This window comes from Dyadobacter frigoris (assembly GCF_005280585.1).
Classification (GTDB): domain Bacteria; phylum Bacteroidota; class Bacteroidia; order Cytophagales; family Spirosomataceae; genus Dyadobacter; species Dyadobacter frigoris.
In genome coordinates this window covers 346,029-403,699 of record NZ_SZVO01000002.1, presented here as the reverse complement: position 1 = coordinate 403,699, position 57,671 = coordinate 346,029, and the positions used below count along the sequence as shown (strand labels likewise).

Here is a 57,671-nt window from a genome sequence, read left to right as displayed (position 1 = left end):
AAAGTGGCTGTGGAAGATGAATCAGTCCAAACTTCCTCAGCAAGCTTTACAGACCTGTTCTGGACAATCTTTTCAGCAAGGTGGGCAAGACGCGTATTATGATTAAAGGAAATAAAGATTAGACTTTTACGCAAGGACTTTGCCACAGATGCCAATAAATTGGCCCTCCACAGTGATGCAAGCATCAGGTCGGGCTGAAATTTAGAAATATACCTTAGAACTTTAACAAACGATACAGGATTGTAGGGGCTAAATGCCATAATTGAATCCAGTTCATTTTTATTAAACTGCTCCTTAATTTGGGGATCAATAATACCAAGACAAATTAAACGGAAATCATATCTTTCAATGAGTAGGGGAATAGCTGTTAAAAGTGCCGTTTCAACGCCACCTATTTTTAAATCGTGAATGATATAGATAATTTTTTTCTTCCCGTTCATGTAGTTGGTTTTTGTTGTTGTTTAACGATTTGAGATAAAATAATAAGAACCCAGAGCCATGGATAGTAATAATTACCTATGAAAATAAAATGAAATAGGGCAGCAAAAAGAGAAGATATGAAGATTATTTTGAGTGTTTGATTTTTAATAAAGAACGCCTGATAGATGTTGGCTGCCATAAAAGATAAAAACAGGAATAAACCTAATATGCCTGACTCCAAAGCAAATACTTGATAAAGAATTAATGTTGCCGCAGTAAAATGTAAGGAATCGTAGGCTGCGGGTCCATGACCTAATATCAGCTGGAAGAAGTTGGAATTAAGTAGTGCGTTATATGCTTCAACGGCTCTGTCTGTCCGGTCATCCGCTGAGCCGGAGCTTGTTAGTTTAACAAAAATCGTATTTTCTACAAATGCCTTTCCAATTTCATTATAAATATAAAATGATATAAAAAATAATAAGAGAGAAATAGAAATAAGTTTTACCAGGGGGTAAAGATTCGATTTTTCGTTTGATTGGATTAGGAATTTTGTTATATAAAAAAGTAAAACTACAATGCCTATTGCTGCAACAATTAGCCACCCGGCAGTGCTAAAACTTAATATAAAGCAAATGACAGTTAAGACCAGAGTTAAATAAAATAGTCTTCTGCTTTTTCTTAGGCCATAAAGTCCAATAGGTCCTAAAAGTTCATAATAGAATGAAAGGTGTCCGGACTCTTCTATAAATGATCGTATTCTAATTAAGGTAGACGTTAAAGGTACGTAATCTTGAACTGCGGCGCGTGGAACGAAGTCGTCTATATTTATAAAAAATATGTTTTTTCCGAAAAATTCAATTAGTCCAAAAACAGAAGTGATCAAAACACCGATCCCAATGAAGTATGATATTTTCTCAAAAGAAATTTCCTTTCTTTTAAATTGATTAAGTAATATGTTCTTAAATAAAAAGTAGTTTCCTAAAATTACATAGGTATAGGCGAAAATATGATTAAATGGCTTACTACTGGAGTATATTCCAAGATTTAATACGAAGCTAACGGCAGTAACAAGCCAAAAGCCCAATATAATCCCATCGGTTTTACTAACATAGATACTGCTTTCACCTTTATAGATATCAAAAGCTAAAAGGAGTACCAGCACGACCAATAATATCAGACACAGAGAGACTACCTGCGTAATAGCAAAAGCGCTTGTTACTGGTAAAAGCAGAAAATATAGATATGTGAGTTTTCGTGTCACGCAGTTCGTTTAAAATAAGTTAATAATTTTATACCAGAACCAGCGTGAAACAAAATAAAAATAGCGTTCTAATTTTGAATACCGGAAATATAAATGTTTATGCAGAATCTCTAATCTTTCCGAATCAATCTTGCCAGAAGAAGTAATACTGTCAGGATGACGTCGAAAGACAGAAAAAGGTAGATTTATAAATTTCAATTCGCCTATTTTCAAAAGATTTAGGATATAGTCATAGTCCGAAGCGTATTTAAAGCCTATATCATACTTAGGAAGATTTTTTAATGAATCCGACGAAACAATTAAAGCAGGATGGGGTATAAAAGAACAGTGTTTCGATAATAGTAGCTCTTTTCTGTTTACCTGAAAGGTACGTCGCAATTTAATTTTTTTAGAGTCGCTGATAAAAGTATTCCCATAAAATCCCAGTTTATTGGGCTGTTTTGTAATTATTTTCATAATATCCGTCACAGTATGAATGTGAGGAAGGTAGTCATCCGAATTCAGAATCCAAATATATTCTCCAGTGCATTTAGACAGTCCTTTATTGATGGCGTCATACATGGATTTGTCCTGTTCACTTACCCAGCTGAAAATATTGTCCTCGTATCTTTTAATAATTTCCACGGTCTTGTCTGTTGACGAACCGTCTATCAGAATGTATTCAATATTAGAGTAAGTTTGAGAAACTACACTTTTGATGGTTGTTTCTATAAATGCTTCTGAATTAAATGAAACAGTTATTATAGAGAGCTTTGGTAAAACTTTGGTATCCATTGCTGTAAGTCACTTTATCTTAAATCACTAGCTGATTATTTTATTGCTTGGCTAATAGTTCTTCTAATTATGTTGTAGTTCGATAATTTATAACATGAAAATATTATGCAATACGCAAGAATATAGCATCTAACTGAAGCAATTGATAAGTGGTTGGATGATAAAAGGTTGGTTCAAGAGACCATAACTTAAATCCTTGACCTTCTAAAAAAGAAACCATATCAAACATTGTTAATTCTCCTTGGTAAATTTCAATAAGTGACATTTCAAGTTGAATCATTTTAATATTTGAAAGAGATTGAATTGCACCGTCCAATATAGGCTTTTCAAAGCCTTGTGTATCAATCTTTAAGAATACATTACTAGTATCCTCAATTAATTGATTAAAAATCGAATCAAGTTTTTTTACTTCGATGTTTTCTTTTGTTGTATAATTCAAATCGGGTACAACCCCAATCATATCTTTTACAAAAGGCAATATTGAACTACTTGGTGAAAGAGGTGATACATTAATTTCAGAGGTGCCATCAAAATCTCCTAAAGCAAACTTAAAAGTTTCCCAGTTATCATATTTTTTAGCATTTTGACTTAGCTCTTTAAATGTACTCGTTAAAGGTTCAAAGGAGATTATCTTTTTGTTATAACCAATACCAAACGTTTCTTGCGCAAATTGCCCTGTATTGGCTCCAACATCTAGTATAACGTTAATTTTTTCTTGTTCTAAATAAATTTTTTTAGCGTTCAAAAAACTGGTAGGATATTTTCTAACATGTATTCCAAATGTTTTGTTAATAAATCTTTGCAATTTGACTAGTGTGTCCTTATTCATAAATTTTTCTATTGTTTAAACAACATAGTGAACGAAGTAATCATTTTGTTGAAACCGTAATGTTTCAGAATATATATCGATAAAAAAATACTAAATAGGATACTTAAAATAATCTGTGTATTGAAATTCAAAGTTACAAAAGCCAAAAAAAATGTTAGTGATATAACTACAATTAGCGGAAGTACCAAGATATATGCCCAATCTTTTAATTCAATACCTATCTTTCTCATACCCTGAAATAATAATATTAGAATAAGAAAGAAGAATGAGTTACTTAAAATTGCGTGTAATAAATTATTAGAATAATACATACTTACTAATGTCAAAACTCCTGCGATTATTGAAGCAGTCATAACTTTACTACTTTTACCAAGGCCTAGCATTATATAATATCCGGTAACAGATAAAGTATAAATACCGTAAATTAAGGCAAGTATTTGAAAAGGAAATATATACTGAACTGAAAAGTTATTGTTTAAAAAATATGATAAAATGGGCTCTCCTAAAATAATAAAAATGCCTGCTCCTCCAAGAGATATATATACATTCAATAAAAATATTTGTTTTATCGAATTCCTCAAATGTTCAAATGTCAACAATGAATTTTGTGAAATTGAACTTACAATTGGAATCAAGGGATGTGTAGCTTGTGCTGCAAATTGATTCAGTTGGCCAACTAAGTTAGTAAAAATGGTATATACGCTCAATATCTCAACGCCTAAATTATGGGCAATTATTAATTTATCTCCTTGTGAAAATAAAATAGATCCAAAATTGCTTCCTAAAACACCAAAATTGTATTTAAACATTTCAGAAATTACCTTTCTTGAGAATTTCCATTTGAATGAGGGAATTACCTTCCTAGAAATAATAAACAAATAAACTGTAAAACTTAATGATATAATTATATTTAATATGATGAATTTGGTTATGCTTCGCTCGCCTAAATAGGCTGTTAACGCTAAGCCAAAATTCGTTGCAATGATTTGGATAGTGCTAATTGCACTATATGTTTTATACATATAGTTTGATTGCAAAATTGCCCAAAAGAAACTTTGTGATATTTTTATACCAATTAAAAAAGATCCTACAAGCAATGCATTTTGTGCTTCTTCTCGTTGTTTTCTACTAATGTTCTTTAAGGTTTCGACAAAAATTGGCGATGCTAAAAATAATATTATTATTACAAGGACTGTTGAAATTATTAAAAGTATAATTCCGGAAGTAAGAATTTCATTTTTCCGCTTCTCAGATTTAAAAGATTGGTTATAAAGTTGTTTCTCAGAAAGATAGTAAAGCAAACCAGAGCTAAGACCCCCCTCAGCAATCTGCACGGCGGCCAATATTGCTGTCGACCAACTTAATAGACCAAAGGTTTGAAGTCCGAGTATATTGATTAAAATTGGTGTAATCAATATACTGGATCCAACTTTGAAAATCTGTCCTATAAGATTAATTATACCATTTTTGAGCATAAAAATAGTATATAATTGATATTTGTTTCGGAAAATGTTGTTTGTAAACCCAATTAATTCGCTATTTCAGTTTTAGGTTTTTTAATCAAAATATATGCCAGTGAAATAATAAAACCTATGAAACCACTAGATAAGGCCACTAAGAGTCTTCTAGGCTTGCTGGTCTGTAAAGATACTTTTGCCGGCTCTAAAACTTTAAAAATCGGTTGGTCCTCCTTTACTTTGACTGCTGCTTGCTCATATTTTCTAGCCAAATCAGCGTATAGTGATTGAGCAAGGGTGTAGTCGGATTGTAAACGTTGTTCTTCAATCCGTGCCACATTAAGAAAAGCATTTCTGTTTCTGTCTCTATAACTTTGCAGGGCATATTCCGCGCGCATTTCCCTTTGTTTCGCTTCACTCATTCTTTTTCCTAAAAAGACAACCTCGCGTGCGGTTTTGCCTGTCCGATAGTCTTCAACGTAGTTTAATAAGTATTTACTGGCAGCGGATACTGCCATTGCTGCGACAATAGGATCGTTTGTTTCGGACTCAATGGTTATAATGCCAGTTTTCTGGTCAATGTTTGTACTAATTAATCCTAGTATAGATTTTGCTTTTTGTTCCTCGAGTATTGAGAGTGTTAAAATCTCGTTATTGGGAAGTTTTGGTATAGGGGGAGCAATTACAGCAGGTGATGCTGGAAAAAGCCCGAAAAAACTTGTTTTTGGTTTTTCTGAGAAATACTCCTCAAGCGATTTATAATCTTTATTATTAATATCTTTCACCGGCTGCTTTAGCATGAACAATGCAAAAGGCATACTTTTCATGACATTGGGATATAGATCCGTTCTGACTGCTCCAATTTTTTCGATAGCTGAGACACCTCCTAATCCGGCCAAGCTCGCTAGAAAGCCGCCTCCACTGGTTGGTCCCTGTTCAGGAAGTAAAATTGTTTCCGAATGATACATCTTTGTCATTAAAAAACTACCGGCATAGCCAAGACTAGTACTTACAAAAGTGACGAAGGCCAGAACTATATAGTATTTTTTGAAAAAGGAGATTATATCATTGAAGGTGATCTCGACATAGTCGCTTTTCTTAATTTCAAAGGATTGATGCTTTTCAGGCATAATTTCGGTATTTGTTATGCTATTTGTTAAGAATACTAATAAGTGAGATTGTCACAGTAGTAAGGAGTGATAAAATTGCAATTCTTTCTCCAGGAGAAGTTTGTCTTTCAGCTTTTTTCTCTTTAACAGGAATAGTTACAATCGACCCCGGCTCAACCTTCGGTCTCGAACTGAAGAACAAAAACTTCTTACTTCTAAAAGTCCTCCCATTAGGATAAGATACATAAACCCTGCTTTTCCAGGCATTTTCACTAAATCCACCAGCCTGTGAAATATAATCTTTAAAAGAAAACGCAGGGTCAAAATTCACAACCGAAGGATTTTGAACACCTCCTAGAATCCGCACCGTTTCAGACTTCGTCGGAATACGTAAAGAATCACCGTTCTGAAGCAAAAGGTTGGAAGGAAGAGAAGGTTTCTCCAAAATCGCGTTTAAATCAACAGCCACCAGTTCTCTGTTTCTATAAAAGCGTGCACCCCGGATGTAAGCCTCAGCTTTCATCCCCCCCGCTTTTGGTATTAAATCTGTGATTCTTTCAAAATTAGTAAGGATCGTATAAGTACCAGGGTACATAATTTCTCCTACAATAGTAACCGCTTTTTGCTGTTCATATCTTGGAGATTTGCGTACATACACAACATCAAATGGCGACAACTTAAATTTTTCATCTTCAGGATTTAATTTCAGATTCTCATCGACGTCTAATGAAAATATACGAACATTCTGAGAGCTTGGAATAGAAGCTGTATCATTTTTTATTCTTCGTGATACTTCAATGCGGTAAGGAATTCCTCCTTCCATATAACCCCCTGATTTAAAAACAGCATCTGCCACTGTAATACCCTCATGGAAATCTATGGTTCCGGGATTGATAACTGCACCCGCGACCGTTATCAAATATGCTTCTTTTAGTTCATCAATCGTTTTGATAAAGATATGATCTTCTCTTTTTAGGGAGATATCTTCAATTTCTCCGTTCATTAATTTACCTAAATCAAAAGAAATGATTTCAGGTCTAAGCGTTTCATTTTTCCTTTCGATAATAGCCCGGTTTAAAAAGACATCCTCACGTAAACCGTCAGCCTTTTTAATCAGTTTTTTGACTGTATTGGTTTGTTCATCAATTGGATATTCTCCGTCACGGTATACGCCGCCGTCAATCACAACCCTGTTTTCAATTCGGTTCAGAATTCTTCCTACCCGGTAATTATCACCATTTTCAGGAATCAGGGTATTGATTTCATCAGCTTGTACGGATCCTACTTTTAATTCTTTACCTGTATTTCTTCGGAATTGAATGGAAGCTGCATAAGCATTTGGTGTAAAACCACCTGCATAGCGAATCACATCTTTGAACGTTTCTCCTTGTTTTACCTCAAATAATGCCGGATGTTTCACTTCGCCGGATAATTCGACTCTTTTTTCATACGGACGAATCAGGATGATATCCTGATCCTGCATGGAGATATTATCTTTTAAATTGGCATCCACTAAAAAGCCATAAAGATCAACGGTACGAATAATCTTGCCGTTTCTGATAATTTCTATATTACGGTATGAACCATTGCTGTTTGGTCCTCCCGATTGATAGAGTGCATTAAAGGCGGTTGCAAGAGAAGGAAGTGTATAAGAGCCTGGACGCGTTACTTCTCCGGTGATCATTACCTGAATGCTTCTTACATTCCCTAAGGTGATGGTTGAATAAGTTCCTCCACCAGGCCGGTTTAAGGTTGAATAAGCAGTACGCAATCGGTTAATAATTCTTTCTGATGCCTGCTCAATAGTTAATCCGCTTACCTGCACAGGGGCTAAATTAAGCATCTTGACAGTTCCTTCCGGACTCACTTTAAGTCTGAAATTGTCGACTGAATTGCCGTAGATATCCACCACAAGCTCATCGTCCGGACCTAATATATAATTTCTTGGTGTGGCAATTCTCAGGTTAGGCTCAAAGCTCATGGCCGAATTCTCAAAGAAGGAAGCCCCGAAAATTTGTCTTATTGAGTCTTCTTTTGGAAGTTTAGATATTGGCTTAACTTTTACCAAAGTTGAATCTGCTATTTTCCTTCTGCTCTCATCCGTTGCACTTCTATTTGTCTGAGTGGGTGCAGATGTTTGTGCCTGCTGCAAACGGTTGCGCATGGCACTGATCTGATCCAGCGTGTAACCTTTTTGCAAAGCAGCCTGTTCAATATCCATATCGGATAAACCGCTTGCTTTGGCTTTTTTATAAAATTCTACGGCCTGTTCGTTAGAGATCGAATTGGGATCAACGGTTTGAGCAAAGACGGTTGTCTGGGTCTGTAAAATAAAAAGAAGAATTCCGGAAAAGAATAATTTTCGAAGTATTGAGCAATGCATGTAATGTGCGTAAATGGTTTGTTTAAACTCAAAAAAACATCTGAAAGTACTTTTGAAGGGATCACTGATTCCTTTCAAAAGTACATAAAGATATTATAATTGAATGTTGTTTATCTGAATTTTATATTTCACTATCAGGATTTTACTGAGTGCTAACAGAAATTGACAATTCTTTTAATTGCTTATCTTCAATAGTAGACGGCGAATCAATCATTACGTCACGTCCTGAATTATTTTTTGGGAAAGCAATAAAGTCTCGGATCGAATCTACTCCTCCAAAAAGAGAACAAAGACGGTCAAATCCAAAGGCAATTCCAGCATGTGGAGGTGCCCCAAATTCAAAGGCATTCATCAGGAAGCCAAATTGATTCTGCGCTTCTTCGGGGCTGAAACCCAGTACTTCAAACATTTGCTGCTGCAAATCACGTTCGAAAATACGGACAGAACCACCACCAACTTCAACACCATTGATAACCATATCATAAGCATTGGCACGAACCGCTCCAAGATCGGTTGCCAGTAAAGAAATATCTTCAGGTTTCGGACTTGTGAAGGGATGGTGCATCGCAAACCAGCGATTTTCGGCTTCTCCGTATTCCAAAAGTGGAAAATCAAGAACCCATAATACGCGGTAATCATCCGGGTTACGGAAACCAAGACGTGATCCCATTTCCAGCCTGACTTCATTAAGCTGCTTGCGCGCTTTGTCACCTTGTCCGGATAATAATAAGATCAAATCGCCAGGTTTGGCATCAAATGCTGCAACCCATTTTTTTAGATCATCTTCGGAATAAAATTTATCAACAGAAGATTTAACCGTTCCGTCTTCATTATAACGAACGTAAATCAATCCTTTTGCACCAATTTGAGGGCGTTTCACCCAGTCGGTAAGCTCATCCATTTGCTTGCGTGTATACACTGCACAACCGGGAGCGCATACGCCTACAACCAGTTCTGCATCATCAAACACACCAAATCCTTTTCCGGAAGTAAGATCCTGATCAGCACCTTTCAGTTCCACAAACTTCATATCAAAGCGGATATCCGGTTTGTCTGATCCATATAAACGCATCGCATCCGCATACGTCATACGTGGAACTTCCGGTAGCTCAATACCTTTAACTTTGCTGAAAAGATTGCGGATCAAGCCTTCAAAAGTATTCAGGATATCTTCCTGGGTCACAAATGACATTTCGCAGTCAATTTGTGTGAACTCAGGCTGGCGGTCTGCACGCAGATCTTCATCACGGAAACATTTAACGATCTGATAGTAACGGTCAAAGCCGGCTACCATCAAAAGTTGTTTGAATGTTTGTGGCGACTGTGGCAATGCATAAAATTCACCCGGATTCATACGGCTTGGCACCACAAAGTCACGAGCTCCTTCCGGTGTAGATTTAATCAGAACCGGCGTTTCAACTTCAATAAAATTAAGGTTATCCAGATACGAACGCGTATGACGTGCAACCTGATGCCGTAATTCAAGATTTTTACGAATTGGGCTACGGCGCAAATCCAGATAACGATATTTCATACGGATGTCATCACCGCCATCTGTTTCATCTTCGATCAAAAATGGAGGTAATTTCGCAGGGTTCAGGATTGTAAGTTCTGAAACACGGATTTCGATAGAACCCGTTGCGATTTTATCGTTTTTGGACAGACGCTCAATCACTTCGCCTTTGGTCGAGATCACAAATTCACGACCCAGCGAGCGGGCGGTTTCCAATACCTCAGGTGGCGTTTTACCTTCTTCAAAAAGAAGTTGTGTCAGCCCATAACGGTCACGTAAATCCAGCCATACCATTCCCCCCTTATCACGGATTCTCTGAACCCACCCACACAATATAACATCTTGATTTACATGCTCTAAGCTTAACTCACCACAGGTATGTGTACGTAACATATAATTATTTTAATACTGATATAAAGATACTGCCTGATAATAAATGCCGCAAAAGTACGTATTTTTAACAAATCTAACATGAAGTGTTTTTTATGAAATTATATAAAGTCAGGTTTAAACTCGTAAATATTTTATTTTTTATCACAATTGCCGGTTTTTCGATCAGTTGTGGTGATTCTGAGGTTGATCCGGTAACGGGGCGTTCTTCTGAATTTGAAACCATCCCACAAAAGTTTCCAATTACCCCGGGTGTAATTGATGAAGCATCCGGATTGGCTGGCAGCTTCACTATCAATGGTTATATCTGGACGCTGCTGGACTCGGGAAATCCTAATTCGCTTTACCTTTTGAGTACAGATGGAAAGACAATAAAAGAGTTTAACATTCCGGGCTCAATTAACCACGACTGGGAAGCAATGGCGAGCGGCCCGGGGCCGGTTGATGGTACAAATTATCTTTATATCGGTGAAATCGGAAATAATAATCCACCGATGACCACAACGAATATTATTTATCGTGTTCCGGAAATTACCGATATATCCGGTTCATTTAGTCAGGATAAGCTTGAAAAAATAACGTTCAGCTATCCGGATGGCCCAAGGGATGCAGAAACCTTGCTGCTCGATCCTGTTACAAAAGATCTTTTTGTCGTTTCAAAAGAACTGGATAAAGCCAATATTTATCGGCTCGCTTATCCGCAGTCTACTTCCACAACAATTGTGGCTGAAAAGATTGGTACTATTCCCTCGGTTATCTTTACAACAGATGGAAGTATTTCTTATGACGGGAATGAAATCCTGGTCAGAAATTATACCTCGGTTTTTTACTGGCAAAGAAAATCCGGTGAAACGATTGGTCAGACACTTTTACAAGCTCCGAAAAAAACATTGATCACCGCCGCGGAACCTCAGGCAGAAGGCATAACATTTGATCGCGAAGCGAAAGGTTTTTACTCGTTGGGTGAAATTGGTCAGGCTACAAGTGTTTCTCTAAGTTATTATCTCAGAAAATAATTATCACTCCTTCTTATGCTTAAAAATTTAGTATTTATTGCTTTTGTGTGGGTTGGTTTATCGGCTCAGGCACAAACACAGGTAGCTCCTGATAATTTTGTAAAAGAAAATTATTCAAAAAAGGAATACGATATTTCAATGCGGGATGGTATTAAACTGCATACCATCATTTATTCGCCGAAGGATGCGGCGGCAGAAAATAAATATCCGTTTCTGATGCAGCGTACTTGTTACAGCGTGGCACCTTATGGGGAAGATGTTTACCCGGCACGGTTAGGCCCGAGTACTTTGCTGATGCGGGATAAATATATTTTTGTTTATCAGGATGTCCGGGGTCGCTACAAAAGTGAAGGTGTATGGACCAATATGACACCTCATATTGATACCAAGAAAAATAAAACGGACGTTGACGAAGCTTCGGATACTTACGATACCATTGACTGGCTTTTGAAAAACATAACCAATAACAATGGAAGAGTAGGGCAGTGGGGCATTTCTTATCCTGGATTTTATACAACAGCCAGTGCTTTATGTGATCACCCTGCTTTAAAAGCGTCTTCTCCTCAGGCTCCGATTTCAGATTTCTTTTATGATGACTTTCACCACAATGGTGTTTTCACCCAGGGTTATTACCTGACATTTCCTGTTTTCGGGATTAAGCCTTCTGAGCCTACAACTGCTTCGTGGTTTGAAAATGATTTTATTAAACCAACACCGGATGGTTATACCTTCAATCTGAACATGGGGCCGCTGAAAAATTTTGATAAGTATTATTCCAAAAACTTCTTCTGGCAGGAAACGGTCGATCATCCTAATAAAGATGAGTTCTGGCAGAAAAGAGATATTCTGCCGCATTTGAAAGGATTAAAACATGCCTTTATGACCGTCGGCGGCTGGTTTGATGCAGAGGATTTGTATGGTCCGTTGAATACTTATAAAACGATTGAAAAAAATAATCCGGGTATTTATAACACCTTGGTGGTTGGGCCATTCGGACATGGAAGATGGAGCCGGGAAACGGGACATACGTTTCATAATGATATTTATTTTGGAGACAGCATCGCTACTTTTTATCAAAATACGATTGAAGGAAAATTCTTCAACCACTTTTTGAAAGGTGCCGGCGACGGGAAAACAGGATTACCGGAAGCTTATCTTTTTGACACAGGAAAAAAGAAATGGGAGACCTATGACAAATGGCCGGTGGCTACTGTTCAGAAAAAGAAATTATTTTTCCAGGCGGATGGGAAACTGAGTTTTGATAAACCCGCCGCTGCAAAATCTTTCAGTGAATATGTAAGTGATCCGATGAAACCGGTTCCTTACACTGAAAATTACAAGCAAATGTCTGGTTTCACACCTTTTGAATATATGTCGGAAGATCAGCGTTTTGCTTCAACAAGACCGGATGTACTTGTTTTTAAAACGGAAGTATTGACCGAAGACATGACTTTGGGAGGCGAAATTCTGGCTCAGCTTAAAATAAGTACCACAGGAACGGACGCTGATTTTTTTGTGAAACTGATTGACGTTTATCCCGATGATGAGAAAAATAATGAATTTCAGCCTAACCCAAAAGTGGTGATGGCAGGTTATCAGCAAATGGTACGCAGCGAAATTGTGAGATCCCGTTTCCGTAACAGCATTGAGAAGCCGGAACCATTGGTTGCAGGGAAATTGACCGATGTTAACTTTCGTTTACAGGATGTTTTGCATACTTTTAAAAAGGGACACCGTGTAATGGTTCAGGTTCAGAGTACGGTTTTTCCTTTGTTTGACCGGAATCCGCAGAAGTATGTTGCTAATATTTACAAAGCTGAGGCAAGCGATTTTATCAAGGCAACTCAAAGAATTTATCATCAGACAGGAGCCGAAAGTGGCCTGACAGTTGATGTAATAAAATAAAAAACTAATAATTATTTGACGGGTGGGAATCTTTTCCATCCGTCTTTTTTATTTTAGTCTGTTCTATAATAACACTGAGTAATTTTTCGGGATCAATAGGTTTGGAAATAATATCACTGATACCGACGTCAAACGTTTTTTCTCTTGTATCTTGTGCAAGGCTCGCGGTAACTGCTACAATGGGGAGTGTTTCGCCTCTTTTCCTGAGTTGTTTTGTCGCTTCATAACCGTCCAGAACCGGCATGTGAAGATCCATCAGTACGATTTGATGGCGGGTTGCATCCAGTTTTTCCAGTGCCTCCTGTCCATTTACGGCTACCTCTGATATAGCGCCCCAGCGTTTTAAGAAACTTTTGATGACCAGAACATTCATAAGGTTATCTTCAACGATCAGTACAAATAAATCCTGTAAAGGTTTTTCCACCGGCTGATCCTCTGGCACAGGTTGTGTTAATTCAGGTTCATCCGGGATAGGGAAAGTCTGGACGAAGTAAAAAGTTGAACCTTTACCTTCTTCACTTTCCAGCATAAGTTCTGATCCTTGCAAGGCGAGCATACGCTTGCTTATAGAAAGTCCAAGGCCGGTGCCTCCAAAAACCCTGGAAGTTGAAGAATCGATTTGTGTAAAGCGCTCAAAAATGATCCTTTGCTTTTCCAGAGGAATTCCAATACCTGTATCTTCTACTGATATTTTTAGTATGACATCCTTTTCTGTTTTGCTTATAACATCAATTTTTAGTTTTACCCAACCTGATTTTGTGAATTTGATGGCATTCTGGACGAGGTTGCCCAGGATTTGAGCAATTCTTGTGGTATCTCCAAGTATGACTTTGGGTAAAGCCGGATCCAGTTCAGCAAAAATATCAATGTTCAATTCCTGTGCAGAAGCTCTATGTACAGAAATAATTTTTTGTGCTACATCCGAAATGTTAATCGGATTACTCATGAATAGCATCTTGCCTTCTTCAATAGTATTAAAGTCAAGAATATCATTGACAATATTAAGCAGATTTTTTGCTGAAAAAAGAAGTACATCCAGATGTGATTTCTGGTCCGGGCGAGGATCTTCCTTCATCATCAGATGCGTCATACCAATTACAGCATTCAAGGGCGTACGGATTTCGTGGCTCATCGTACTTAAAAATTCGCTTTTTGCTTTTAATCCTACTTCTGCATCTACTTTTGCCTTTTTTAAGGTAAATGCAAAGCGAAATGATAAGATCAAAGATTGACAAAAGAAAAATCCAAGATAACCGGCAAACAGAAGAAGCTCATGGGGATAAGCTATATGGTAATAAGCAAGTATAAGTGTAATGAAAATGACAAAGATTGCTATTGTACTGAGGAGGGCATATTTGGCTCCGATTCTTTTGTTTCTGTAAGCAACCCAATAAATATAAATGGCAAAAAAAATGTAGGGAGTAAGCAGGCCAACGAAAGGATTCATTAGCTGGCTGAATAATATCGGTGGTGATAGTACTGTAATCAATGCAAAAGCAAAACATACACCGATCATGCAAAAAATGATTTTGGCAGGAGTATCTTTTGGGTAGAGATAGCGTGTATACAGTGCAAACATGGCCACTGCCATAAACAAAGAAATATATTCCAGATGAATAGCCAGCTGCCAGCCTATGTATGGGAATATGGTATGCAAGGAATAGTCACCGGCTCCAACAATTCTGTAACTATAAAAAAAGCAGAAAAGAGAAAAATACAGCGTGGACTTATCATGGCGGCCGAGCAAATAAAGACCAAGGAAATACAGGCCACCCATGAGCATGCAGCCGGTCAGTAAAAAATCAAACGCATGATCCAGATTGCTGCTATCTTGTAATTCATTAAACAAACCGATTTGAATTGGTTTGCTGATCCCGCCTTTGGAATGATGAAAATTTGAGATGAAAAGTTTTAAATTTAAAGTATCAGTTGCCAGAAAAGGTTTTACCTGCGTGGACCAGTATGGTGTTGTGCTTTCCCGGGTTGTGCCGGGAGTACCGTTTCTGGCAATCAGTTTTCCATTGATATATAATGCATAAGCGCTATACATATCCGGAATTTTGAGAGCGAGCTGATCTCTGTCTTTTGGCAGAAGGATTTTGATTTCGTAGGTTGCAAAGCCTTGGGAAGATATGGGTTTTCCTTTCCAGAGGATCGTGCTCCATAGGTCAGGGAAATTTTCATATTCATGGTAGATGCCTTGTCCCGAAGTTTTTTTTAATAGTTTCCAGTAAAATATCCATTCCCCATTGATACTGATCGGCGTTTCGCTAAATTTTGCAGATCTCAGATCGAGAACTCCTTTAACTGCTTTTAGAGCATAGACCCGCTGTGACGCGAAGGATGGAAACATTGGCATGACCATAATTGCGACAAAAAGCATTAACCTCAAACCAGATACACAATTCCGTGTCATTTTCTTTTTATAACGGGTGACATGCAGAATTTTTATAACCGATGTCTAATATCTGATTAAATTCAGATTATTATGCTGAATATTAATCAGAAAACAGGAAGTTACCTTAAAATACAAAATGGTAAAAATGAGGTTTTTTACTGATCAAAAAAACAAAACGTTGTGAAAAATTAAATAAATTTATCCAGTGGTAATGAAGATACGGCAACTTATGTTGAATACTAACATTGTAATTTTATGACTATTAAATTTTGGGGAATGACTGTAATTACCGCCACTTTATTTGCTGCAAATGGCTCGGCTCAAAAAATAAATTATCCAAAAACAAATCAGGTGGATCACGTTGACGATTATCATGGTACCAAAGTTCAGGATCCTTACCATTGGCTTGAAGATGACCGGTCCGCAGAAACCGCTGCCTGGGTGAAGGCCGAGAACGCGGTAACTTTTGAATATCTTGATAAAATACCTTTCAAGGGAAAGATATTTACTGATCTGGAAAAGGCTTATAACTATCCAAAATATTCCGCGCCGACCAAGAAAGGAGATTATTTTTATTTTTATAAAAACGACGGCTTGCAGAATCAGGCTGTACTTTACAGGCAGAAAGGTTTAAACGGGACTCCTGAAGAAGTATTGGATCCCAATAAACTTTCAACGGACGGAACAACCAGGCTGACGGTTTTTAGTTTATCAAAAAACGGAAATCATGCGGTCCTTGGTTTTTCCAAAGGCGGATCTGATTGGCAGGAATATCAGGTGATGGATATGAAAACCCTGAAAATGCTTTCGGATAGAGTGGAATGGGTGAAAATTTCAGGCGCTGCATGGCAGGGCGATGGCTTTTATTACAGTCGTTATCCAAAACCGGAAGGCAGTGCACTGGCCGCCAAAAACGAAAATCACCAGGTATTTTATCATCAGGTAGGAACGGAACAATCTACCGATAAATTGATTTTTGAAGACGCTGCCAATGGACAGCGCTTTCACACAGTAGGTACCACAGAGGATGAGCAATATGCCGTTTTATCGGTAAGTGACAGGGGAAAGGGGAAAGACGGGAACGGATTGTGGGTCATGAAAAAAGGAGAGACCAAATTTGCAGCAGTAAAGGAAGAAATTACTGATTTCAGTTTTGGTGTGGTTGAAAATGTTGAAGGTGGGTTTTTGGTTGAAACCAATGAAAATGCGCCTAACAGCAAAATATTATTTTACGAATCAAAAACGAAAAGCTGGAAACCATTTTTACCGGAAAAACCGGAACCGCTGCAAGGTGCAGGAACAGCCGGTGGGAAACTATTCGTTTCTTATTCGAAAGACGTAACATCAAGGGTATACGTTTATGATCTGAAAGGAAAGTTGGAAAATGAAGTACAACTTCCGGGTTTGGGTACCGTTGGTGGTTTTGGGGGAGAAAAGGAAGATACCTTTGTTTTTTATACGTACACATCCTTCAATTATCCGCCTACCATTTTCAGGTATGATATTGCATCGAAAAAAAGCTCTGTTTTCCGTGAGCCGGAAGTTTCATTTAAACCGAATGATTATGAAACCAAACAGGTTTTTTATCCGAGCAAGGACGGTACAAAAATTCCGGCTTTCATTATTTACAAAAAAGGATTGAAACTGGATGGTTCGAATCCGACAATTTTGTATGGTTATGGCGGTTTTAACATCAGTCTGACCCCTGCGTTTAGTCCTACACGTATTCCGTTTTTGGATCAGGGCGGCGTGTATGTTCAGGCTAATTTGCGCGGAGGAAGTGAATACGGAGAAAAATGGCATGAGCAAGGTATGAAGCTGAAAAAGCAGAATGTTTTTGACGATTTCATAGCAGCAGCGGAATTCCTGATCAAAGAAAAATATACCTCACCGGCACGTTTGGCGATACAGGGAGGTTCTAACGGCGGTTTGCTGGTTGGTGCCGTTATGAACCAGCGTCCGGAACTTTTCAAAGTAGCTTTCCCGGCTGTGGGTGTTATGGATATGCTTCGTTTCCATAAGTTTACAATCGGTTGGAACTGGATTGCAGATTATGGAAGCAGCGATAATTTAGAAGAATTTAAAGTGATTTATGCTTATTCACCTTTGCATAATATAAAATCAGATGTGAATTATCCGGCAACCATGATCACAACAGCCGATCACGACGACCGGGTAGTTCCTGCACATTCATTCAAATATGCAGCGGAATTACAGGAAAAAGCTGGAACATCTTCCGCCAATCCCCTTCTAATCCGCATTGATACAAATTCAGGTCACGGGGCAAGTAACACAAAAAAAGCTTTGGAGACGCAGTCGGATATTTATGCGTTTTTGTTTTATAATATGGGGTTGAGCTGGAAGTAATTTTGGTTTTAGGGCTAAGATAAGTAACCGTTTATCAAATTATTTGACCAATAGTTTGATAAACGGTTTTTTTTGTTTAACATTTGATTTTAAACAGATAGTTAAATTCTTTCATCACCGGTTTGCAACGTTCTGAATCAACTTCATTTTAAAATCCTGCAAGAATGATAATCTTTCTTTCTGGTTTTCATTGTCTTGCATTTTAATTTCACACTTATAAAAAAAACTATGAAACATTATTACTTTATTTTGACCCTCCTTTTTTCGGTAACAGTAAGTTTTGGGCAGACATTGGAAGATGACAGGCTCGCATTACTTTCTCTTTATAACAGTACTAACGGTGCCGGATGGACAAACAAATCCGGTTGGAATCCTGGCGGTTCTGTCGGGGATAGTCCCTGTGGCTGGTTTGGTGTAACCTGCACCGATAACAGAGTGACAGAATTGAACCTTCAAAATAATGGTTTGACAGGATCATTGCCTGCTGATATTGGAAATTTGTCTGCGCTGGTTTCACTTAATTTAAAAGGAAATGACCCCTTGTGGTTACAAGGGGCCTATCATACGATCAATGGAACAATACCGGCACAAATAGGCAATTTGTCAAATCTGGAATATCTTGACTTGGGAGGGAATAAATTTTCCGGATCTATTCCTTCTAGTATCGGTAACCTGATTAAATTAACCTATTTAAATATTAACTACGTACCGTTTGATGTTGGTTTTGATCCAATTGGTACCCTCGAAGGAAGTTTGCCGTCAAGTTTGGGCAACCTGATAAATTTAAAAAATCTGGATCTTTCACTTCAAAATTTGAATGGTAGTATTCCTGATGTATTTTACAATTTAACAAGTCTTGAATACTTGAATTTAGCAGGGAATTTATTAAGTGGATCAATTCCTCCCAGTTTTAGTCTGTTGTCTAATCTCAGTTTATTGGATTTAAATTATGTTGCTGATTTTGTCAGAGGTTATGATTCAAAAGGTTTACTTGGAGGTACTATTCCCGATCTATCGGCAATACCCATTTCGGCATCTGTTTATATCAGTAATAATTCATTTATTTTTGACGGTATTGAAGCGAATGTAAGCCGTTTAGACTCGTATTATGGTCAAAAGAATATACCAATTACAGAGACAAACGGTGTTCTTTCCGTGAAGGCTGGCGGGACGGTTACTAACAACACATACAAGTGGTACAAGAATAATCAACTGGTTGCTACAAATATTGGCAATGAAAGTTACACCGTTACAGGCGCAGGTACTTACAAAGTAATTGTAACCAACAGTATTGCTGCGAATTTGACATTAACCAGTGAAAATTACGAAATCCCTTTGCCTGTTACCCTTGTTTCTTTTGAAGGAAAAAATAAATCTGCCACAACGATCCTGATCTGGAAAACCACCTCCGAAACCAACAACAAAGGCTTCGAAATAGAAAAAAGCAAAGACGCAAGAAACTTCGAAACCATAGGTTTTATTGATGGAAACGGAGATAGTAATGCAGCCAACGATTACAACTTTTTAGACAAAAATCCATACGCTGTGAGCTACTACCGTTTGAAGCAAATCGATTATGATGGCAAATTCGAATACTCCAGAACCATTTATGTGAAAAAAAATAATACTAAACTCAGTTTTTATCCCAATCCTGCAAAAGATCAATTACTTGTATTAGGGTTGGAAAAGGAAGAAAACGTCACCATGCATAATCTGGAAGGAAGGATAATATTGAATCAAAAATTGCAACCATCTCAGTCTATTAATACCCGTAATTTTTCAAACGGTTTATACGTTATAAAAATAGGTGAAGAGACAAGAAAAGTGGTAATTCAAAACTAGATTTTCAATAAAACTGAATAGTAAAAGAGCCGCGGCAAATATTTGTTGCGGCTCTTTCAATTAGAATTGTTACCAGAAAGTCTTATATAATTCCTGTGTGCAGGATACCACAGGACGGTACGCAAACCTAAGTTTTCTAATCTTGTAATGTAAATTAGAAGTAAAATGGCTGACATAGAAAAAGTTTACTCATTCCGAAATTCTAACTTAAAGCGATCTTAAAAACAAAATAATATGAGCAGTTCAAAAGCAGAGCAGTACAAATACGTGAGCTATTTATGGGATGATGCGAAAGCAGCTTCCCTTGGTGATGACCAGGTGGAATTACTTTTATATCGTTCCAATTTGTTGGGAGCGGATCTTCGTCTTACTAACTATGCGGGTGGAAATACCAGCTGCAAAACCATAGAAAAAGATCCGTTGACAGGCAATCCTGTGGAAGTGATGTGGATCAAAGGCTCTGGTGGTGATATCGGTACATTGAAAAGAAGCGGTCTTGCCGGTCTTTTTCAAAACCGTCTGCATGCATTGAAAAATATATACCGCGGGCTTGAATTTGAAGATGAAATGGTTGAGCTTTTCAATCATTGTATTTATGATCTTAAATCCAAAGCGCCGTCTATTGATACTCCCTTACACGGACTGCTCCCTTTCAAACATATTGACCATTTACACCCTGATGCCTTAATTGCTATCGCGGCTTCGAAAGAAGGCGAAGCTATTACGAAGGAATTATTTAAAGGCGAACTGGCGTGGGTGCCTTGGCAGCGTCCTGGTTTTGACCTTGGGTTGAAACTGGAAAAAACGCTTGCCGACAATCCGGGAATTCGTGGAATCGTTTTGGGCGGGCACGGATTATTTACCTGGGGTGATACCGCTTACGAGTCTTATATCAATACGCTGGATACGATTGAACAGGCATCTGCTTACCTTGAAGAAAACTATGGCGTAAAACGTCCTGTTTTTGGAGGTTCCAAACAGGAAAGTCTTGTAGCGGACCGCCGCCTGGAGGTGGCTGGCCAGCTTGCTCCTTACCTGAGAGGTTTGGCTTCGGATCGTCAGACAATGGTTGGGCATTTTACAGATGATTCCCGCGTTTTGGAATTTATCAATAGTAATGATCTGGATAAACTGGCTCCATTGGGAACAAGTTGCCCGGATCACTTTCTTCGCACGAAAATCCGTCCGTTGGTTCTTGACCTTCCTGCGGAAACACTGGGGTCGGATGCGACAGCAATTTTAGATCATATCCGTCCGCAATTCGAAGCATACCGTGCCGATTATCAGGCTTACTACGATCGTTGTAAACATGATAATAGTCCGGCCGTTCGTGACCCTAATCCGGTTATTATTTTATATCCTGGCGTTGGTATGTTCTCTTTCGCAAAGGACAAACAAACTGCACGTGTTGCGGCTGAATTTTATACCAATGCAATCAATGTAATGAAAGGCGCGGAAGCGGTTTCTTCTTACGTTTCTTTACCGGAACAGGAAGCTTTCGATATTGAGTACTGGTTGCTGGAAGAAGCGAAATTGCAGCGTATGCCGAAAGAAAAATCACTTTCCCGTAAAGTGGCTATCGTTACCGGCGGATCAGGTGGAATTGGAAAAGCAATTGCTCAGAAATTCCTGGAAGAAGGCGCTTGCGTAGTGATTTCTGATATTGATGAAAAAGCGCTTGCAGAAACGAAAAGCGAGTTTGATAGCAAATTCGGTAAGGATTTCTCTGCAACTGCCAATGCAAACGTTCTGGAAGTCGATCAGATTAAAGCAGCTTTCCATGTTACAAAACTGAAATTCGGTGGCGTGGATATCGTGGTGAACTGCGCCGGACTTTCGATTTCAAAACCGCTTGCTGAAACGACCATTAAAGACTGGGATATTTTGCAGGATGTTTTGGTAAAAGGCCAGTTCCTGGTTTCTCAGGAAGCTGTGGCGATCATGCGTCAACAAGGTTTGGGCGGTGATATCATCAACATTGCAAGTAAAAACGGCCTGGTTTCGGGACCAAATAATGTGGCTTACGGAACTGCAAAAGCAGCTCAGCAGCATATGACACGTCTTTTGGCAGCAGAATTAGGTGCTGATAAAATCCGTGTGAACGTGGTTAACCCTGATGCTGTAATTTCCGGAAGTAAAATCTGGGAAAGCGGTTGGGCAGCTGGACGTGCAAAAGCTTACGGTATCAAAATCGAAGAATTACCGGCATATTATGCAAAACGTACGGTTTTGAATGCTGAAATTCATACAGAAGATATAGCAAACGGAGTTTTTGTATTCGTTGGCGGGTTGTTAGGAAAGAGTACCGGAAATGTTCTGAATATTGACGGTGGTGTTCCTGCGGCATTTGTTCGCTAGCATTTGAAATAAAAAGCTGTGTCAAAAGTAGATTCTGCTTTTGGCACAGCTTTCGTTTTATAATGATATTTCAATTTTCAAAGCCGTTTTTATCAGGCATATTTCAAAATCTTTAATGCTAAAAAGATGAAAATAGAACAATATCGGATAGACCAGCATAATGAAGGTTTGCTGGGAAAACATAACAACCAGTTCATTTTTCTAAAAGAACAACTGGGCGAACAAGGCATCGATGCCAATGCGATTGTAAAAACTTTGCAGGCATTTCAGGTTGCTATTCCGAGCTGGGCTTTGGGAACTGGCGGAACACGTTTCGGCCGTTTTTCTGGTGCAGGCGAGCCAGGTTCGTTAGAGGAAAAAATTGAAGATGTAGGGATTTTGCACGCATTGAACCGTTCCAGCGGATCAATCTCTTTGCATATTCCCTGGGATATTCCAAAAGATGCTGATGCGATAATTCAATTGGCTTCTTCGCTTGATCTGAAATTTGATGCTGTAAATTCAAATACATTCCAGGATCAGAAAAACCAGGAATTGTCTTATAAATACGGTTCACTTTCACACGTGGATCCAAAAGTGCGTAAACAGGCGGTTGATCACAATATTGAAGTAATTAAGTACGGAAAAGAATTAGGTTCGAAAGCCTTATCGATCTGGCTTTCAGACGGATCTTGTTTTCCGGGTCAATCCAATTTTGTAAAATCATTTCAGAATACACTGGAATCGTTGCAGGAAATCTACGCGGCGTTGCCAGAGGATTGGAAAGTTTTTGTGGAATACAAAGCGTACGAGCCGAATTTCTATTCAACCGTTATCCAGGATTGGGGAAGTTCCTTATTGTTTTGCCAAAAACTGGGGCCAAAAGCAGATGTACTGGTAGATTTGGGCCATCATTTGCCAAATGCCAATATTGAACAAATTGTAGCGACTTTGATGATGGAAGGCCGTTTGGCTGGTTTCCATTTCAATGATTCCAAATATGGTGATGATGATTTGACTGTTGGAAGTATTCGTCCATATATGCTGTTCCTGATTTTCGTGGAACTGGTAGAGGGAATGAAACGTGCCGGAAAAGGCAGCGATGGATTCGCCTGGATGATCGATGCAAGCCATAATGTAAAAGATCCTTTGGAAGATTTACTTCAATCTGTTGAAGCAATTCTGTTGTCTTACGCTCAGGCGCTAATTTTAGACAGTAAAAAACTGGAAATAGCAAGAGGTGAAAATGACGTTGTTTTGGCACAACAATTATTGCAAAACGCTTTTAGAACAGATGTTCGTCCGTTGGTGCGCGAAGCAATGTTACATAGCGGAGGTTCACTTGATCCTATCGGACTTTTCAGAGATCTTAAAGTAAGAAATGGATTAATCGCTGAACGTGGTCTTGTGACCGTAGCGACTGGTCTCTAAATATTGAAAATACTTATGTCATTCTAAGGCGCCTTTTGATGCTTTGGAATGACTTTTTTTATAAAGATTTTCTTCTGATAAGCGTGAAGGGATTTTTTATAATCTCGGTTTTGTTTTCCATAACAAGCCTGGCCGCCGTTTTTCCCATCTGCTCATGATCCGTTGAAATGGTCGTAATGCCGTCCAGAAGAATTTCCTTTAGTGGCGTTTCATTGTAGGATATTATCCCGACATCTTTGCCAACCACCAGATTTTGTTCACGACATTTTTTGATCAGGTTTACCAGATCAGTTTCTTCAATGACAACGTAGGCTGCGTCTTTGATAATCTTGGTATTTTCCTCGGTTTCAAACATAATATCAAATTCAAACTGCTGCTGAATACAAAAAAGTCGAAAACCTTTTATAATTTCTTTGGGATAAGGAATCAGGGTAGGGAAAATCAGGATCAGCTTTTTATAAACTCTCAGCAGATCATTGGCTTCGTTCAGCGCGCACAAAATATCTTTTTCAAAATTCTGGTGAACTGCGGAATGTTTTCTATTGTCCAGGTCAACATCCTTGTCCAGCAAAATCAGTTTTTCCGCAGGAATCAGTTTTAATATTTTGGCAGCTTCATCTTCATTGTCATAAAAATGCGGCATGATTACATAGTAGTCATATTCTCCCAAACTGTTTTTGATCAAATTTGAAAAAATATTGATGTTGGAATGATGAATATGCAGATCAACGATCATATTCCGGCCTACATTTTCAACAAAAGCATTATAAATCTGTTTTTTATAATTACTTATTTTATTGAAAACCAGTAATATTCTGGAAGTCGTTTCGATATCAACACGGTTGATAAAATATCCTTTTCCACGAACGGAAACCAAAACTCCATCTTTAATCAAATGACGGTAGGCTTTTTCAACAGTATCCCTTGAAAGTAAGTATTCCTCACTCAACTGATTGATAGAGGGGATTTTATCACCTCTTTTCAGTTTTCCTTTGCCAATTGCAAGCAGCAGCGATTTGATAATCTGCATATACTTTGGCGCACTTTCCTTAAACTCAATATCAAACTGGATTTCCATTAAAAACGAGATGCTAGGTTTGGAACTATGTTAAAATTAATACAATTCCTTTAAATTTGAATATTAAATAAAAGTTAAAATAGTATCTGCATATACTTATTATTTACTGAAAATGCTCTTCGAAAGACTATAAATCTCCCGAAGAGCATTTTTCATACTACAAATTTAAAATTATCTTGGAGAACGGCCGCCTCTTTCTGATCCGCCACCGCCACCACGGCTTTCATTAGATCTTCCACCGCCTCTGGATTCTCCTCCGCCTCGTGATTCACTTCCACCACTTCTTTCAGGTGAATTAGATCGCATCGATGCTCCATTGTCAGAAGATCTTTGCTGACCCTGATTCTGTCCGCCATAATTTTCTGAACGTCCTGAATTGCCTGGCTGGTCATAAGAGCGCGAACGATTTTGTTCAGGTGCTGGCGATTGACGTTGCGCTTCACCACCCCGGTTTCCATTATTTCCATAAGCTACCGATGGATCCTGTGCTCTTTGGTTGCCATAATCCTGTGCGCCTCTTTGCGGAGCGGAATACCCTCGGTCCGGCGTTGAGCGTTCATTGGAACGGCTTGGCTGATTTTGGTTATAAGGATTGTTGCCGTTGCTATTTCTATTGTCAGGCACATTTCTGTTGTCGGGAACACGGTTGTCCGGAATCCGGTTATCATTTCCTGAATAAGATCTGTTACCTGATTGTCCATTATTCCCGTTTCTGTTTCCGGAATTATAATCGCTCGCTCCTCTGCCGTTATTATTGTAGCCATTATTTCCTCTGTTATCAGAACCGTAAGAACGTGATCTGTCATAACTGCCTCCGTTATTTCCATAACCTCTGCTGTTCGCGCGGTCGCCGCCCATTACAATTCCTCTGCGGTCACGGTCAATCTGACGGATTTCAACAGGACGTCTGGTCACCCGTTCAATTTCATCACGTCTCGGGCCATATACATACGAACGGTTGTTGCTGCGGTAATAGTTGTTGATGATCGTAGTCCGTCCGTAGATATTGTTATATCCGCCACGGGGAACCCAGTAATTATTCCAATTACGGCTTGAAATATATTGCTGCGGAACAAAAACCCACCAGAATGAAGGAATATTGATGGACACATTGATATTAACGCCAGGTCCCATCGGTGCCCAGCCATAATAGCCTCCACCTGAACGCCAGCTTACCCATGCAGGGCCCCATTCATATCCGGGAATCCAGAACCAGCCATTATAATCATCAAATGACCAGCGGCCATAGTGAAAAGGTGCCCAGCCCCAGTCGTAATCCGAAACCCAGGTATTTCCATAATCTGTTACCTGCCAGTATCCGTTGGTTCCATAAGGCTGAAATCCGGCGTCTACATTGGGTGTCCATACAGAACCATATTGTGGTGTGTTGATCCAGCGTCCGTACGGCGCCAGTTCATTGTAAAAAGTTTGGTAAGAAATAGAAACTCCGGGCTGAGCTTGTAAGTTTCCTCCGAGCGAAATACCTGCAATTAATAAAAGCGACAAGCCCAGTATCCGAAATTTATGCATGGTGTTCATGGCCGTATGGATTAATAGTTTTCTTTGTTTAAAATCGTTTGTTTGACATGAAAATTTAAAACAGGTTTAATCAGGATTAAAGTAGAGAAATCATCCAAAATTGTGCCTTTATTATATTTGAAAAATAAATTTGCCTGATAAATTCTTTAATATTTCATTTTAATTTATTGATTTTCAGTTTATTGCATTTTGTTGTTTGACTTTGCAAAGAAAGTCGACCGGAACTATATTCGTTTTGTAAGCGTAAAAACTGGTTATATTGGTATACACATTAACACGTGTTAACACATTTTTATAATTGAATGATGATAAATCCTGAAAAATTACATAATGAGCTCGTTTTCCAAACGGCAAGAAGCGGTGGGAGCGGAGGGCAAAATGTGAATAAAGTGGAAACAAAAGTGGAGCTGCGTTTTGATATTCCAAATTCGGCATTGCTGACAGATGAAGAAAAACAGACACTTATTGAAAAGCTGAGTACCAAACTGACGAATGAAAATGTATTGGTCATATACCATCAAACAGAACGTTCCCAGTTAGCTAATAAAGATAAAGTGGTTGAGAAATTCAATAAACTGATTCAACAGGCATTTTTTGTCCAGAAAAAAAGAAGAGCTACCCGTCCGACACTGGCTTCAAAGCTGGAACGACTGGCTGGGAAACAAAGGAAATCGACTGTGAAATCCATGCGAAGAAAACCGGTAGATGATTAGGTGAATTTGTTTTATATACTGACAACTCCTTTTACTTACGATAAGATTTTTGATCAATAAATATGGCTTCAATTTCTGCTTCAAATAATACTTCTGCTCTTCGTACTGTACTTTCATTGCCGGTAATCGTGGCTTCACTGGGCTATTTTGTTGATGTTTATGATTTGCTGTTATTCAACATTGTCAGAGTACCAAGTTTGCGGGAACTGGGTTTGTCGGAAGCAGAGATTTCTGCTATTGGGGCAAAAATTTATAACTGGCAGCAGGCCGGATTATTGATCGGTGGATTTTTCTGGGGAATATGGGGAGATAAAATGGGGAGGCGGTCCGTACTTTTCGGCTCCATTCTGATGTATTCCCTGGCAAATATTGTCTGTGGTTTTACCAATAATGTTGAAGTATACGCAATGCTTCGTTTTATAGCCGGTCTTGGACTTGCGGGTGAACTTGGTGCGGGTATTACCTTAATCGCCGAAATTCTTCCAAAACATTTACGCGGTTATGGCGCTTCCGTCGTTGCCAGCGTTGGTCTTGCCGGAGCAATTGCCGCATTTTTTGCAGTAAAACTTACCGATTGGCGCACCGCTTATTTTATTGGCGGAGGGATGGGACTTGTTCTTTTGGTGCTGCGTTTCAACGTTCTTGAATCTTTTCTTTTTGAAAAAGCGATAGAAAGTAAAGCAAAAGCGGTACAATGGTGGAAAATATTTACAAAACGTGAAAAATTGATCCGCTACCTGCGTTGTATGGGCATAGCTCTGCCAACTTATCTGGTCATTGGGATTTATGCGACTTTTGGGAATGAATTTGCAAAAGCTTTAGGCGTTCCGGGAGATATTCAGGCGGGAAGCTGTGTACTTTATACGTACATCGGTATTGTTACCGGCGATTTTTTTAGCGGTATTCTAAGTCAGTGGCTGCGATCAAGACGGAAAGCCATCTTGATCATGTTATTAATGACACTTGCCGGAGTCGTCGTGCTTTTATACGGAGGAATTAATTCTGCTACAACATTATATAGCTGTTACGGCTGGCTTGGTTTTTCCATAGGTTATATCGCCATGTTTCTTACCACCACAGCCGAACAGTTTGGTACCAATCTTCGTGCAACGGTAACAACTTCGGTTGCCAACAATGTCCGGGCGACAACACTGTTAACATTACCTGTTTTTCAATTCCTGAAACCTGACTGGGGTGTTCTCCAGGCAGGTGCAAGTGTTGGAATCGTTTGTTTTATACTGGCGATACTTTCGCTTTGGAAAATGGAGGAAACGTATGGAAAGGATTTGGATTACGTGGAACAGTAATCCTAAACCAAAGCTTCAAACAGTATTTCCGCCGGGTGCATCGCCTTGCGGCCTGTACCATCATGGATCTGGTGACGACAGCTCGTTCCGGGAGCTGCAATAATCACATCATCACCCTGTTTCCGAACCGCTGGAAAAAGCACAAGTTCTCCAATTTGCATGGAAATATCGTAATGCTCTTTTTCATAGCCAAAAGATCCAGCCATTCCACAGCATCCCGAAGGAATAAGCTGAACGGTATAGTTTTCCGGTAAGGAAAGCATTCTTTTTGTTGGGATCATACTGGAAATTGCTTTTTGCTGACAATGTCCATGTAATTTTATCACCCGTTTTTCTTTACTGAACGAATCTTTTGAAATACGTTTCAGCTCGATTTCCCTTGATACAAATTCATCAAACTGCAAAGCGTTCAGTGCAAGTTTTTTTGCATCTTCAACCATATCTTCCCGAACAAGATCAGGATATTCGTCACGGAAAGTTAAGATCGCTGATGGTTCAATGCCAATTAGCGGCGTATCATGAGAAATTATATCTTTTAACAAACGAATATTTTCTTCGGCGATTTTCTTTGCGTCTTTCAACAATCCTTTGGAAAGTTGGGGCCGGCCAGAAGTAGCATGTTTCGGGATAATAACTTCATAACCCAGTTTTTCCAAAACTGTGATTGCTTTTATACCAATTTCAACATCATTAAAATTGGTAAATTCATCACAGAAAAGATAAACCTGACGAGCCGACGGACTGGCTGGTTTTTTAGTTTTCGCTCTTTTATCATACCAGGCACGAAGCGTTGTATTTTTTAATAACGGCATTGTACGCTCAGGGTGAAAACCTACGATACTATTCGCAATTTTCCGAAGCGGGGCATTTTTATAAATCAAATTGTACGCCCAGGGTACATAACTCGCCAGGCCATTCATTTTTGAAAAATTACCGATCAGCCATGAGCGCAAAGGAACTCCATGTTCATCATGATAATGCTGAAGAAATTCCATTTTCAGTTTGGCAACATCAACATTGGAAGGACATTCTCCCTTACAACCTTTGCAGGCCAGGCAGAGATCATACACTTCCTTGATTTCTTTATTGTCAAACCGGTTTTCCTTGGGAGAATTTGTCAGCATTTCCCGCAGAATATTGGCTCTTGCGCGCGTTGTATCTTTTTCATTCCGCGTAGCCATAAAACTTGGACACATCGTTCCGCCGCTCATTTCAGTTTTCCGGCAATCACCCGATCCGTTGCACTGTTCAGCATGCTGCAAAATGGTTTGATCCTTAAAACGGAAATAAGTTTTAAATTCAGGTACAATATGATCGGCCTCGTAACGCAAAAAGCTATCCATTGGAGGCGTATCGACGATTTTTCCCGGATTCAGAATATTATAAGGATCCCAGGTACGCTTGATTTCCTTGAACAATTCATAATTATGCTGACCGACCATCTGCGGAATAAATTCGCCGCGTAAACGTCCATCCCCATGTTCTCCCGAAAGTGAGCCCTTGAATTTTTTAACCAGCGTGGCAATTTCTTCCGCTATGGTTCTGAATTGCTGATGACCTTCTTTTGTCTTTAAATTGATAATCGGACGAAGATGTAATTCTCCCGAACCGGCATGTGCATAATGCACGGCTGACATGCCATGTTTTTTGAGTATGTCATTAAATTCAATAATATACTGAGGCTGATCGTAAACATCCACCGCAGTATCTTCAATCACCGCAACTGCTTTTTCGTCACCCGGAAGATTACTTAGTAAACCTAATCCGGCTTTTCTGAGTGTCCATATTTTTTTGGTGTCATCTCCAAACAAAAGCGGATAATGATAACCCATGCCGGCATTAATGAAATCTGCTCTTAAAGCTTCGGCTAATGATTCAACTTCCTCCTTGGTTTCTCTGGAAAGATCCACAACCAGGATAGCCGGATATTCACCTGCCTCCGTATTTTGGACAAAAAATGCATTTGCCTTTTGTTCCTTATTCGTAGCCGCACATTCCAGAACATAATTGTCAATGAGTTCAACGGCCTGCGGTTTATATTTTAATGCAAGAATTGTGGCTCTTAAAGCTTCGTCAATGGAAGTAAAATGAGCGCACAGTAATCCTTGTGTAGTTGGAGGAAGGGGAATGATGTTTAATTTGATTTCTGTCAGAAAACAAAGTGTACCTTCCGATCCCGCAATAAGTTTACACATATTAAAAGGAACCGGTTTTACGTCGTTTTCAGGGAACGGCGTAAAAAGTTCGGTTTCCAGAAGCATATCCAGCGCATAACCCGTATTCCGTCTTTCCACACTGCGTTTTGGAAATTCCTTTCTGATCTCTGCCTGGTTTGCCGGATTAGATAAAATTTCAAAAGTTTTAGAATAAATTTTATCTGCAAGAGAAAGTTTGCCGGTGCTATCTGATAGTTTATTTTTAAAATCAGCAGTACTTTCTGTGCCAAAGGTTACCTCGCTTCCATCGGCCAGAATTGCTTTTACTTCCAGTAAATGTTCTCTCGTACTTCCATATACTACGGAATTGGATCCGCAGGAATTATTTCCAACCATTCCGCCAATCATAGCACGGTTTGCCGTAGAAGTTTCCGGACCGAAATAAAGTCCGTATGGTTTTAAAGCCATATTCAGTTCATCGCGTATGACACCAGGCTCAACCCGGACATACTGTTCTTCTGCATTAATTTCCAAAATTCTGGTAAAATGCTTCGAAGTATCTACAATAATTCCGCTTCCCACAACCTGTCCCGCCAGCGAAGTACCCGCCGTTCTGGGAACAAGTGAAATTTTATGACTGGTTGCATAAGCGATCAGTTTTTTAATGTCGTCCAGTGTTTTGGGAATGGCAACGGCCAAAGGCATTTCCCGATAAGCAGATGCATCCGTTGCGTACAAAGTACGCATGGTATTGTCATCGTATAAATCACCTGTAAGCTGGGTGGCTAATAATTGTAGATCTGAATTTTCAACGGAAGAATGCGGTGCCATAAACTAAAAAGGTACTGAAAATAAACTCCTCCAAAGTTACGAACTAGCACTGATCTAATCATGAAATTTTTTTTGAAAGGTTTGCGGAAATATATAGGCGTAAAAGACTCCTTTTTTTAATAATAAGTTTGAATAGGAGTATTTAAAGTTCGTCCTTATTGATATTTTAAATTTTCAAATAAGTAATTCGTAATGTATTAATTAGTCGCTTGAAATGAAATTTCGATTAATAAAAAAATTCTATTGATGTTATATTTGTAATATCTCAACTATTTATATTAATTTAGATAACTATTTACATAATATTCCTATTAGTTCTGAAATTAGGTATATACGTGTGTTTTAAGTATACATTTAGCTATTTTAAGTAAAAGTGATATTTTGGTAAGTAGTGGATAGTGGCAGAAACAATTAATTAATTAACCTAACTATGATGAAATTTTCCTATTGTGGCCAGACGTTGTCTGGTCGTTTTAAAGCTCTTTACTCCAAAGGAAGGGCTCTTTCTCTTAAATGCTGCCAAATAAGTTTATTCTTAATGCTACTGGCAATTACCAGTGCCGCTTATGCGCAGGAGGTGCCTGTTACCGGAAAAGTGACGGACTTAAAGGGCGCCGGATTACCGGGCGTATCAATCACAGTAAAAGGAACTACAAAAGGTGCAAACTCTGATATGGACGGAAATTATACTATTTCCGCCGAAAAGAACGGAACACTGGTATTCAGTTTTATAGGTTTTACGTCGAAGGAAGTTGTCATTGGAAATCAATCTAAAATTGATGTATTGTTAAGTGACGATGTTAAAGCACTTGAAGAAGTGGTGGTGGTTGGATATGGTACTGCAAAAAGAAAAGACGTAACTGGATCTGTTCAATCAGTATCTTCCAAAGATTTTAATGCGGGTATTAACCCAAATCCACTTCAGGCTATTCAGGGCCGTGTTGCCGGTCTGACAATTACGCAACCCAATGGTGATCCAAATACAAGTCCTACGGTTCGTTTGAGAGGTTATACTTCTTTGGCTGGTGGCAGTGATCCTTTGTACGTGGTGGATGGTATCATCGGTGTTCCAATTGCTACAATTTCTCCAACGGATATTGAATCGATGGACGTGTTGAAAGATGCTTCGGCTTCTGCGATTTATGGTTCACGTGCTGCAAATGGTGTAATTATCATCACTACAAAACGTGGAAAGTCAGGTAAAGCGACTGTAACATTCAACAACTATGTTGGTGTAGATGTGATTTCAAATAACCTGAAATTGCTTGATGGGCCGGGTTACATTGCTGAGGTTACACGTATTAAAGGAGCAGCTTCATTGGCAGATTCACAACGTTTTCCAAAAGATGCGGCAGGAAACAACTATAATACAGACTGGTGGGATCAGATTTCGAGAAGAGGAGTTACCAACAGCCATGATTTAGCAATTTCCGGTGGGTCACCAACATTCTCTTATCGCGGATCGATCAACTATACAAACCGTAACGGTATTATCAAAAACACAGGTTTCGATCGTATGACAGGTAGGATTAACCTGGATCAGAAAGCTTTGGATAACCGTTTGAACATCCAGTACAGCCTTTCTTATACGAATACAAATTCCGATTTGACAGACAATGGTATTCTTGCCAACGCAACGCTTTTCCTTCCTACATTGCCGGTTAAAAATGCTGACGGAACAAACTATGAAATTCCAGGTGCATTCGATTTGAACAACCCGGTAGCGATGCAGCAAAATGAAATTTTCAAGCGTGAAAAAAATGTATTGGTTGGGGGTGTGAATATGAAATATGAATTGTTCAGCGGTTTCGTGGTTGGTGTCAATGGAGCCATCAAAAATGATCAGGAGGTAAACAGCCAATCGAGAGACAGATCTGTTAAAGCATTCCAGATTAATAACGGATTGGCTTCAAGAGCTCTTGCAACAATTAATGATAAACTTCTTGAGCTTACTGCTACGTATACAAAAGGCTTTGGTGATAAAGGAAGTAATTTTTCAGTACTGGGAGGTTATTCTTACCAGAATATTATCAATGATGGTTTTGGTGCAAACAATACACAGTTTGTTGCAACAGGTCTTGGGTATAACAACCTTGGTCTTGGAGCAGGATCGTTGATTTTACCAAGCACTTCTTATGTTAGTTCTTACAAAAACAAAACAACGCTCGCTTCCTTCTTTGGACGTGGTACTTTGAACGTAAACGAGAAATATAATCTTACTGGTACATTACGATATGATGGCAGTTCGAAATTTGGTGCGAACAACAAATGGGGTTTATTCCCGTCGGTTGCAGGGGGATGGACAATTTCTGATGAATCATTCTTTCCGAAATCAAATGCATTTAATTATTTAAAATTGCGTGCGAGCTGGGGTAAAACAGGGAACTCCGAAGGATTGGTGCCTTATCAGTCTTTGCAGCTTTATGGTCCTACAACATCTTATTATGACGGTAGTATCAATAACTTCCTTCCAGGTTATGCAATCACGCAAAACACAAACCCTAATTTGAAATGGGAAGTAGTTCAGCAGGTTAACCTTGGTTTGGATTTCCAGTTTGTAAAAGGTCGTTTTACGGGATCTATTGATGTGTTCAATAAGAAAACCGAAGACATGCTTTATAAATATTCAGTTCCTGCGGATGGGGTTAAATATTTTACAAACTTTATTTGGGCGAACGTTGGTTCGATGCGTAACAAAGGTATTGAGCTATCCTTCGGTGGAGCTGTAATTGAAAAAGACAACTTTAACTGGACAAGCCGGGTTGTTGGATCTTACATTAAAAACTCAATTATCAGTCTGAAAAGTAATGACTTCGATTCTGGTATCGTTCGTTTTAATGCATTTGGTGGCCGTGGTCTTTCGAACGTTTACGCTTCGATCCTGACCCCTGGTTTGCCTTTAGGTTCTTTCAATAACGTAGGTCATTTTGCTGGATTTGATGATAAGGGACAAATGTTACTTCAGGGAAAAGACGGTGGAGCTCCTGTAACTAACCCGGCTGACGCACAGGTTGGGTTTAAGGATAATCCACAGCCTTATATTACTGGTGCATGGGTAAACAGTTTCCGTTACCATAAATTTGACATGAGTTTCCAGGTGCGAGGTGTTTTTGGTAATAAAATCCTTAATAACTTACGTTCAAACCTTTCGATTCCAGGTTCAATTCTTGAAACGAACATGTTAAAAAGTGTAAGTGAATTACCTGCTAATTTCAGTACTAATGCTTTATCGAGCTACTGGTTAGAAAAAGGAACTTATGTTCGTCTTGATAACTGGCAAATAGGTTATAACCTGTCTTTAGATAGTAAATACCTGACTAACGCAAGGATTTATCTTGGTGGTAACAACTTGTTTATCATTACTAAATACAGAGGTGTGGATCCGGAATTGGAAGTAAAAGGAGATTTGAACAACAGTACTTCTGCGCCTAACAGTCTTGGTTTGGATGCAAGTGGTATTTATCCTAAAACACGTTCTTTCCAATTGGGTGTTAATCTGACGTTTTAAGTAATAAACTTTGAAAAATAATTGGTTTTGATACAGTTCATCTTATCAAGATTTTCTCTGACCAATAAATACACATTGAAATGAAAATTAACTTTAAGCATATTTTATTTGGCTCTGCACTATTACTTGCGGGTCAATCTTGTACCGACTTAACCGAAACAACATACGACGTAATTCCGACAGATCAGTTTGGTTCTACTGCTGCTCAGCAAGCAGCTTTACTTGGACCGCTCTACAGCTCTTTGGGAGATTATTTTGGACGTTACGCTGAACTAAATACAGTTACTGACGAACAGGTAATTCCAACCCGCGGAGGTGACTGGAAAGATGGTGATGCATGGAAACGTCTAAAAGAACATAACTGGACTCCGACCGGAGATGACGACAAGTTCAACGGTATGTGGACCTGGTGTTATAACAGTATCACTTCAATTAATCAGCAATTAGGTAACATCACTGAACCTGCAACATTGGCTGAGTTACGTGTGTTAAGAGCATACTATCACTACATTCTGTTGGATCATTTCAGAAACATTATCATTGCTGAAAAAGTAGGTGGAGAAGTTCAGACTCAAAAAACAGGTGCTGAAACAGCTGCCTGGATTGAAAAAGAGATTAAAGAATCTTACCCTAATCTTAGTGCAACCGCTGGTGGAGCGTACTATGGACGTGTTAACAAATATGTTGCAAATATGATCCTAGCAAAACTTTATCTGAATTCAGAAGTTTATACTGGTACAGCAAGATGGGCAGATGCGAAAGTTCAATGCGATACGGTTATTGCATCAGGGAAATATGTATTATCTGCGGACTTTTTCAGTAACTTTGCTACACAAAACCAGGCTTCTAAGGAAAATATCCTTGCAGTTCCTTATGATGCTTCGAAAAGAGGTGGTTTTAACATGAACATGAGAACTTTGCATTATTTAAGTCAATTGACTTATAATACACCACAAGCTCCTTGGAATGGATACTGTACTGCAACAGAGTTTTATAATTCGTTTGCTGAAACAGATGGCAGAAAGAAAATGTGGATCGTAGGACAGCAATATTCTTCTGATGGTAAGCTACTTACTGATGATGGCAAACCATTTATTTTCACACCTGAAATTCCAGCTTTTGAAATGCCGGCAGGCCCTGTTGCACGTTTGGCAGGAGCAAGAAGCCAGAAATATGAAATTCAAAGAAATGGTGCCTCCAGCGATCAGGATAACGATTTCGTCCTGTTCCGTCTTGGAGATACTTACCTGATGCGTGCAGAGGCAAATCTTCGGTTGGGAAACACAGCAGCTGCGATTGCAGATGTTAATATTGTAAGAGCCCGTGCCGATGCTACGCCGGTTACGAAACTTTCGTTAGATGATATGCTTGCAGAAAGAGGATGGGAAATGGCCTGGGAATATGTAAGACGCCAGGATTTGATTCGTTTCGGTCAGTTTAATAAAGCCTGGATGTTTAAACCGGCTTCACCGGCTTTCCGTAATATCTTCCCGATTCCATCCACCCAACTTTCATTAAATCCAAATTTGAAACAAAATCCAGGGTATTAATTTTTAGGTTTAATTGATATAAATCTTAAAGTAATTAAAACAGGAGTAAGCTTGTTAAGCTTACTCCTGTTTTAATTTAAATTTGTGGTACATTATGTACTGTAATAATGAATATAGGATATCGGCTAATGATCAAATATTTTTATAGACAACTAATCTGGGTTTTTAGTATTTTCATATTTTTTGGTTGTTCTAAAAAAGAAGATAAAGAAAATCACCTATTTCAGGAAATGACAGCTGAAGAGACGGGCATTTCTTTTGAAAACACAATTACCAATACCGACGAATTCAACATCTTTAATTACCGCAATTTTTATAATGGCGGTGGAGTGGCTATTGGTGATATTAATAATGATAACCTGCCCGATATTTACCTGATTGCTAATCAGGGAACAAATAAGCTTTTTCTAAATAAAGGAAATTTCAAGTTTGAAGATATAACCGATAAGGCCGGCGTCGCCGGAACAAAATCATGGAGTACAGGTGCTACTTTCGCCGATGTCAATGGAGATGGTTTGCTGGATTTATACGTCTGTAATGCAGGTAAATCCAAAGAGCGGGCAAACGAATTATTTATCAACAAAGGAAACGGAACATTTGTTGAAAAGGCAAAAGAATATGGCCTGAACGATCAGGGATATTCTACACACGCAGCATTTTTTGATTTCGACAGGGATGGAGACCTGGACATGTTTTTGCTAAATAATAGTTTTACGCCGGTTGGCCGACTGGGCTATGCCAATTTACGTAGTCAGCGGGATAAAGAAGGCGGGCACAAATTATTCAGAAACGATGGAGCACGCTTTACAGATATTAGTGAAGCTGCCGGTATTTATGGCAGTTTGATCGGATTTGGTCTTGGTATTACAATCGGCGATGTTAATAATGACAACTGGCTGGATATGTATATTTCCAACGATTTTTATGAACATGATTATTTATACATCAACAACCATGACGGGACTTTTACTGAATCCATTAAATCCGCTATGCAACACACAAGCTTGTCCTCAATGGGGGCGGATATTGCGGATATTAATAATGACGGGAAACTGGATATTTATGTAACGGACATGTTACCGGCAACAGATCGAAGACTTAAACTAACTTCAACTTTTGAAGGCTACGACTTACAGGAACTGAAAGTTTCAAGGGACTTTCACTACCAGTACATGCAAAATACGTTGCAATTAAATCAGTCGGGAGCTCCGGATGGAAAAATCTGGTTTAGTGAAATTGCACGTTTTACCGGTACACACGCCACAGACTGGAGTTGGGGAGCACTTATTTTTGATATGGATTCTGACGGCGAAAAGGATATTTTCGTTGCCAATTCTATCAATAAAGATTTAACAAATCAGGATTTTGTTTCTTTTTTGGCAGATCCTTCCAATATCGCAGAAGTAAGCCGGACCAGGACATTTGATTACAAAATGTTCCTTGATAAAATGCCTTCGGAACCGCTGGCTAATTACGCTTTCAAAAATAATGGCAATTTATCTTTTGCCAATAAGGCAGCTGAGTGGGGACTCGCTACACCTTCGTTTTCAAACGGCTCAGCTTATGGAGATTTGGATAACGACGGGGATCTTGATTTGGTTGTAAATAATGTAAACAGTCAGCTGTTTATGTACAAAAATAAATCCAATGAGCGGAAAGATTTTCATTATATCAAATTCAAACTAAAAGGCGAGCAGGGAAATCTTGATGCAATTGGTGCCAAAGTTTATGTGCATCAAAAAACAAGAACGCAGATGCTTCAGCAAATGCCGAATAGGGGATTTGAATCTTCTGTTGATTTGCGGCTTGTTTTCGGTCTCGGTAAAAATTCGAAAATTGATTCAGTAACGGTACTTTGGCCGAATGACAAAGAGTACGTGATTAAAAATATCACTGCTGATTCCATGTATGTCCTTAGCCAGAAAGATGCACAAATACCATGGAAAGCGGAAAGTGAAAAGGGGAAAGCGAAATTTAGTGAAATAACTGCGGGCGGAATAGATTTTACTCATAAGGAAGCAGACTATGTTGATTACAACCAAAATCCATTGATCAAACAAATGTATTCCCGTTTTGGCCCAGCGTTAGCAGTAGGTGATGTTAATAAAGACGGATTGGATGACGTATACATAGGGGGTGCAATTGGCCAAGGCGGAAAACTTTTCATTCAGAAAAAGGACGGGAACTTTACGGAACAAACACCCAAAATATTTGCAGAGGAAACAGAACTGGAAGCCTCGGATGCAGTTTTTTTCGATGCTGATAATGACAAAGATCTGGATTTACTGGTTGTTTCCGGTAGCAATGAGTTTAAGGACGACGATGTGATATTATTGCCGAAATTATATTTGAATGACGGAAAGGGCGGTTTTACCAAAAGTACAGGATTGCCTTCTCTCAAAATTAACGCTTCCTGTATTGCTATCGGGGATTATGATATGGACGGTGATAACGATGTTTTTATCGGATCAAGGTTGAAATCCGGTCAGTATGGAATTGATCCGGCAAGTTATTTGCTTACTAATGACGGAACCGGAATTTTCAAGAATTACACGAAAAGATATATTCCTCAGATTGACAAATTAGGAATGGTTACCGACGCTACCTGGGCGGATCTGGATGGAGATTCTTACCCGGAATTAATTGTTGTTGGCGACTGGATGCCGGTTATGATCTTTAAAAATCAACGTAATAAATTGGAACTTCAATCACCGGATATCTTTAAAAATGCCAAAAACGAAATTGAAAAAACCAATGGCTGGTGGAATACGGTTGACGTTTCTGATATTGATAATGACGGAGATTTGGATATTATTGCCGGAAATCTCGGACTGAATTCCCGTTTGAAAGCAAGTCAGAAAATACCAGTGGAAATGTATGTCAAAGATTTTGATCATAATGGTGTGGTGAAACAAATTATTACTTGTCCGGATGAAAGCGGTACTTCTTATCCGATGGTCATGAAACCAGATTTGCTTCGTGCTATGCCTTCGCTGAAAAAGAAATTTGTGAAATACGAACAGTACGCGGGCAAAACGATTGATGAAGTAATTGATAAAAAAGATCTTGAAGATGCGGTCGTGAAAAAAGTGTTTACCGCTGAATCTGCTATTTTGCGAAATGATGGGAAAGGCAGCAAATTCACTTTTATTCCTTTACCAACACAAGCACAATTTTCTCCAATTAACAGCATCATTTCTACGGACTACGATCATGATGGCCATGTGGATTTAATAGTTTCAGGAAATTATTATGATGTGCTGCCGGAAATCGGAAGATATGATGCTATGAAAGGTCTTATACTTCGTGGTACAAAAAATGGTTTTGAAGTAAAATCGCCTTCTGAATCCGGGTTCTGGGCTGAGGACCAGGTGAGAACGATGAAACAGTTAAAACAGGGGCAAATTGTTTTAGGAAAAAATAATAGTAAAGTGCAGGTTTTTAAACCTGTTGTTAAAAAATAAATTGCGCTTAAACAGTATCAGCACTTACTGATATTGAAATAATAAGTATAAGGAATTAGTTTTTGAAGTAAAATGAAGAATTTAAATCTGGTTGTAATTCTGATAGCAATGCTTGTATTTCAGGCTTGTAAATCAGAAAATAAAAGCAAAGAAAATGCATTATTTGAAATTAAAGATTCAACCGTAACAGGTGTTAATTTTATCAATAAGGTAGTTGATACCGAAAAGGTTAATTTGATGGACTATCTCTATTTTTATAATGGGGGTGGTGTTTCTACGGGTGATATTAATAACGATGGATTGGCAGACGTATATTTTGTTTCGAATCAGGGAAAGAACAAATTATATCTGAACAAAGGCAATTTCAAGTTTGAAGATATCACAGAAAAGGCAGGAGTTGCAGGTTTTTCAGACTGGCAGACGGGTGTTACCATGGCGGATATTAATGGTGATGGTTTACTGGATATTTATGTTTCTGCGGTAGGTAACTTTCGTGGAATGGAAGGCGCAAATGAGCTTTACATCAATAACGGAAATTTGACCTTTACCGAAAAAGCAGCGGATTACGGCCTCGACTTTACAGGTTTTTCCACGCAGGCTGTTTTCTTTGATTATGACAAAGACGGAGATCTTGATTGTTATTTATTGAATCACGCAGTCCATACTTCCAGAAGTTATGACCGCGTTAGCACCCGCCATTTGCGAAACAACGAAGCAGGTGATTATTTGTATGAAAGCCAGATAAGTGATCAAAAAGCAGATCCGAAAAAGCCGGTTAAATTTAAGGACGTTAGTGCCAAAGCTGGTATTTATGGTGCGGCAATGGGTTATGGTTTAGGCATTGCAGTTGCGGATTTAAATAATGACGGCTGGGATGATATTTATGTTTCCAATGATTTTCATGAAGATGATTATTGCTACATGAACAACGGAAATGGCACATTTACCAATAAAAGCAGTGAAATGCTTCGGTATACAAGTCGCTATTCCATGGGAAATGACATTGCCGATGTGAATAATGACGGCTTCCCGGATATTATGACACTGGATATGTATCCGGAAGATGAAACGATTGAGAAATCATCGATTGGTGAAGATCCGCTAGATATTTATTTGTATAAACTTTCCTTCGGTTACATGCCTCAGTTGAGTCGTAACTGTTTACAGATCAATATGTCAGGAAAAGGTTTTATGGAAATTGGTGCAATGGCGGGTGTTGCGGCTACGGATTGGAGCTGGTCGCCATTGCTGGCAGATTATGACAATGACGGGATTAAGGATTTATTTATTAGCAACGGTATTGCGCATCGTCCTAACAATCTGGATTATGCAAAATATGCCGCCGACGATTCTTTAAGATATGCGACTGAAACGTCGATGGAACTGGATAAAAAAGCTTTGACGCTAATGCCGGAAGGTAAGGCTCATAACTATCTTTTCAAAGGAACGAAGGATTTAAAATTTCAGAATAAATCGCTTGACTGGGGATTTGAAACGCCAAATATTTCGAATGGAGCGGCCTATGCAGATTTGGATAACGATGGTGATCTGGATCTGGTAACCAATAATTTAAATGAACCATCGGTATTTTACCAAAACCAGGCAAACAGGCAGCCGGAATCTGGTTATTTACGTGTCAAACTGGAAGGATATCCTGGTAATACTTTTGCCATCGGTGCCAAAATTGTGGTCAAAACAAAGTCTGGCCTGCAAATGCAGCAACTGTCCAGTACAAGGGGATTTGAATCATCCAGTGAGCCATTGATTCACTTTGGTACGGCTAAGGAAAAAGTGCTTGATAGTCTTATTGTTGTTTGGCCAAATCAGAAAGTACAGGTTCTTACTCAGGTAAAAACCAATCAGCTGGTCAAAATAAAATATGACGGATCAGGGAAATTGGCTGAACCGATTGGTCCATGGATCGTGAAAAAACCGGATCAAAAGTTATTTGAAGATGTTACCGCGAAATTCAAAATTCCTTATAAACATGAAGAAAATCGTTATTTTGATTTCTACCGGGAAAGTCTGATGCCGTTCCTGATTTCTTCCGAAGGTCCAAAAATTGCCGTCGCGGACGTGAATGGAGATGGTTTTGAAGATTTTTATGTAGGCGGGGCCAAATGGCAGATTGGCTCCCTTTATCTGCAAAAACCGGATGGTAAGTTTCAATTAAGTCCGCAAGCGGATTTTAGGGCAGATTCTACTTTTGAAGATATTGAAGCCGTATTTTTTGATGCAAATAGAGATGGTTTTAACGATCTCTATGTCGTGTCAGGAGGAAATGAATTTTATGATAAAATGCCCCAGCAATTTGACCGGCTTTATTTCAACGACGGGAAAGGGAATTTCAAAAGAGATGCAAACGCTCTTCCGCCGATGTTTGATAATAAAAGCTGTGTAAAACCTTTTGATCTTGATGGGGACGGGGATCTCGACTTATTTGTAGGTGGACGCGTTGTAGGTTTTCAATATGGAATATCGCCAAATTCCTATATTTTGGTTAATGATGGGAAAGGTTATTTTTCTGATAAAACCGATCAATTGGCACCGGGACTTAAGAAAATAGGAATGGTTACCGATGTAGTATGGGCCGATTTGGACGGAGACAAACAAAAGGATTTGGTCGTTGTTGGTGACTGGATGCCAGTTACCGTTTTCTTAAATAAAAAAGGAACTTTAAAATCAGATAAATCCAGTAAATATACAGCACCTCCCGGTTTTTGGCAATGTGTAAGCGCAGCCGATTTTGATAGTGATGGAGATATGGACCTGGTTGTAGGAAATCTTGGAAGCAATAATAAATTCCAAAAACGCCCTGATTCTCAGTTGAAAATGTGGGTAAAAGATTTTGATAATAACCTGGGGCTTGAACAAATTTTGGCTTATAGTGTAGGAGATTCTTGGTATCCGGTTGCTTTTAAAGATGAACTGGGAAAACGGATTCCATCGATTATCAACAAGAGGTTTACTGATTACAAATCGTTTGCCGGAAAAACGATCGATGAGATTTTTAAACCCGAAGAATTAAAAGATGCCAAACTTTTAAGGGTTGATAAATTTGAATCGGTTTATCTTGAAAATAAGGATGGAGGATTTGCAATGCATGATCTGCCGTGGGAAGCTCAGGTTTCAAAATTATTCACTTTTGCAATTTCTGATGTGAATGGTGATGGAAGACCGGATATTTTGGGTGGCGGAAATTATTGGGGCGTAAGTACTTATCAGGGGCGATATGATTCGAGTTATGGTTTGGTTTTGATCAATAAAGGAAAGGGGAGTTTCGAGTCAGTTTCTGCTGTTGAAACCGGTTTTAGGCTGGATGGTGAAATCAGAGATATTAAATCTTTAAAAACAAAAAACGGGCCGATGTGGCTTGTTGCCAGAAATAATTTGCCTTTGACGATGATTAAGCCAGTCTCGTTGAAATCGGGGAAATAAACGGATGATTGGATCTGTCTGTTTTATCATGGACAGAAAATAAAGCAATAAAATTCATTGGTTAATCTTGAATTGAGTTCCGCTTATGCAGTTTTGCGCCCATCAGATACGGAATTTTTTATTACACGGACAAAGGGTGTTCGTGCTGATAAATGTTTTGTGGCTGGCGGGTTGTAAGGAAACTTTCGCCCCCATTGGTGAAAGCCAGGAAGTAATTGTGCCGTTTTCAATTGTCTCTGTTTTTCAAAATGCAGGGTCATCTGCCGGGAGTATTCAGTTAAAACTTCCGAAAAATTTTACCGAGGATTTTAAAATAATTCTAACATCCAAAACAGGGACTTCAATTGCGCTGAATGCTGGAACTATCGAGGTTATTGCCAATTTTAATCTAAGAAATTATACCGTTAGTCAGCTCAATACCGGGGAAGATTATACATTAACGCTCAATTATAAAGACGAACAAAAAAACACTATTACAACCAGCCGTCATTTTATAGCCAAGCAAACTTCGACATGGAAAATGCTGGCTCATGCACCTATCAATTCCGGGGATTATACTGGAGCTGCATTACTTTCTCCATTGTTTAATTCTCAAATCGCAATTTATCGCTATCAGAATGATATCAAATGGGACGTATTAAAATATGATGGAAAATGGTTGAGTTCTGAAAGCAGCTTACCACTTCCAAGACATAATGCAGTAGCTTTTCCGTTAGGGCAAGAAGGTGGCCGGGAACTTGTGTTTGTGGGCTTTGGCTATCTCACGGACGAAAATTTGCCAGATAAAAGGGCATATCTGAATGATTTCTGGTGGGTTCCAAGTATTAGTTACGTTGGTCAATCTGCCGGAGTGGTTTTTCCTACATTTTCTGGTGTCGACAGGCGCGTTAAATTCTTTTTGACTTTTGATAATGTATTCATGTTGAAAGAAGATTTTACCGGTGCTATGGAATCCATGGATGTTACCTGGGATAGGAAAGATCGTCAGCCGTTACCGGAACAAACCGGAAAATTGGCAACTTTTACAATCAGTGGAATCGGGTATGTGATAAATCAGATATCCGGCCAGTCGCCACATGTGTATTCGTATGACCCTGCTATGGACAAATGGGAAAGAAAAGCGGATTTTCCAGGGATTGCACGGGTGGAAGGAAGTGGTTTTTCTGCAAATGGAAAAGGTTATTTTGGTTTAGGGATTGATAAAGATGGCAATGGGTTACGGGATTTATGGGCTTACGATCCCTCAAAAAATAGTTGGACATATCATTCTGATTATCCCGGACAAGGCAACCGCTATCTGATTGCACTTTCTGATAAAACAAAAGCATATCTCGGCTGGGGTTATGAAACCCGGGCGACGGAAGGATCTGTTGTTAAACAACAGATAGGATGTACTGATTTCTGGGAATTTAATCCATAAATAAATGGCGAAAGCGGTTCTACTTTTATTTCTCGTTTTCTTATGCTTTTCCTGTGTGGACGAGGTGCAGCTGCCGGCCAGATCTGTCGAATCCCGCCTGGTTGTGGAAGGATTGATAACCAACGAAACGCCGCCTTACACAGTAAAGCTTTCTTATACAGGACAATACAATTCGCTGATTTACGGTCAAAATGAAATTCCGGTCGACGGAGCTGTGGTCAGTATCACTGAGATTGGAGGACGAACTGTCGTTCTTGACCAGGATGCGTTGGCACCATTATTTTTCTGGATGCGGGATTCTACTTTTCAGGGAAAACTGGGGAAAAGCTATCAGCTTCGTGTGCAGCTTGTTGATGGGAAAAGTTACATTTCCGAGCCGGATGTTTTAAATGATGTTGCTGCAATAGATAAAATTTACGCCGAATATCGTAGTCGGGCAGAAGGAGATGTCTACAATCCGGATTATTACGATGTTTTACTGGACACCAAAGATCCCGCTGCTACCGGGAATTATTATCGATGGTCAGGTTACGGTTATATTCCAAGAATTTCGACCGGCGAGCCCGTTGGTATGAGTGTCTGCTGCAAATGGTGCTGGATTCCATCCTATGGATCTGTCACAGACGTTTTATCTGATGCTTTGGTTAATGGAAATACCATTAGCCGCAGACTCGTTTTTTCTTCCCCGATTTATTATGTTGGCCGGCATTATATTGAAATCAGCCAATATTCTCTAACCAAATCTGCCTACCAGTTTTGGGTGAAATTTGAAGAACAACGAAAAAGAAACGGATCTCTATTTGACCCCTTGCCAGCGTCCATTGAAGGAAATGTGCATCGCGAAGATGATCCTAACATTCTGGCACTTGGATATTTTGGTTCTTCTGCAATTAGCAAACGAAGACTGGTAATTCCGGGTGATACTTTAAATCTTGCCCGGCTGGAAATCAAATATGATGATGTTTTTATCAAAGAAGGCAATTGCCAACGGGTTTATAGTCAGGGGCAACTTTCACCACCGAGCTGGTAATGGAAAAGTTTCTTTCAACATATTGGTTTCAGGTAAGATTGGGAATATTTCTGGTCTGTCTGCTATTACTATCGATATCAGGATTTAGTCAGGGGAACTGGATTTTAAAAGGCAGAATTCTGGACAATTCCAGCGGCAAAGGAATTCCAAATGTTTCGGTTTTTTCAAGAATATCAAAATCAGCAACGATTACAGATAGTTTAGGGAATTTCAATTTAACCTTAAAAGCAGGCGAACAGTTGGTCACTTTTTCTTCTGTCGGCTATTTTTCCAAAAATCAAAACATCACCTACAAAGAAATTTTATCGGGATTTGAATTAAAACTTTTGCCTGAAATCCGGCAATTGCAGGAATTAACTGTAAAAGAAAAAGCACCAGACGATAATGTACAATCCAGCCAAATGAGCGTTACCAAACTGGATATGAAAAACCTCCGAAATATTCCGGTGGTTTTTGGTGAAGTGGACGTTATCAAAGCCTTGACTTTACAGCCAGGGGTCAGTACTGTCGGCGAAGGAACTTCTGGTTTTAATGTACGCGGCGGGAGAACAGATCAGAACCTGGTTTTGCTGGATGGTGCGCCGCTTTTCAATACTTCTCATTTACTAGGTTTTTTAAGTAATGTCAATGCCGACGCAATTCGGGATGTTACATTGTATAAAGGTGATATTCCGGCTTCTTATGGCGGTCGGCTTTCATCTTTATTAGCAATTAATACACGTTCGGGAAATAAAGAACGAATCAATCTGACAACCGGTGTTGGACTAATGACAGCCAGTTTGATGGCTGACGGACCGATTTCCAAAAACAAAAAGCTTACATTTTTGGCAGGTGGAAGAATTGCTTATCCTAATTTTTTAATCAAACGTTTTCCGGCTCCAACCAATGAAAATAGGGCATTTTTCTTTGATGTAAATGGCCGGATTTCGTATGAATTTTCTCCAAACAGTATCGTTTCCGCTACTGCTTATCATAGCAAAGATTCATTCAAATTTCCGGGGGATACAACGTATGGCTGGCAATCAACCACAGGTACGATTAATTGGAATAAACTTTTAACAAGCGCACTTTCTTTCCAGATTGGTGCCAATATGAGCCGGTACAAATTTGTGCTTAAAGGTATTGCGCCAACGAATGAATACAAATTTCAATCGGGGATTAACCAATATGATGGTCATATAAAAGTATTATGGTCTCCCTCTCCAACTCATAAAATTGAAACAGGTTTGATTGTAACCCGGTATGGACTTTCGCCTGGAAACCTTGCTCCGGTTTCAGAATCAAACATTACAAGGATTAATCTGGAAAAAGAGCAAGCGATTGAGGAGGCAGTTTATTTGTCGGATGAATGGAATCCTGTTCGCTGGTTGTCTATAAATGCCGGGATCCGGTATGTGAATTTTAACAATGTCGGAGCTGGAACTGTTTTTCAATATGATACCAATATACCTCGAAGCGCAGAATCGATCACGGATACTCTTTCATATGGAAAAGGAAAAAAAATTGCGGGTTTCGGTGGATTTGAACCAAGGTTATCTCTTCGGATTAATACAGGAAAGACGAGTTCGTTTAAAGTCAGTTATACCAAAACGCGCCAGTACATTCATTTAATTTCTAACACAACAGCGATTTCTCCGGTTGATTTCTGGAAGCTGGCAGACAATTTTGTTCCGCCACAGGTTTCAACACAAATCGCTGCGGGTTATTTCAGGAATTTTCATGATAATATGTTTGAAACATCGGTTGAAGTGTATAGTAAAAAACTTCAAAATTTAGTCGAATACAAAAACGGAGCGACCTTACTTTTAAATGAAACCCTTGAAGCAGATCTTCTGTCGGCTCGTGGAAAAGCTTATGGTATAGAATTCAGCGTTCAGAAAACAAAAGGAATTGTAACCGGGTTAGTTTCTTATACATATAGCCGCACATTTGCTAAAGTTAATTCAAATTTCCCAAGCGACCAGATTAATAAAGGTGCATGGTTTCCGTCTACCGTTGACCGGCCAAATAATATCTCTGTTTCAGCGCAATGGAAATGGACTAAGGGCTGGACGTTTGGGACAAATTTCGTTTATATCACAGGTCGTCCGCTCACTTTTCCTGACGGTACTTACCATTTAAATGATGTTGTTGTCCAGGATTATTCTTTGAGAAATAAAGACCGAATTCCGGATTACCACCGGATGGATATTTCTTTTACAAAAGATACCCGCAAGAAAATTGACCAGAAACGCTACACACTTTGGTCTTTCTCTTTTTATAACATTTACGCAAGAAAAAATCCGTATTCAGTTTATTTTAAACAAAGTGGAACAAGACTGGTTAGTTATCAATTATCCGTTTTCGGGACGATTATTCCTTCAATTAACTGGAAGTATTATTTCTAAAATAGTTATCAATGTATATATAATTATTAATATTTTATTTATAATTAATAATTGTTAATTTGAGGTTACAATTACTTCAACCTTATTAATAAAACTTACTGTCATGAAAGCATCTGTATTCGTGTTCATCGTGTTTTTAACTATTACTTTGGGATCTTGTAAAGAAAAAGAAGATGCAGGACCGGACTTAACATCACAACTGGTAGGCGTTCGTAATACAGATTACCTGATACTTAATCAGGATGATAGGTCAATAATTGCTCAGGCCAAGTTAAATGCAGCCAATAGTATTATAAAATTTTCGAAGAAAGATAATAATACTTTACATGTTCAAATAACACTCCATGATTCTAAGGTTGAGGTTCAGGAAAGTTTTGAAGCCGTTGTAACTGAAGACAAAGATAAGTCCGATCATTTTGGAAGGACCGGGTTGCTTAATAATTATCGACTTGTCTATAAAAATGCAAAAGGTCAGGAATATAATACCGGAATAAGCCTATACAAAAGCGGTAACGTTATTGGTGGGTTATCTTATGCAGTTGATAAAAAAGATCTGATGATGAGTTTTGGATATTAAAATTCATTTTACTTCTATTCTGTCATTATTGTGATAATTTCAGAATAGAAGTAAATAATTTTTACATACTCTCCGTTTTTCCCCCATCCACAGGCAAATTCACCCCACTAATACTTCCCGCGGCCGGACTGCACAAAAAAGCCACAGCAGCTCCAACTTCCGAAGCTTCGCTAAATCTTCTGATCGGGATTTGAGATTCCATTTGATCGGAAATTTCCTGAACTGATTTTCCCTGAGATTCGCTTCGCATACCCACAACCGCATTCAATCTAGCCGTTTTTGTAAAACCTGGCAACACATTATTGGAAGTGATTCCAAACGGCCCAAGTTCAAGTGACATCGTTTTTGACCAGCTGGATACTGCTCCGCGAATTGTATTTGAAACGCCCAGTCCAACAATCGGCTGTTTGACAGAGGTACTGATAATATTTACGATTCTTCCAAAACCAGCCTTTTTCATACTTGGAACAATAGCCTGCGCCAATATCTGATAATTCACAACATGCATCTGAAATGTTTTGATAAACTGATCGGTTTCTGCATCGATGATCGGTCCGCCAGCAGGGCCGCCTGTGTTATTGATAAGAATATGAACGTCAGGGCAAAGTCTTAAATATTCCTCAATCGCATGTTTTACATTTTCATTATCGGAAAAATCGGCCACTATATAACGGTGCAGTTGATTTAAAGAAGTATCCAAAGTTTCAACAGCTTCTCTAAGCGATTCTTCATTTCTGGCCATAAGCGTCACATTTGCGCCCATCAATGCCAGTTCAACCGCTGATGCATAGCCAATTCCCTGCGTGCTGCCACAAACAATGGCCGTTTTTCCTGTTAAGTCAAGATTCATATTTTTTTAATTGTTAATTATTAATGGTGAATTGTTAATGTAAGAGGAGTGGGAGAGATGGTTAATTTAGTTAAAATATTATTTTTTTATGCATGATTATATTTTTTGTGATTATGCTCATCGCATTAACAATTAACCCTTAACAATTAACAATTAACAATTACCTTTGCGTTTTGTTTTTCGATTGCCCAAGTCTTGTAATGTTTACCGTCAAATATTGACCAATGTCTAAAAAAATCCAATCCGCTCTTATCTCTGTATATTATAAGGACGGTCTTGAACCGCTTGTTCGCGTTTTACATGAAAATGGTGTAAAACTTTATTCCACAGGTGGAACGCAAACTTTCATTGAAAACCTGAATATTCCGGTTACCGCAGCCGAAGAGCTTACCGGTTATCCATCTATTTTTGGTGGAAGAGTAAAAACTTTGCACCCGGCTATTATGGGCGGAATTTTGTATCGTCGCGATGATGAGGGAGATGTAGCGCAGGCGGCTCAATATAATATTCCTGCAATCGATATGGTTGTGGTGGATTTGTATCCTTTTGAGGAAACCGTTGCTTCGGGTGCCCGAGAGGAGGATATTATTGAAAAAATTGATATTGGAGGTATTTCTCTGATTCGTGCTACGGCGAAAAATTACAAGGATACGCTGATTGTTTCTTCCCGTAATCAATATCAAAGTGTTGTAACGCTGTTAACTGAAAAGTCTGCAAGTACGGATCTTGAAGATCGTCGCTGGTATGCAGGAGAGGCTTTTGGTGTTTCTTCACACTACGATGGCGCGATTAACAATTATTTCCTTTCAAAAGATTCAAGTGCTGATGATGCGCTGTTTAACTTTACAAAATTGCCGTCACAAACACTTCGCTACGGGGAAAATCCTCATCAAAATGCAGCGTTCCACGGTGATCTTGACAAAATGTTTGACAAGCTTCACGGCAAAGATTTGTCATATAACAATCTGGTAGATGTTGATGCATGTATCGGTCTGATCGATGAATTCGCTGGTGCTGATCCAACATTTGCGATCATAAAACATACCAATGCTTGCGGTGTTGCTACCGCTGGTACTGCAAAAGAAGCTTATTTGAACGCTTTGGCTTGTGATCCGGATTCTGCTTTTGGCGGCGTTGTGATTACAAATGTTAAGGTTGATCTGGCTACGGCAGAAGAATTGAACAAACTTTTCATGGAAATTCTGATTGCTCCTGACTTCGAAGAAGATGCATTAGCATTGTTGAAATCTAAGAAAAATAGAAATTTATTGAAACGTAAATCTGTGGATCTTCCGGGAATTATGTTCAAAACAATATTAAATGGTGTATTGGTACAAGATAAAGATCTTGCGACCGAAACAGCGGAACAAATGACAACGGTAACTGAAAAAGCGCCAACTGCTAATGAGCTGGTTGCTTTGGAATTTGCTTTGAAGGTTTGTAAACATACAAAATCAAATACGATCGTTCTTGCCAAAGAAAACCAGCTTTTCGCCAGCGGAACAGGACAAACTTCACGTATTGATGCGCTTCGTCAGGCTATTGAAAAAGCGAAACATTTTGGCTTTGATCTGCAAGGAGCGGTAATGGCTTCCGATGCATTTTTCCCATTCCCGGATTGTGTTGAAATTGCGACGCAGGCTGGAATTACGGCGGTTGTACAACCGGGTGGATCTATCCGTGACAAAGATTCTATTGCTTATTGTAACGCAAATGGTGTTGCGATGGTTACTACCGGAATTCGTCATTTCAAACATTAATTTCAATTTTAAGCACGGCGTTTCGTTCTTTTTGAAACGTCGTGTTTAAAATCAATTGTATTAAAGATTGCCTCATTGAAAACCAACTCATTATCTGAATCCCGTCTTGCCGCTCTTGGCAAATTTCTTCTGATCGGGTTGGTTTTAGTTATTCCGGGTTATTTTTTCCTTTATCCTCAGGTTCTTCAATGTCAGATTATTGGTCTTTCAAATTTTGAAAAGGTTAACGATTATATTTATTCCAGTCCTTCCCTTGAACAAAATCGGCGCAAGAATATACTTGGCGTGATCCAAAAAGCAGAAATGCGGATTGATTCATTTTGGCTGGGAAAACAAGCGAAACCTAAATTGATTATTTGCGAAACTCCGCAGGAATATCAAAAATATTGTCAGAGTACGGAAGGAGCGGGATGCAGTTTAGGTACGCCCTGGGGACAATCCTATGTGATTTTAAATGCACAGGGTTTAAATGTGGATGTAATAAGTCACGAAATGTCTCATGTGGAATTGCTGGGTCGTTTGGGCTGGTGGAAAACGACTATGGATATTCCGCAGTGGTTTAATGAAGGAACGGCGCTCATGCTGGACAGACGTTTTGTAAATAATCCTGATTCGTTCGGCCGGTATTTTGATTATATGGATGAATGGCTTTATCAAACCGGCGGCGGACAAAATATTCTTGAACTTAAAAGCATCGCTTCCGTTAAAGGGTTTTTTAACGGTGGTCCAAAAGAAGTGATGCTTGCGTATATGAGTTCCGGGCTTGAAATATCTTACTGGCTGGCTTATTGCGGACAAACAGGTTTGGTAAAACTGGTTTCTGACATGAAAAGCGGTAAATCCTTCGCAGAAAGTTATCGTGATCAGGAAAATAAAGCAAAGCAAAAGGACAAGTTGAAACTCCCTGATAATCCACTCCGTTTGCCGGATTCCGTTAAAATGGATGAGTAAAGCGGCCTCTTATTTTATTTGTTTATCTGTTTTTAGACATCAATAATAAATAAAGGCTGACAATAGTAAGGAACATGCTTTTTTTACTTGCACTATTTTTCGAAAATAGTGTACCTTTCGGATTGAACAGAAAATCGCTTATCCATTCATCTAATATTGTATATTTGAAATGCAACAGTTACAAACCCTGGATTACATAGTATTCTTCTTTTACTTTATTCTGGTATCGGGTTACGGGTATTGGATTTACCAACGAAAAAAATCAACTACTGAATCTACACAAGACTTTTTCCTGGCAGAAGGATCGCTTACCTGGTGGGCAATTGGTGCATCTCTGATCGCGTCTAATATTTCCGCAGAACAATTTATCGGGATGTCCGGTAACGGATTTTCCATGGGTTTGGGGATTTCAACCTATGAATGGATGGCAGCCGCTACGCTTATTATCGTCGCGGTTTTCTTTATGCCGATCTATTTGAAGAACAAAATTTATACTATGCCTCAGTTTTTAAGTCAGCGATATAATCCAACTGTGAGTTTGATTATGGCGGTTTTCTGGCTGGCTTTGTATATTCTGGTGAATCTTACTTCTATTCTTTACTTAGGTGCGCTGGCAGTTTCCGGTATTTCGGGATTGGACTTCACTTTCTGTATGATCGCTCTGGCAGTTTTCGCCATTATCATTACAATCGGCGGGATGAAGGTTATCGGTTTTACCGACGTTATTCAGGTTTTCTTTTTGATCATCGGTGGTTTGGCAACAACTTATCTGGCTATTAATCTGGTTTCAGGTGAAAATGGTATTGATGGTTTAATTAGCGGAATGAAAATGATGCGTGAAAATCATGACGACCACTTCCACATGATCTTCCGTAAAAGCAGTCCTTTCTATATGCAGCTACCCGGCCTTGCGGTTTTATTGGGTGGTATGTGGATCGTGAATTTGAACTACTGGGGATGTAATCAATATATTACACAGCGTGCATTAGGGGCAGATTTGAAAACGGCGCGTAATGGTATTTTGTTTGCAGCAGGTCTTAAACTTTTGATGCCAGTAATCGTTGTTTTACCTGGTATCGCTGCTTATGCACTTTATAGCAAAGGTCTTTTCCAGGCTGAAATGTTAGGGGCAGACGGAACAATTAATCCGGATAAAGCGTATCCTGTACTCTTAAATCTATTGCCTGCTGGTTTGAAAGGTCTTTCCTTTGCTGCTTTAACAGCGGCGGTTGTTGCTTCACTGGCTGGAAAAGCAAACAGTATTTCCACGATTTTTACGCTGGATATTTTCAGAAATTATATCGGTAAAAATGCTGACGAAAAGAGATTAGTTTGGGTTGGACGCTGGGTTGTAGTAGTTGCGATGATTCTTGCGATCGTTGTATCTCCTTACATGGGTATTGATAAAAAAGGTGGTTTCCAGTTTATTCAGGAAATGACCGGTCTTCTTTCGCCGGGGATTTTCGCCTCGTTTATTATGGGCTTCTTCTGGAAACGGACAAACTCTGCAGGTGCATTATTTGCTATCGTTGGTGGATTCCTGATTGCTTTGGCAATGCACAACAATTACTTTCCATTTGCTGACTGGACGCAAGTTCCCTTCCTTGACAGAATGGGATTGGTATTCCTGATTTGCGTAGCCGTTATGTTTGTTCTTGGACTTGTATTGCCTGATGAGAAAAAAGGATTACAGATTGATGTTTCGATGTTTAAGCCACATCGCAGTTTCGTGATCGGCGCATCATTTGTTATTGCTATGATCGCAATCCTATATTACCATTTCTGGTAAGATAGAATTTGAAATAAAACAAAACAGGCCTGGAAATTTCCAGGCCTGTTTTGTTTTATAAAAGAAATGAAAAGCTTATGCTATTTCTTCTTCGATAATTGTAATTTTCTGGATTTTATCTCCCTGACGGATCAAATCAATCGTGTCAAGTCCTTCAACCACTTTACCGAAGCAAGTATGGTTCCCGTCCAAATGGGCAGTATTGTTACGGCTATGGCAAATAAAGAATTGTGATCCACCCGTGTCACGTCCTGCATGAGCCATAGATAAAACGCCGCGTTCGTGATGCTGTTTTTCAGCTTTTACTTCACATTTAATTGTGTATCCCGGACCTCCGCGTCCTGTTCCCTGAGGATCTCCGCCCTGAATCATGAAATCAGGAATAACGCGGTGGAAAATTAGTCCATCATAAAATCCTTTTTTAGAAAGATCTACAAAGTTTTTCACTGCAATAGGTGTCTCCTCATCGTAAAATTCGATAAGCATAGTACCTTTATCGGTGATCATTTCGGCCTTTGTCATATTCGTTTGACTGGTATTTGGTAAAAAATAAATGAAGTATTTTTATACAACTGAATTGTATATCATAACAAATGCAAAGAAAAGCATATTGCAGTCTTTCTTTGCATTGTAACGATCATATAACCAAAGAAATTAAGAATCAGTTGCTACTCTTGCCAATTGTTTTAAATCCGGTTTCAACTCGGAAAGTTTTTTCTCTTCCCTTATCTGCACCATTTTATCTAAAACATCGCCGCTTCCCCATTCCTTGCTTCTTTTAGGATTGGAAAACCACTCTTTGACTGCTATTAATTTATAAATGTACTTAGTTGTTTCTGCGTTTAACCGAAGCTTAAAATAGTCATCTTTATTTTGTGAGTTCATTCGGTGCTGAATGTGCGTTGGTCCTGCATTGTAGGCAGCTGCTACAAGTGTCCAGGAACCAAGCTGGCGGTGAAGTCCTTTTAAATACTTACCTGCTGCGTGGGTGGATTTAACAAGATGTTTGCGATCGTCAACCGTTCCATTTACGGTCAAGCCAAGTGATTTGGCTGTTGCGGGCATTAGTTGCCAGTATCCTGATGCTCCTCTGTGTGAGGTAGCTTCGTTGCTCATGGCACTTTCTATGATTGGAATATATTTAAAGTCGGAAGGTACTCCGTACTTTTTAAGGATGGGCTCAATAATTCGCATCCTTCTTTCTGCGCTTATCATCAGTTTACGAAAGGAATCAGTGTCGTAATTTCTGATCATGTTCTGGTACCGCTCGGCTATGCGCATTTCCGTAAGAGGCACCTTTTCGCCACAAAAATTGATGGCAAGAAGGTTGGAGTTGATTGTTAGTTCAGACTTCAATTCCTTCTTTTCTACCTTCAAGTTGCTAAGAGAAAATATCCCCATTGATGCAATTGAGAAGGCAATAAATATTAATCTAATCATCCATGTTTAATTTCGTTCAACATAATTTTCGGTGGTATTCCACGGGACAAAGATAACGCTATTGAATTAATAATATTTCATTTTAGGGTAAAAAGTTGATTTATAGGTAATTGGGTAATTTGGAATTAGCACTAATTTAAGTTGATGTAATTTTGGATTCTGAATGCGTTCAAAAATAATTTATAGGTTTAAATTAAATTTAAAGAATAATCATTGGAAATCACCGTAGGATACAAAATGAATATTTAGTGGTAAAAATTGAACTATATAAAGATCGAATCTTAAATAGTAATATCAGAAATAATTAAATTTTTCATTTTTCTATTTTACAAACCCCAATCCGGCCTTCTTTTTTCTTACAATTTATCTGAAATGGCCCGGTTTTGGAGTCCATTTTCGCTCATAAAATTGCCTTTCGTTCAGTTTATAAATAGTAACTTGCATAGTTAGACACAGCATAAAAAAAATGGTCACAGTAGAAGAAGCGAAAAAAAGAATTACAGCCAATGCTATTGCGTTGCCGACAGTATTAAAACCGGTACCGGAAGCTTTGGGATACGTATTGGCAAAGGATGTATTGGCCAGTTTATCCCTTCCATCTTTCAGGCAATCTTCTATGGACGGTTATGCAGTTTTACACACCGATGTTAGTAATGAAAATATTATTTTGCCAATTGTTGCGGAATCCAAAGCAGGTGGAACTTCTAAGTTGTCCCTGAAACCAGGAACTGCGATCAGGATATTTACCGGCGCACCGGTTCCGGCAGGTGCCACGGCTGTGATTATGCAGGAACGCACTTCTGTTGAAAATGGCAATGTGATTATAAAGGAATATCCCGTTGCGGAGAATTTGAACGTCCGCAATATCGGGCAGCAAATCCGGGAAGGTGATATCGCTTTGGCTGCCGGAACTTATCTTTCGGCCGGAGCCATTGGTTTTTTAACAGGGTTGAATGTTCAGGAAGTTGAAGTATATCGCAAGCCGAAAATAGGAATTTTAGTAACGGGCGACGAGCTGGTAAAAACGGGCGACGCATTAGGCGATGGACAAGTGTACGAGTCAAATTCTGCCATGCTGGTTGCAGCGTTGACAAAAGAAGGAATTCACCAGGTTGAAATTATGTATGCCGAAGACGATTTGGCGTCAACAATCAGCAGTCTGGAATTAATGGCAACACGAAACGATGTCATCATGGCTACCGGCGGGGTTTCTGTCGGTGATTATGATTATGTTGGTAAGGCTCTGGAAGCGATAGGTGCGGAGACGATTTTTTACAAGATCAGACAAAAACCGGGGAAACCTTTGCTGTTTGCAAAAACGCAGAAAAATCATTTTTACGCGCTTCCTGGAAATCCCGCTTCGTCTCTGGTATGCTTTTATGAATATGTTTTGCCCGCGTTAAGATTGATGTCAGGGCGGAAAGATCATTTTTTACCTTCTTTCAAGCTGCCGATTTCACACGCTTATTCTTTTAACGGAGAAAGGGACGAATTTTTAAAAGCAAGTGTTTCTAATGCACAGGTTACTTCTCTGGAGGGCCAGGAATCTTTTGCTTTGCGTTCTTTTGCGGTGGCAAATGCATTAATATATCTGCCCGTTACCCAGCAAAATGTTTACGCAGGTGATCTTGTAGAGGTACATTTATTGCCCTTGTAAAATTAGAACCTAAAAAAATGAGTATCAATGTTTTATATTTTGGCATGTTGGCAGAAATCTCGGGACAGGCAAAAGAATCTTTGTCTGGAAAAGAAAACATGACAGTTAGTGATTTGAAAGAGTTGCTGAATGAAAAATACCCGCAGATGCGCGGGAAGAAATTTAAAGTTGCGGTGAATCAGAAAATAGGTGATGATGCTACCATTATTCCTCTGTCATCAGAAATTGCACTTTTACCGCCTTTTGCCGGCGGTTGAAATAAAGGTATTAAAGGGATTTTGATCAAAAGATAAGAATTTAATAAGGTGTGATGGAGAAACTTCATAAACCCAAAAAAGTATTTGTACCGGGTGCAATCAGTCCTCAATTTATTGCGGATTCAATCGCCAAACATCAGAGTAAAGTGAATATTGGAGCGCACGCCATTTTTCTTGGACAAATCCGGGCCGACGAAAAAGCTGAAGGTTTCGTAACAGGAATTGAATATTCGGCTTATGAAGAAATGGCTGAACAAACTTTTCATGAGATCCGCGAAGATGCGTTTTCAAAATTTGACCTGATCTGTATGCATATTTATCATAGCATAGGACTTGTGCCAACGGGTGAAATCAGTCTTTTTGTTTTTGTTTCATCGGGACATCGGCGTGCAGCTTTTGAAGCGTCTGAATATATTGTTGAACAAATAAAAACGAAAGTCCCGATTTTCGGAAAAGAACTGGTGGGACCGGCCGGAGAATACATCTGGAAAGAAAATAAGTAAAATTGATATAATGGTTGATATTACGCACAAAACC

Annotated in this window: 38 protein-coding genes (2 of these 38 cut by a window edge); 23 read left to right on the top strand and 15 right to left on the bottom strand. The window is 39.0% G+C overall.

From position 1 onward, the window contains the following. From FDK13_RS05385 to aspS, 8 genes are all read right to left on the bottom strand, one after another. A protein-coding gene (locus FDK13_RS05385) for a glycosyltransferase family 4 protein (RefSeq protein WP_137338963.1) crosses the window boundary here: on the bottom strand, positions 1-440 show its beginning. It extends 643 nt beyond the left edge of the window; the window shows 440 of its 1,083 coding nt (coding positions 1-440); its start codon is at positions 438-440; its stop codon lies beyond the left edge, outside the window. After that, positions 437-1,681, bottom strand: coding sequence for an O-antigen ligase family protein (locus tag FDK13_RS05380; protein WP_137338962.1), 1,245 nt, complete (start codon positions 1,679-1,681; stop codon positions 437-439). Before FDK13_RS05380 ends, FDK13_RS05385 begins: the two co-directional genes overlap by 4 nt. Before the next feature lie 9 nt (positions 1,682-1,690). Beyond that, complete coding sequence (locus FDK13_RS05375; protein ID WP_137338961.1) at positions 1,691-2,455, bottom strand: glycosyltransferase family 2 protein; 765 nt, start codon at positions 2,453-2,455, stop codon at positions 1,691-1,693. Between the two features lie 103 nt (positions 2,456-2,558). Continuing rightward, positions 2,559-3,284, bottom strand: a complete 726-nt coding sequence (locus tag FDK13_RS05370) for an FkbM family methyltransferase (protein WP_137338960.1) — start codon at positions 3,282-3,284, stop codon at positions 2,559-2,561. A gap of 8 nt (positions 3,285-3,292) precedes the next feature. After that, entirely contained in the window at positions 3,293-4,759 is a 1,467-nt protein-coding gene (locus FDK13_RS05365) for an oligosaccharide flippase family protein (RefSeq protein WP_137338959.1), read from the bottom strand. Positions 4,760-4,812: 53 nt separating this feature from the next. After that, positions 4,813-5,871 (bottom strand): GNVR domain-containing protein, encoded by a 1,059-nt coding sequence (locus tag FDK13_RS05360; RefSeq protein ID WP_137338958.1) that lies wholly within the window; start codon positions 5,869-5,871, stop codon positions 4,813-4,815. Between the two features lie 19 nt (positions 5,872-5,890). After that, positions 5,891-8,233, bottom strand: coding sequence for an SLBB domain-containing protein (locus FDK13_RS05355; RefSeq protein WP_137338957.1), 2,343 nt, complete (start codon positions 8,231-8,233; stop codon positions 5,891-5,893). A 142-nt stretch (positions 8,234-8,375) separates the two neighbouring features. Then, positions 8,376-10,139 (bottom strand): aspartate--tRNA ligase, encoded by a 1,764-nt coding sequence (gene aspS, locus FDK13_RS05350; protein ID WP_137338956.1) that lies wholly within the window; start codon positions 10,137-10,139, stop codon positions 8,376-8,378. Between the two features lie 92 nt (positions 10,140-10,231). Between aspS and FDK13_RS05345 the strand changes: the two genes are divergently transcribed. Then, positions 10,232-11,152: a YjiK family protein gene (locus FDK13_RS05345; RefSeq protein WP_137338955.1), complete on the top strand. Its 921-nt coding sequence runs from the start codon at positions 10,232-10,234 to the stop codon at positions 11,150-11,152. Positions 11,153-11,167: 15 nt separating this feature from the next. Continuing rightward, positions 11,168-13,057, top strand: coding sequence for a CocE/NonD family hydrolase (locus tag FDK13_RS05340; protein ID WP_137338954.1), 1,890 nt, complete (start codon positions 11,168-11,170; stop codon positions 13,055-13,057). A 4-nt stretch (positions 13,058-13,061) separates the two neighbouring features. On the opposite strand, the gene FDK13_RS05335 is transcribed toward FDK13_RS05340, so the two are convergent. Continuing rightward, positions 13,062-15,473, bottom strand: a complete 2,412-nt coding sequence (locus tag FDK13_RS05335; protein ID WP_137338953.1) for an ATP-binding protein — start codon at positions 15,471-15,473, stop codon at positions 13,062-13,064. A 237-nt stretch (positions 15,474-15,710) separates the two neighbouring features. Here FDK13_RS05335 and FDK13_RS05330 point away from each other — a divergent pair, with 237 nt between their 5' ends. The 4 genes from FDK13_RS05330 (at position 15,711) to FDK13_RS05315 (ending at position 23,432) form a co-directional block, all read left to right on the top strand. Beyond that, the gene (locus tag FDK13_RS05330; protein ID WP_170982713.1) at positions 15,711-17,822 is read left to right on the top strand and encodes a prolyl oligopeptidase family serine peptidase; all 2,112 of its coding nucleotides are present in this window, start codon (positions 15,711-15,713) and stop codon (positions 17,820-17,822) included. Between the two features lie 228 nt (positions 17,823-18,050). Continuing rightward, positions 18,051-19,664 carry a T9SS type A sorting domain-containing protein gene (locus FDK13_RS05325; protein ID WP_137338952.1) on the top strand — a complete coding sequence of 538 codons (1,614 nt, stop codon included), beginning with the start codon at positions 18,051-18,053 and terminating at the stop codon, positions 19,662-19,664. A gap of 234 nt (positions 19,665-19,898) precedes the next feature. Beyond that, positions 19,899-22,022: a bifunctional aldolase/short-chain dehydrogenase gene (locus FDK13_RS05320; protein WP_137338951.1), complete on the top strand. Its 2,124-nt coding sequence runs from the start codon at positions 19,899-19,901 to the stop codon at positions 22,020-22,022. Between the two features lie 126 nt (positions 22,023-22,148). Beyond that, a complete protein-coding gene (locus FDK13_RS05315; protein WP_137338950.1) occupies positions 22,149-23,432 on the top strand; it encodes a sugar isomerase in 1,284 nt (427 codons plus the stop codon). Positions 23,433-23,490: 58 nt separating this feature from the next. Here the strand turns inward: FDK13_RS05315 and FDK13_RS05310 are convergent, their stop codons facing one another. Together FDK13_RS05310 and FDK13_RS05305 are read right to left on the bottom strand one after the other, a co-directional pair. After that, positions 23,491-24,510, bottom strand: coding sequence for a GntR family transcriptional regulator (locus tag FDK13_RS05310; protein ID WP_137338949.1), 1,020 nt, complete (start codon positions 24,508-24,510; stop codon positions 23,491-23,493). A gap of 171 nt (positions 24,511-24,681) precedes the next feature. Further along, the gene (locus tag FDK13_RS05305; protein ID WP_137338948.1) at positions 24,682-26,049 is read right to left on the bottom strand and encodes a DUF6600 domain-containing protein; all 1,368 of its coding nucleotides are present in this window, start codon (positions 26,047-26,049) and stop codon (positions 24,682-24,684) included. 305 nt (positions 26,050-26,354) lie between these two features. Here FDK13_RS05305 and arfB point away from each other — a divergent pair, with 305 nt between their 5' ends. After that, on the top strand, positions 26,355-26,762 hold the full coding sequence (arfB, locus tag FDK13_RS05300) for an alternative ribosome rescue aminoacyl-tRNA hydrolase ArfB (protein ID WP_137339285.1): 408 nt from the start codon (positions 26,355-26,357) through the stop codon (positions 26,760-26,762). Positions 26,763-26,824: 62 nt separating this feature from the next. Continuing rightward, complete coding sequence (locus tag FDK13_RS05295) at positions 26,825-28,069, top strand: MFS transporter (RefSeq protein ID WP_137338947.1); 1,245 nt, start codon at positions 26,825-26,827, stop codon at positions 28,067-28,069. A 2-nt stretch (positions 28,070-28,071) separates the two neighbouring features. Here FDK13_RS05295 and FDK13_RS05290 read toward each other — a convergent pair whose 3' ends face one another. After that, complete coding sequence (locus tag FDK13_RS05290; protein ID WP_137338946.1) at positions 28,072-31,056, bottom strand: FAD-binding and (Fe-S)-binding domain-containing protein; 2,985 nt, start codon at positions 31,054-31,056, stop codon at positions 28,072-28,074. Between the two features lie 538 nt (positions 31,057-31,594). Between FDK13_RS05290 and FDK13_RS05285 the strand changes: the two genes are divergently transcribed. From FDK13_RS05285 to FDK13_RS05250, 8 genes are all read left to right on the top strand, one after another. Next, positions 31,595-34,564: a SusC/RagA family TonB-linked outer membrane protein gene (locus FDK13_RS05285; RefSeq protein WP_229215912.1), complete on the top strand. Its 2,970-nt coding sequence runs from the start codon at positions 31,595-31,597 to the stop codon at positions 34,562-34,564. Between the two features lie 80 nt (positions 34,565-34,644). Further along, complete coding sequence (locus tag FDK13_RS05280) at positions 34,645-36,114, top strand: RagB/SusD family nutrient uptake outer membrane protein (protein WP_137338945.1); 1,470 nt, start codon at positions 34,645-34,647, stop codon at positions 36,112-36,114. A gap of 230 nt (positions 36,115-36,344) precedes the next feature. Beyond that, positions 36,345-39,578: a VCBS repeat-containing protein gene (locus FDK13_RS05275; RefSeq protein WP_229215911.1), complete on the top strand. Its 3,234-nt coding sequence runs from the start codon at positions 36,345-36,347 to the stop codon at positions 39,576-39,578. 72 nt (positions 39,579-39,650) lie between these two features. Further along, a complete protein-coding gene (locus FDK13_RS05270) occupies positions 39,651-43,016 on the top strand; it encodes a VCBS repeat-containing protein (RefSeq protein ID WP_137338943.1) in 3,366 nt (1,121 codons plus the stop codon). A gap of 136 nt (positions 43,017-43,152) precedes the next feature. Further along, the gene (locus FDK13_RS05265; RefSeq protein WP_170982712.1) at positions 43,153-44,436 is read left to right on the top strand and encodes a Kelch repeat-containing protein; all 1,284 of its coding nucleotides are present in this window, start codon (positions 43,153-43,155) and stop codon (positions 44,434-44,436) included. 4 nt (positions 44,437-44,440) lie between these two features. Beyond that, entirely contained in the window at positions 44,441-45,466 is a 1,026-nt protein-coding gene (locus tag FDK13_RS05260) for a DUF4249 domain-containing protein (RefSeq protein WP_137338941.1), read from the top strand. After that, complete coding sequence (locus tag FDK13_RS05255) at positions 45,466-47,853, top strand: TonB-dependent receptor (protein WP_137338940.1); 2,388 nt, start codon at positions 45,466-45,468, stop codon at positions 47,851-47,853. The genes FDK13_RS05260 and FDK13_RS05255 overlap by 1 nt, the downstream gene beginning before the upstream one ends. A 103-nt stretch (positions 47,854-47,956) precedes the next feature. Continuing rightward, positions 47,957-48,430, top strand: a complete 474-nt coding sequence (locus FDK13_RS05250) for a hypothetical protein (RefSeq protein WP_137338939.1) — start codon at positions 47,957-47,959, stop codon at positions 48,428-48,430. Positions 48,431-48,491: 61 nt separating this feature from the next. On the opposite strand, the gene FDK13_RS05245 is transcribed toward FDK13_RS05250, so the two are convergent. Continuing rightward, positions 48,492-49,280 carry an SDR family oxidoreductase gene (locus FDK13_RS05245; protein ID WP_137338938.1) on the bottom strand — a complete coding sequence of 263 codons (789 nt, stop codon included), beginning with the start codon at positions 49,278-49,280 and terminating at the stop codon, positions 48,492-48,494. 224 nt (positions 49,281-49,504) lie between these two features. Here FDK13_RS05245 and purH point away from each other — a divergent pair, with 224 nt between their 5' ends. The 3 genes from purH (at position 49,505) to FDK13_RS05230 (ending at position 53,780) form a co-directional block, all read left to right on the top strand. Further along, on the top strand, positions 49,505-51,040 hold the full coding sequence (gene purH, locus FDK13_RS05240; RefSeq protein ID WP_137338937.1) for a bifunctional phosphoribosylaminoimidazolecarboxamide formyltransferase/IMP cyclohydrolase: 1,536 nt from the start codon (positions 49,505-49,507) through the stop codon (positions 51,038-51,040). Positions 51,041-51,115: 75 nt separating this feature from the next. After that, positions 51,116-51,991 carry a hypothetical protein gene (locus FDK13_RS05235; protein WP_181956143.1) on the top strand — a complete coding sequence of 292 codons (876 nt, stop codon included), beginning with the start codon at positions 51,116-51,118 and terminating at the stop codon, positions 51,989-51,991. Positions 51,992-52,160: 169 nt separating this feature from the next. After that, complete coding sequence (locus FDK13_RS05230; protein ID WP_137338936.1) at positions 52,161-53,780, top strand: sodium:solute symporter family transporter; 1,620 nt, start codon at positions 52,161-52,163, stop codon at positions 53,778-53,780. A 75-nt stretch (positions 53,781-53,855) separates the two neighbouring features. Here FDK13_RS05230 and FDK13_RS05225 read toward each other — a convergent pair whose 3' ends face one another. After that, entirely contained in the window at positions 53,856-54,302 is a 447-nt protein-coding gene (locus tag FDK13_RS05225) for a peptidylprolyl isomerase (protein WP_137338935.1), read from the bottom strand. A gap of 132 nt (positions 54,303-54,434) precedes the next feature. After that, positions 54,435-55,220 carry a lytic transglycosylase domain-containing protein gene (locus tag FDK13_RS05220; RefSeq protein WP_137338934.1) on the bottom strand — a complete coding sequence of 262 codons (786 nt, stop codon included), beginning with the start codon at positions 55,218-55,220 and terminating at the stop codon, positions 54,435-54,437. Positions 55,221-55,686: 466 nt separating this feature from the next. Here FDK13_RS05220 and FDK13_RS05215 point away from each other — a divergent pair, with 466 nt between their 5' ends. The 4 genes in view from FDK13_RS05215 to moaCB are tightly spaced (at most 53 nt apart) and all read left to right on the top strand, a layout consistent with a single transcriptional unit that may run on beyond the window. Next, complete coding sequence (locus tag FDK13_RS05215; protein ID WP_137338933.1) at positions 55,687-56,877, top strand: molybdopterin molybdotransferase MoeA; 1,191 nt, start codon at positions 55,687-55,689, stop codon at positions 56,875-56,877. 17 nt (positions 56,878-56,894) lie between these two features. After that, positions 56,895-57,134 carry a MoaD/ThiS family protein gene (locus FDK13_RS05210; RefSeq protein ID WP_137338932.1) on the top strand — a complete coding sequence of 80 codons (240 nt, stop codon included), beginning with the start codon at positions 56,895-56,897 and terminating at the stop codon, positions 57,132-57,134. Positions 57,135-57,187: 53 nt separating this feature from the next. After that, on the top strand, positions 57,188-57,637 hold the full coding sequence (locus tag FDK13_RS05205; RefSeq protein ID WP_137338931.1) for a molybdenum cofactor biosynthesis protein MoaE: 450 nt from the start codon (positions 57,188-57,190) through the stop codon (positions 57,635-57,637). A gap of 10 nt (positions 57,638-57,647) precedes the next feature. Beyond that, positions 57,648-57,671: the 5' end (the start) of a bifunctional molybdenum cofactor biosynthesis protein MoaC/MoaB gene (moaCB, locus tag FDK13_RS05200; protein ID WP_137338930.1), read on the top strand. It continues 882 nt past the right edge of the window; the window shows 24 of its 906 coding nt (coding positions 1-24); its start codon is at positions 57,648-57,650; the stop codon falls past the right edge of the window.

What these genes read in the sequence shown, in the direction of transcription:
- FDK13_RS05290 (WP_137338946.1), bottom strand. Translation starts at nt 31,056, where the DNA reads ATGGCACCGCATTCTTCCGTTGAAAATTCAGATCTACAATTATTAGCC.
- FDK13_RS05305 (WP_137338948.1), bottom strand. Translation starts at nt 26,049, where the DNA reads ATGAACACCATGCATAAATTTCGGATACTGGGCTTGTCGCTTTTATTA.
- FDK13_RS05330 (WP_170982713.1), top strand. Translation starts at nt 15,711, where the DNA reads ATGACTATTAAATTTTGGGGAATGACTGTAATTACCGCCACTTTATTT.
- purH (WP_137338937.1), top strand. Translation starts at nt 49,505, where the DNA reads ATGTCTAAAAAAATCCAATCCGCTCTTATCTCTGTATATTATAAGGAC.
- FDK13_RS05345 (WP_137338955.1), top strand. Translation starts at nt 10,232, where the DNA reads ATGAAATTATATAAAGTCAGGTTTAAACTCGTAAATATTTTATTTTTT.
- FDK13_RS05230 (WP_137338936.1), top strand. Translation starts at nt 52,161, where the DNA reads ATGCAACAGTTACAAACCCTGGATTACATAGTATTCTTCTTTTACTTT.
- FDK13_RS05245 (WP_137338938.1), bottom strand. Translation starts at nt 49,280, where the DNA reads ATGAATCTTGACTTAACAGGAAAAACGGCCATTGTTTGTGGCAGCACG.
- FDK13_RS05295 (WP_137338947.1), top strand. Translation starts at nt 26,825, where the DNA reads ATGGCTTCAATTTCTGCTTCAAATAATACTTCTGCTCTTCGTACTGTA.
- arfB (WP_137339285.1), top strand. Translation starts at nt 26,355, where the DNA reads ATGATAAATCCTGAAAAATTACATAATGAGCTCGTTTTCCAAACGGCA.
- FDK13_RS05275 (WP_229215911.1), top strand. Translation starts at nt 36,345, where the DNA reads ATGACAGCTGAAGAGACGGGCATTTCTTTTGAAAACACAATTACCAAT.
- FDK13_RS05375 (WP_137338961.1), bottom strand. Translation starts at nt 2,455, where the DNA reads ATGGATACCAAAGTTTTACCAAAGCTCTCTATAATAACTGTTTCATTT.
- FDK13_RS05315 (WP_137338950.1), top strand. Translation starts at nt 22,149, where the DNA reads ATGAAAATAGAACAATATCGGATAGACCAGCATAATGAAGGTTTGCTG.
- FDK13_RS05205 (WP_137338931.1), top strand. Translation starts at nt 57,188, where the DNA reads ATGGAGAAACTTCATAAACCCAAAAAAGTATTTGTACCGGGTGCAATC.
- FDK13_RS05215 (WP_137338933.1), top strand. Translation starts at nt 55,687, where the DNA reads ATGGTCACAGTAGAAGAAGCGAAAAAAAGAATTACAGCCAATGCTATT.
- FDK13_RS05355 (WP_137338957.1), bottom strand. Translation starts at nt 8,233, where the DNA reads ATGCATTGCTCAATACTTCGAAAATTATTCTTTTCCGGAATTCTTCTT.
- FDK13_RS05225 (WP_137338935.1), bottom strand. Translation starts at nt 54,302, where the DNA reads ATGACAAAGGCCGAAATGATCACCGATAAAGGTACTATGCTTATCGAA.
- FDK13_RS05260 (WP_137338941.1), top strand. Translation starts at nt 44,441, where the DNA reads ATGGCGAAAGCGGTTCTACTTTTATTTCTCGTTTTCTTATGCTTTTCC.
- FDK13_RS05220 (WP_137338934.1), bottom strand. Translation starts at nt 55,220, where the DNA reads ATGATTAGATTAATATTTATTGCCTTCTCAATTGCATCAATGGGGATA.
- FDK13_RS05365 (WP_137338959.1), bottom strand. Translation starts at nt 4,759, where the DNA reads ATGCTCAAAAATGGTATAATTAATCTTATAGGACAGATTTTCAAAGTT.
- FDK13_RS05210 (WP_137338932.1), top strand. Translation starts at nt 56,895, where the DNA reads ATGAGTATCAATGTTTTATATTTTGGCATGTTGGCAGAAATCTCGGGA.
- FDK13_RS05280 (WP_137338945.1), top strand. Translation starts at nt 34,645, where the DNA reads ATGAAAATTAACTTTAAGCATATTTTATTTGGCTCTGCACTATTACTT.
- FDK13_RS05310 (WP_137338949.1), bottom strand. Translation starts at nt 24,510, where the DNA reads ATGGAAATCCAGTTTGATATTGAGTTTAAGGAAAGTGCGCCAAAGTAT.
- FDK13_RS05370 (WP_137338960.1), bottom strand. Translation starts at nt 3,284, where the DNA reads ATGAATAAGGACACACTAGTCAAATTGCAAAGATTTATTAACAAAACA.
- FDK13_RS05340 (WP_137338954.1), top strand. Translation starts at nt 11,168, where the DNA reads ATGCTTAAAAATTTAGTATTTATTGCTTTTGTGTGGGTTGGTTTATCG.
- FDK13_RS05250 (WP_137338939.1), top strand. Translation starts at nt 47,957, where the DNA reads ATGAAAGCATCTGTATTCGTGTTCATCGTGTTTTTAACTATTACTTTG.
- FDK13_RS05285 (WP_229215912.1), top strand. Translation starts at nt 31,595, where the DNA reads ATGCTACTGGCAATTACCAGTGCCGCTTATGCGCAGGAGGTGCCTGTT.
- FDK13_RS05270 (WP_137338943.1), top strand. Translation starts at nt 39,651, where the DNA reads ATGAAGAATTTAAATCTGGTTGTAATTCTGATAGCAATGCTTGTATTT.
- aspS (WP_137338956.1), bottom strand. Translation starts at nt 10,139, where the DNA reads ATGTTACGTACACATACCTGTGGTGAGTTAAGCTTAGAGCATGTAAAT.
- FDK13_RS05320 (WP_137338951.1), top strand. Translation starts at nt 19,899, where the DNA reads ATGAGCAGTTCAAAAGCAGAGCAGTACAAATACGTGAGCTATTTATGG.
- FDK13_RS05335 (WP_137338953.1), bottom strand. Translation starts at nt 15,473, where the DNA reads ATGACACGGAATTGTGTATCTGGTTTGAGGTTAATGCTTTTTGTCGCA.
- FDK13_RS05360 (WP_137338958.1), bottom strand. Translation starts at nt 5,871, where the DNA reads ATGCCTGAAAAGCATCAATCCTTTGAAATTAAGAAAAGCGACTATGTC.
- FDK13_RS05325 (WP_137338952.1), top strand. Translation starts at nt 18,051, where the DNA reads ATGAAACATTATTACTTTATTTTGACCCTCCTTTTTTCGGTAACAGTA.
- FDK13_RS05255 (WP_137338940.1), top strand. Translation starts at nt 45,466, where the DNA reads ATGGAAAAGTTTCTTTCAACATATTGGTTTCAGGTAAGATTGGGAATA.